The sequence below is a fragment of the Winogradskyella wandonensis genome (assembly GCF_004346845.1).
Lineage (GTDB): Bacteria > Bacteroidota > Bacteroidia > Flavobacteriales > Flavobacteriaceae > Winogradskyella > Winogradskyella wandonensis.
The window spans coordinates 1-57671 of the sequence record NZ_SMGI01000005.1; the positions used below are offsets into that span (position 1 = coordinate 1).

Below are 57671 nucleotides of genomic sequence, written 5' to 3' on the forward strand. Positions count from 1 at the left end.
CTAACATCCATATCACAGTTGTCCATAGCTACTGGGAATAACGCTTGTGCTTCGGCTAAGCCTGTCGCATCATCACATTCTAAAGTCACATCTAAGGCATTGTCTGCTGTGCTCCAGGTTGGTGCTGTCGTATCTACGATGGTTATCACTTGCGTGTAAACGGCTGAGACATTACCGCAGTCGTCTGTTACTGTCCAGGTGTTCGTGTAACTACCACTCTGTGGACATTCTGAACTTGGAATATAATCGCCAGAGACTTTCTCAATATCACTTACATCCATATCGCAGTTGTCCATAGCTACTGGGAATAACGCCTGTGCTTCGGCTAAGCCTGTCGCATCATCACATTCTAAAGTCACATCTAAAGCATTGTCTGCTGTGCTCCAGGTTGGTGATTCTTCATCTTTTGCTACACTAAACGAACTTTCGCAAGAAACTGTTTCTTCGCAATCGTCAGTAACAACAAGATTTATTGTAACACTTCCACCTTCACAAGCAAATTGATTAGGTGTATAGGTGCTTATATCTATTTCAACACCATCGATAGTGTAGACACCAACAGGATTTTTTCCACCAGAAAATGAAAATTGAGCTATCCAATCGGAATAAGCGGCATCAATTTGTGCTTGCGTTTGACAAGAGTCTAGTTCTAGATTTTCTGGGCAATTTACTGTTGGAGGATCTATATTTTCAATTTCAACAAAAATGATGTCTTGAGATGAGCAACCCGTACCCGGACCTCCAAAACCCGGAGCAATAACTACAACTGCATAGTTTCCAGATGTGTCTACAGTTATTGACTGCGATGTAAATTGATTACCTTCAGAATCTAAAAGAGGAATTAAATCACCATTACATATTAAATTTCCATCGGTATCTTCTCCTACTTGTTCGCAAATATACCATTCGTAGACGAGCCCTTCTGTGACATTGGTTTGGGCTGTTAAAGTGACTGTGTCTGTTACACAATCAAATTCGCCTGCTACAATATCAACGGACGATTCTTCTATATTTCCAAATGGGAAAGGTCCTGCAAAGTCTTTAAGTTCTGAGGTGAAAGAAGGTGATGATCTTGTTTTGATTATAACTCCACCAAATAAAGCCTCACACTCTCCTTGAGAAAGCGACTGATCAAAACCAAATGCCGAAAAATTAATTCCAAATTCAACAAAAGTATTTGCAAAATGCGTATCTGTAACATTTCCTTGAGAACCAATAATAGTGCCTATTGGACCTGCTGGTACATCTCCATTACCATTAGCATTTGGACCATTGATATTGGCAAAAGTTACGGGTAAGGCATTATCATCATACAATTCAATCTCGGCATAACCATATCCATTAGTATCGTCTCCAGATTCGAAAACTGGTTGTCCATTTCCTCCAATGACAAATTTAAATTTGTAATTAGCAGGGTCATTAAATCCTAATATTAGATTATTGTAAGCCTGAATACTACCACCAGGTAATTCACTTGGTTTTATCCATATATAAAGATGACCATCGATAACTACACCGCCATTCTCGAAGTTGAGAGAGATTATAACATCTCCCAATGTTACAACTCTACCATTTACGCTATCGAAAACCCATTCGGTATGACCTCCTTTTGTTGGGTCACCCGTATTCGATAATTCATTTGTATTAGAGTCATACATTATTTCGCTTCGAAACAACTCAAAATCTAAGTAAGCCGAACCATCTTCTGATCGTGTTGAAGCACCTATAAACGCCCAAAGTGAATCATTAAATCCTGGACCTTCACGCCTTAAATGCCCTAAGGCATCTATTAAATCATTTTTTTGAGGATTAGATCCTGTTATAGTATTCCATGTTAATGGGTTATCTGCATTTTTGTTAGACTGACCTTTAAAAATTGAAAAGTCTTTATTGTTACCAGCCCAATTCGGATCCCTTATATAAACGGCATCTAACCACCTTGTATTAGAGACTGGGTCTAGATAAAAGAAATCTTCTGACATCCCTCTAGTGAAGGTGTTGTTATTGTTAGACAAATCTGGTAAAGGAAGCGAAACATCAATTACGCCTCTACCATTCCCGAAAGGGTCAATATTATCAAACCAATCGTCAGAGCCCGGAAATCCGTTCAATGGTTGAAGAATACCATTTTCGAAGATTGTAAATGTAGATTCTGTCTGTACATCTGCATCGACACCAAAATTTGCTCGGTAAGCCCCAGTTTCAACAATAATTTGAGCCTTGACCAAAGAAAGAGAACACAATAAAAGTAAAAGCAAAAAAGATAACCTGAGTCTAGAAATAGACTTACTCAAAATAAAATTTTCCATGATATTGGTTGAATTAATTAATCAACACAACACTAGTCAGAAAGTATACCGCAGAAATGGGCAAATTTATAAAAAACTAACTCGGAGTAAATGAAGTAAGTTTATCTACAGGGGGAAGAATTTGTTAAATAAAATTAACACAAATTGATTTTACTTCGACAAAATGCACTTTTTTTAGCTATAATTAACAATTATTTCGATAAAGTGTTTTTTGTTTTAAGAAAATACATCGATTTTAAACAATCTGACTTATTATCAATTTAATAAATTGACTTTAATTCCATAGTCATTTAAAAACAATTCGAACTCTGTAATTGTGTACTGCTTTAAAAATTGAATGGTTTTTTCAATATCATCATGAAGAATTTCGTCTTTCTTAATAAACTTAACTTCTTTTCGATATGCTTTTAAGAACGACTCTATAAAATCGGACGACTTTAATGGTCGTCTAAATTCTATAGCTTGTGATGCATTAAATAATTCAATAGCAATAATCCGCTCCACATTTCTAATTAAACTATAAGCTTGTGTTGCTGCATTTGCTCCCATACTTACATGGTCTTCTTGTCCATTACTAGAAACTATGCTATCTATACTTGCGGGCGTTGCCAATTGTTTATTGGCACTCACGATACTCGCAGCCGTATATTGCGGTATCATAAAACCTGAATTTAGACCTGGATTATCAACCAAAAAAGCAGGAAGTCCTCTAAGCCCTGATACCAACTGAAAAACACGGCGTTCTGAAATATTTCCAATTTCTGCCATGGCGATTTTTAAATAATCGAACGCTAAAGCCAAGGGTTGACCATGAAAGTTTCCTGCGGAAATTATTTCGTCTTCATCTGGAAAAATATTGGGATTATCCGTTACTGAATTTATTTCTGTAATAATTGTTTTCTCAACAAAATCGATTGTATCCTTTGTTGCACCATGCACTTGCGGGATACATCTAAACGAATAAGGGTCTTGGACGTGCTCTTTTTCTCTACTAATTAATTCACTTCCTTCTAAAAATTTGGTAAAGCGTCTTGCTACTTTTAGTTGACCTGCATGAGGTCTTATGATATGAACCAAATCATTGAACGGCTCTATTCGCCCATCGTAAGCATCTAACGAAATACTCGCTATAATATCCGCCAAATAGGATGCCTTATGAGACAATAATAAACAATATATGCCGTAAGCCGTCATAAATTGCGTACCGTTAAGCAGGGCTAATCCTTCTTTAGCTTCGAGTTTAATAGGTTTCCAGTTAAATTTTTTTAAAACGGTAGATGTATTGATTAATCGGTTTTTATACGTCACTTTTCCTTTTCCTATAATGGGTAAAGACAGGTGTGCTAGAGGTGCCAAATCTCCTGATGCTCCTAAAGAACCTTGTGTGTATACAAATGGAAAAATATCGTTATTAAAAAAATCGATTAATCGCTTTACTGTTTTTAGCTGAACACCTGAGTGTCCAAAACTTAACGATTTAATCTTAAGCAAAAGCATGATTTTAACAATGTCTTCTGGTACTTTTTCACCTGTTCCGCAGGCATGAGACATTACTAAGTTTTCTTGTAGTTTAGTTAAATCTCGCTTCGAAATTTTAACATTATACAACGAACCAAAACCTGTGTTTATCCCATAAAATGGTTTGTCGCTTTCGGTAAGTTTTGCGTCTAAATATGCTTTAGACTTTTTTATACGCTCTATAGCTTCATCCGATAGTTTGATTTTTTTCTTATTGAAGATAATATCATGGATATCTCTTAAAAGAAGATTCGAAGACGATATTGTGTAATATTTAGACATATGTGTTAACTATTTTCCGCTTCAACTTCTTCTTGCTGGGGTTGCTCGGGTTGTTTAAATAAATCGATATACGCTTCCCCAATGTAATCTACAATATGGCTAGCTAACAAGCTTTGATAACCATATTCTTCTAGTGCCAAATCGCCAGCTTTTCCGTGTAAATAAACACCAAATAAAGCCGATTCTAGTGGGTTGTATTTCTGACATAACAATCCCGTAATTATTCCCGTTAACACATCTCCGGAACCCGCAGTTGCCATACCAGGATTTCCAGTAACACTAATAAACTTCTTTTGTCCGTAAACTATAATTGTATTTGCTCCTTTAATTATAACTAAAACTTTGTACTTAGTAGAAAAATCAGATGCTTTTTTTAGCTTATCAAAATCGTTGGACCACTCACCTATTAATCGTTCTAATTCCTTTGGATGTGGTGTTAGAATTGAGTTTTCTGGAATTAATTTGAGTAAGTCGTTGTTTTCAGAAATAATATTTAGCGCATCGGCATCTATTACTAATGGCGCTTTATTGTTTTTTAAAAATGCTTTTAGTGCAGAAACAGTATCAGGGAATTTACCCATACCAATACCTATACCAATCGCATCAGGCTTTATATCAAAATCTATCGCTGTTATTTTATTAGTATCAGCATCCGTAATTACCATAGCCTCTGGTAAGCTTGTCTGCAATGGTACGTAGCCACATTTAGGGATAAATGCTGTTGTTAATCCGGCACCAGAGGACAAAACAGAACGTGTCGCAAGATGCACTGCTCCTATCTTTCCGTAACTTCCGCCAACTATTAGTCCATGGCCGAAATCGCCCTTATGTGCATATTTATCTCTCGGCTTATACATCGGGAGTACTTCGTTCTTCGAAATCAATTCGTACTCTGTTTCTGTAGTCATTAAATAGTCTCTGTCGATACCAATGTCAATCACTTCCCATTGAATAGTACAGTCCGCGGTTTCGGGTAAAAAGAAAATTAATTTAGGCGATTGAAAGCTTAAGGTATAATTTGCCCTGACTACACCTTCGTTATCTTCAATTGGCTTATCAGTAAACCATCCCGAAGGAATATCTACTGATAGCGTAAATGCTGAAGATGCCTTAAAATGATTAAACAAGGCTTTTATCCATGATTCTATTTCACGATTTAGACCGATGCCAAAAATAGCATCTACAATAATATCATCTCTATGGATGTCAGGGAAATCGGTTTCACATTTTAATAATTGAGGCCATTTTTTTGAGACGTCTTTTACCTTATCGTAACTTGTTAAAAAATCTTTAGAACGGCTATTACCACAATTAACGACATAAACTTCTACATTATAGCCGTGTGTAATTAAGTGCCTTGCCAAAACCAAACCATCACCTCCATTGTTTCCTATGCCACAAAACACATGGATTGGAACCTGTGCCCCTTGCATCCGTAGATGCATCCAGTTAAAAATTTGAAGTCCTGCACGTTCCATCAACTCTGATGGCGGCAGGCTTTGTTGTTCTTCGGTGACTTTATCGCCTTTATATATTTGTTCTTTGGAGAATATTTTCATTTTATTAATTCGAAATGTTATAAGGTATTTTTTATGTGAGACTCATAAAACCATTTAAGATTCAGCGAATGTCACTAGCCGTAAAAATAGCATTTTTAGCGAGTTTTTTTGGACGATATGTTAATTGAATTAAAAGAGACGAAGTAAAAAATAAGAATCGAATTGTGCGAAATCATCTATAACAAACTATTTATTTTAAACTAACGATTTTCTCCTATAAATCTAAACCGCGCAAGGACAGCTACAACGGTTGTATCTTTCAACATCTTTCTGATCATAAAAAAATCTGGATTTAAATCGGATTTAATAGCCCAAAAATATTTCTTAGACAATGGGAAATTCTCAGAGAGAACAGGGTAATCTACATAATTAGAAGACAATCCAAGCGTTGGATACGTTTCTAGAATATTTTTTATTGTTTCTAATTCATTCAATCGCTCATTTGCTGCCATGTTCTTGAGTTGAGTATCTACGTAGTAGCTGGATGTGTATCCATTTTCTATAAACTTGGATAGTGCATGAGGATAATAAGACTCCACCAAAACTTTTGATTTTGGATAGTTAAAACGAGATAAAAGGTTTGACAACTTAATAAAGACGTCGTTGCTATTTTTTTCTTTTAAATTTTTAATATCTAACCACAGATAAGGTCTTTTTCCGTTAAGACCTTTTAAATAAGTTTCAAAACTCAAGCCTATAGATTCGGCAGGTGGATGATTAACGTCAAAACTATTTTGGTCGGGTAAATACACCAAATCGAGTTCAACACCTTCAAAATAATTAAGTGCCGCATCTAGTTTTTCAAGACTATTAACTCTATGTGCCCATACTTTGTTATAGTGTCCTAAAAACTGAATTTTATAAGGGCTAAAAAAATGATAAGTCACAACGGCCAAACCAACGAGAACAATTACGACTAAGTATTTCTTTTTCTTTTTAGTTTGCATCGTAGTCTATTTGATATTTTATAAGGCGCCTTTTGGGCATAAAACTGGCGTTAAATACACTCTTTTTTGGTTCAAATTCTGAAAATCTAATATTAGTAATATCAGCAAAACTATGAATAAACTCATCTAATATATAAGGTCTAGATGTGTAATTTTTATTTTGAACTTTATTCTTTTCAGATTGCCAATAGATAAAGGGCACCTCGTACATTGGTTTTGTCCATAAATATTCATTATGTCCAAGATTTTTATTGGTCGTTACATAAACATCATCGCCATGGTCAGAAAAATAAACGAGACTACTCTTCGACGTTTGCTTTTTTAATGATTTAATGAGACTGGCAATAATAAAGTCATTGTATCTAATGGCATTGTCGTAGGCATTAATCGTTTTTTTTGCTTTAGAAGATTTGTCTTCTGATGGATAATCTTCGTTTTTAAAATAATTAAAACGCTCAGGATATCGCTTTATGTAATTGCCATGTGTTCCTATGAGGTGAACAAAAATAATACGCTTCTCATTATTATCCTGTAATATGTTATTAACAACAGGAAGTAATTTTCCATCATAAATCTGCGCATCAGAATTTTCATTATTTAAAAAATAGGATTCGTCAGCAGCATTCGCTATGACGGAAGGTAGCGTTTCATAAATTCCTATTTTTCTTTGATTAGAAACCCAGTAGGTACGATACCCAGCCATATTTGCAAGTTGTACAATAGAGGCATTGGGATTCCTTTCGGCATTATTATAATCGGATAACGTAAGTATTTTATCCAACGATAAAATTGTATGAACATGCGGGCTAATTACATTATTAAAAATTGAAAGTTCATTTTTTATTTGAGACAACAATGGATTTGTTTGTCTAGGATAACCGTACAATTGCATATGGTGCTTAGTAGTAGATTCTCCAATAACTACAATATGCGTCTGCGGCTCATGCACTTGATTAACATTAGTTAATAAGTCCGTGGTTTTATTACTTAAATTATCCTTACTTAAATCCAGGTAACTGTTATAATCCCGATAAGAATTATATGAAATAACAAATGTGTTTACATTTTGAAGCCTCGTAATTATTAAATAGACACTAAATACTAGTCCTACACTAAAAACAACGCGCATAGCCATTGAAACATTTTTACGAAGTTCTGATTTAACACTAAGACCAAATTGTTTTAAACCAACAAGAATAAATAAAGGCAGAAAAAGAATAAATGCTAGTACAAGTATTTCTGCAGTAAAATATGTCCCTAAAAAAGTAACTACTTCAGAATCATAGGTTTCAAAGATTGTGTAGAATGCTGAGGCTGATAACCGTTCTCTGTAATTATAATAAAAACTGAGCTTAACCAGTATCAAAAAATAAAGAATTGGTATTGATAACCAGGTAACTAACAACCTAAATTTTAAATTTTTAAAGCTTAAAATTAGTGCTATAGATATACAATTAAGCAACAAAAAATTAATTAATTCCTTTATGTAAATCGTCTTATCATTAATAAAAAAATAGCCTAAAATAACCAACAACAAGAAAGGATAGATATGAAGCCCTATTAATATTTTATTTCTAAAAATAGAATGTAAGTCCTTTAAAAATAAATTATAGATTTTTCTTAGCTTTTCGGCTACCCTCATACATTTCGTATTTAACTAAACGAGATTCTAATTTGGCATTAAAAACCTTGATTTTTCGTGATGGTCTTAGTCCAACGTATTTTAATGCTTCGAGATTAGACGTGACTAACCAAGCATCTGTATTGGGATAACCATGTTTTAAAGTTGTACCGATGTTACCATAAAACTCTTCTACATTTAGGTTCTCTAAACGTTCGCCATATGGCGGATTAAACACCATATGTAATTTACTAGTCCCTGCTTTTTGTGTCTTGAAAAAATCTTCATGCTGTATGTGTATAAACTCATCTAAATGCGCATTTTTAATATTCTCTTTAGCTTTTCTAACTGCAGAAGGTGATTTATCGTAACCAAATATTTTATGATGAAAATCTCTTGTTTTCTTTAAAAGCGATTCTTCAATCTTTTCAAATAAATCCACATCCCAATCTTGCCAGCGTTCAAAAGCAAATTCTTTTCGCATTAAGTTAGGCGGAATATTACATGCAATCATGGCTGCTTCAGCCAAAATAGTACCACTTCCACACATGGGATCCATAAAATCGGTTTGGCCATCCCATCCACTCATCATTATTAAACCCGCAGCTAAAACCTCATTTATAGGCGCAATATTAGTCGCCGTTTTATAGCCACGACGATGCAAAGATTCTCCAGATGTGTCTAGCGAAATTGTACAGCGCTGACGGTCGATATGCACATTAATTTTTAAATCTGGGAATCGTAAATCTATATTAGGACGTGTACCGCTGTTTTCTCTAAAACGGTCTACAATAGCATCTTTGGTTTTTAAAGCTGTGTATTGCGAGTGTGTAAAAATACTGTGGTGTACAGTGGCATCTACTGCCAACGAGCCTTCTGGCTTAAGGTAATCTTCCCATTTTATGCTTTTAACGCCATTATACAAATCCTGTTCTCGCGTAATACGAAAAGATTTAATAGGCTTTAGGATTTTTATTGCAGTTCTAATGCCTAAATTAGCCTTATACATAAAGCCCTTGTCACCAACAAAAGACACAACTCTAACGCCTTTCTCGATATCCATTGCTCCTAATTGAAGAAGCTCTTTAGCTAAAATATCTTCAAAACCAAATAAGGTTTTGGCAACCATTTTAAAATTTTCGTCCATATATCTCGTCAAATATCAAAACCTTTAAAACGGTTCGATAGGTTGCAAAAATACAGTATTTTTGCGAAGTCGAGAGACCACATTTACTATGACAAAAACAACAGAAAAATGGTACGCTTCTTGGTTCGATACACCATACTACCATATATTATATAAGGATAGAGATTATAAAGAGGCTCAAACCTTTATGGATAACCTAACGGGTTATCTTAATCTTCCAGAACATGGAAAAATCTTAGATTTAGCTTGTGGTAAAGGACGCCATTCTATTTACCTAAATAAGCTAGGTTACAATGTTACAGGTGTAGATTTATCTGAGCAAAGTATTGCTTATGCCAGGCAATTTGAAAATGATAGCTTAAAGTTTGATGTACACGATATGACCAAACCCTATCCTGAAACATTTGATGCCGTGTTTAATCTATTTACGAGTTTTGGGTATTTTGAAAAAGATGAATGTAATTTACAAACCATAGAATCTATAAAGGCCGAGTTAAACGATACAGGCTTCGGAGTCATCGATTTTATGAATTCTGAGTACGTCATAGACAACCTTGTGGCTGAAGATACTAAAACTATTGATGGCATAACCTTTTTACAACAACGAAAATTAGAAGATGGTTACATTGTTAAAGACATCTCTTTTACTGCAGATGGCGAAGATTATCAGTTTCAAGAACGCGTAAAAGCCTTTACTTTGAAAGATTTTGAAGTACTTTTTGAAAAAGCTGGTGTGCACCTATTGGATGTTTTTGGAGATTATAAACTCCACAAATATCACCAAAAAACTTCTGAGCGTTTGATTATGATTTTTAAGTAAATTGCCAACATGAATAAATTTCTATTTCCTGTTTATGCCATAATCATTGGTGTTGGTATTGCCTTTTTAACCAAAAACAAAAAGACCATTGGCACAAAGCTCCTACTTTCTTTTAGCGGTGCTTTTTTATTAGCATTAACACTTTTTGATTTGCTTCCAGAGGTTTACGAACATTTAGATGCAAAGCGTACAGGACTTTTTATTATGTGTGGTATTCTGCTTCAGATTATATTAGAGTTTTTCTCTAAAGGTGCAGAGCATGGACACGTACATATCAACAAAACTGACACTCAGTTTCCTTGGCTCTTATTTATTAGTTTATGTATTCACAGTTTTTTAGAAGGTTTTCCAATCCATCAGCATAACGATATGGTTTATGGCGTTTTTATACATAAAATACCTATTGCGGTACTTATAACTGCATTTTTATTACAATCTCGATTTACTAAAGCACAAATTGTAGGATTTTTAGTTGTCTTTGCTGCAATGACGCCTTTAGGCACTTTTATTTCTAATAACGTATCATTTACTGCCCAATATATAGATGTTATTAATGCCATAGTTATTGGTATTTTTCTTCATATTTCTACAACCATTTTGTTTGAAAGTGGCGAAGGTCACAAGTTTAATTTATCTAAACTAGTGGTTATTTGCTTAGGAATTCTCATAGCCTATTTTATATAAATGTTTAGCAAAGAAGAAAGCCGAAAATTACGAGAAGAGTTTTGGATAAGTTTCGGAAAATCTTTTCCTAGAAAGTGGTTGCTTTACAACACCAAGATTAAGGGCTTGTCTTTTAAATTTTACTTTGATACTAAAAAAGCTTTTGTTTCACTAGATCTTGAAGACGATTTAGAAAACCGAATTAATTGCTGGGAAAAACTTGAAGCCCTTAAAGGCATTCTGCATTCTGAATATCTTCCTGATGCTATTTACGAAGAAGAGTTTTACCTAGATAATGGTAAAGAAATTTCTAGAATCTATATTCCTTTGGAACAAAAAGTATCTATTCATAACAAGAATACATGGCGGGATGTTATGGAATTCTTTTTTGAAAAAATGACCTTGTTTGAAGCATTTTTTGAAGAATACAGAGATATTATTAAGCCTTAAAGAGACTACTTACTAGTTTTCACTATCTTTAAAATATCAATTTCTAAACTAAATCAATTATGAAAGTCGGGGCATTTTCAATCAGTCTAAGTGTTAAAGACATTAAAACTTCAAAAGAATTTTATGAAACTTTAGGGTTTACCGTATTTGCAGGCGATATGGAAAGGAATTATCTCATCATGAAAAATGGTGACGCCATTGTAGGTCTATTTCAAGGCATGTTTGAGCAGAACATTCTCACCTTTAATCCTGGTTGGAATCAAGATGCTGAAACACAAGATAATTTTGACGATGTAAGAGCTATACAACAGCATTTAAAGGCTTCTGGTATAAAACTCATCAAAGAAGCAGACGCTAATACCAAAGGTCCTGAAAGCATTACATTATTTGACCCTGATGGCAATACCATTCTTATAGACCAGCATGTTTAAATTACGTACTCGTAAATCATCATAAAATGACAAATGGCACCTGCCAAAACAAAGAAATGCCAAATCACATGATTAAAAGGTATTTTGTTTATGGCATAAAACACGATACCTACAGTATAAAATAAGCCACCCGCAAATAACCAAAGGATGCCGTTGGAATGCATAAGGTTAGATAAGGTCGTAAAGTCAAAAACAATTAACCAACCCATGACTAAGTACAACAGCGTAGAAAATATTTCAAATCGTCCTGTAAAAAAGAGCTTCAGAATAACACCAAAAGAGGCGATTCCCCATACGGCATAAAATAGCGGCCAACCCAAACTATTAGGCAATAGAATTAATAAAACAGGTGTGTATGTTCCCGCAATTAAAAGGTATATGCTAATGTGGTCTACAATCCTAAATTTTTTCTTCAGTTTACCATTTGTTACAGCATGATAAAGTGTTGAGGCTAAAAATAAAATGATGATAGATAATCCATAAACTATGACGCTAAACAAATACCAAGGCTTAGATTTATCGACATTTAAAATTAAAAGAATTAAACCAACTATACCCAAAGCAGCCCCTAATCCATGAGACCAAGCATTAAGTAGTTCTTCTCGCTTAGATTGAACACTCATAACTACTTTTTAGATTTTTCAGGATTAAGCCATTTATCAGTCAAATCGTAATAATCGATGTCAAAGGCTGGTTCTTGCCGTTCTAATTGCCCATTTTGGAAAGCCCTAAGCAAGATATCCTCTATTAAAAAATCCTCCTCAACATCTAGCGGAGCAAATTCACGTTTTAGTTTAATGTCAAACAAACTTGCAGTATTATTATACCAAAACGCACGCCAACCGTTGCGTAGTTCTTTTACTAACTGAAAGGCTGTTTTTCCTGTTTGCCGGTGAATTAATTTTACTAAAATTTGTCCTTCCGTTTTAGTGAGCTTCTTAAGTTCTGCGGAGAATTCTTTCTCTATAAACTTTTGAACTTTTTTCGCATGTTTCTTCTTCTTTCTGCGCTTACTGAATTTTTCTAACTCTTTGTTTAGCTCCACCAACCGCTCAGCAGCCATTTTAGCATAAGGATAAACTTTAAGTGTTTTTCGTTTTAAAATATAATAACGAATACGCTCATCTTTGGTTTTTAAGCTAAGTCTGGGTAAAACAATAACTTCGTCAAGGTCAATGGCTTTTTTAAATAGCGAATCGCCTTCGACACGGATGTATTTCTCTACAAGCGTATCCTGTGGCACTGGCTCTATTTGCGAAAATAAAAACGCAGGAAAAAAAGCAAATAATGTGAGTAATTGTTTCATACAAGTTTGTCATTGCTAAAACTGTTCCAAAACCACATTTTAGCACATTTCAAAATTAAGAATTTATCAATGCTATAACCTTAATTTTACCTTTAATATTGTTATTTTTAGAAAAAATTTATAAGCATGGCAAAACAGAAAATACTCAACAAAAAGTCAATGGACTTTTTAGAAAAATACTTAAATAACGCATCACCTACAGGATACGAATGGGAAGGACAGAACATCTGGATGGATTATCTAAAACCTTATGTCGATGAATTTATAACCGATACCTATGGTACTGCAGTTGGTGTTATTAATCCAAAAGCAAAGTTCAAAGTGGTTATCGAAGGACATGCAGACGAGATTTCGTGGTATGTCAACTATATTTCTGATAATGGCTTGCTTTACGTTATTAGAAATGGCGGTAGTGACCACCAAATTGCACCAAGTAAGATTGTTAATATTCATACAAAAAAAGGCATTGTAAAAGGTGTTTTTGGATGGCCAGCCATACATACAAGAAACAAATCTAAGGAAGAGCCACCTAAACCAGATAATATTTGCATTGATATAGGAGCCAAAGACAAAAAAGAAGTCGAAAAAATGGGCGTTCACGTGGGTTGTGTGATAACCTATCCAGATGAATTCCACATTCTAAACAAAGATAAGTTTGTATGTCGCGCTTTAGACAACCGTATGGGTGGTTTTATGATAGCCGAAGTGGCACGTTTACTTAAAGAAAATAAAAAGAAACTGCCTTTTGGCTTATACGTTACCAACTCTGTGCAAGAAGAAATTGGACTTCGTGGTGCCGAAATGATTACCCAAACCATTAAACCAAACGTAGCTATTGTAACAGACGTAACACACGACACAACCACACCAATGATAGACCCTAAAAAACAAGGTTTAGCGGAGATTGGTGCTGGCCCTGTAGTGGCTTATGCGCCTGCGGTACAGCAAAAGTTAAGAGATTTAATAACGGATACAGCCGAAGAAAAGAACATACCTTTTCAGCGTGCGGCCTTGTCCAGAGCTACAGGCACAGATACCGATGCATTTGCGTATAGTAATGGTGGCGTGGCTTCTGCCTTAATTTCGTTACCATTACGTTATATGCATACCACGGTTGAGATGGTACATAAAGACGATGTAGAAAACGTGATTCGCTTAATTTACGAGACGCTTTTAAAGATTGAAGATGGCGAAACGTTTAGTTATTTTAATTAGGTAATTGAATATTTAATTTTTAAAAAGTATGCTTATACCCTAGTTGCCCACAATATGAAAAAACTTATGACAAGACTAATTTTCGCTCTATTTCTAATTTCATTTAGTAGTATAACTTTTGCTCAAAGAGGAAAAGCCACTTTAATATTAAAAGACAGTAGTAAAGTGGATGGCTTTGGTGAAATTAGTGGAATTTCATCAATTGTTTCAGTGAAATTTAAGAATGATACATTAAAATGGAGAAGTTATAAGTCAAAAGAAATTATCGGAATAGATATACTAGAAAACGATTATTATAGACAGTTTAGATATAAATATATAGACAAAGACAAGTTCCCAGAAATATTGGAAATAGTTTCTATTGACAGTTTAAGCCTATATGTGCGAACGTATAATGGTAGTGTATTAACAAACTCATTCGTGAATGAACCAATACAAATAAATGGAATTGACAACCCGCAAACAATCGAGTTAGATAACGGACAAAAGATAAATATAAGTCAGCGACCTCGAAATAGCTACACGGAAATCAACTTTCCTAGATACAGCTATTATGTTGGTTTTGGTGAAAGTGACCAAGTTGAACATTTGTACACAAAAGGTTTACCATTTGCAAAAAGTTTCAAAAAATCAATGAAAAAGTATTTTAATAATTGTCCTTCTTTAATTGAAAAAGTAGAAAACAAAGAATTTAAAAATGATGAACTATGGAAAGTTTTGGATTATTATAATCAAAACTGTCTGAATGTAAAATCGGAATAAAATACTGTGGGCAACAACGGCTATAGTTCATTACGGCTGAAATTCCTAATCGGAATTTCGAGCCTTTTTGTTAAATTTATGGTTACGGCGGAATGATACTCGCATACCATTCCGTAACGAAACCATAGCCAAAACCGTTGTAAACAATTATGAAATCGAGAATCGTATTAATATTATTTCTAATTATTCCACTTTTTGGTATCGGACAGAATTTTGAGCTGAAAAAACCAATTGTTGCGGAACTGAACGCGGAATTGAAAAAAACGAATTATTCGCAAGACGTGACATTCTTGTATCTAAACCGGAATTACAAAGCAGAATCTGAAAAATTAGATGTTAAAAAATATGATTATCCTGATTACAGTATTTGTGCATTTACACAAAAATTTGAACACGGAATTGTTTACTCGGAAGAACAGTGTAAAGAAGCAGGCGGAATAACAACTAAACTGACTTTACCTAAAACGGACAAAAAAAGTATTATTCAATGGGTTGAGCTGATTTTTAAAAGTTCGCCAATGGACATAGAACACGGATGGAATTCGGAGAAAACCAAATTTGGACCGACTGACGATGGTGCTGGATGCTACTTTGAAATTAAGGAAACTGAAAACAATACTGAAATTGAAATGTATTGCGGATGTTAAAAATAACTGTTTACAACAATGTATAACCGCAATTACGGCTGTGAGCATTTAAATAGTTCATTAATGAAAAAATTTTTCAGTCTCTTTATGTTATTATTTTTCTTCTTTTCGTGCGGAAAAAAAGAAAATGAAGCGAATGGTAATAAACTTGAAAATTCTGCTCTAACGAATCAAACTGATTTATTTGAATTCAAGATACCTGACACCATTTCTTTAGGAAAGCATATTGGAAGAATATCAAGATATAAGCGGAATAAAAAGCCGAATTGCGACTATTTATTATCGGTAATTGTAAGTAATCAATATGAAGACTTAAAAGTCAAAACAGATACTTTTAGCAATGGAACTTTGAAGCCATTTTTTGGAATTAATGGATTTAAAACTGGAACTCAAGAAATTGAATTAATAATCGAAGAACAAATTCTTGAACCATTCGAGAAAGACAAAGACTCGTTTTTAGGAATAACAAAACTATATCATCAATATGACTTACGCATTACAGTTATTGACAAAGATTTTATATCTAAAACTGAAAAAGAACTATTAACTGAATTAAAAAATCAGTAAAAAATTCTTCTCAATAAATATTTAGTTATTAAACCCAAATGCCACTAACCCAACAAAAACAGCTTTTCAACATCTCAGAAGACGTTACGTATCTGAACACGGCGAGCTTCTCTCCTGCTTTTAAATCTGTTGAAGCTGCTGGTCTAGAGAGCATCAAACAAAAAAGCAATCCTGAGTTACGGCAAGCCTCAGATTTATTTGAGCCTGTAGTAGAATTGCGTAAGCTATTTGCGCAAGTTATTGATGAAGACGATTACAACCGTGTTGTGACTTTGCCTTCTGTGTCTTACGGCATGGCCAATGTGGCAAACAATATTGAGTTAAAAGACGGTGATGAGATTATAATTATTGAAGAGCAGTTTCCTAGTAATTACTACATCTGGGAAGATTTAGCCAGACACTACAATGCTAAAATTATAACGATTCCGCAACCCGAAAACATAGAAGATTGGAATTCGGCTCTACTCAATCAAATTAATCCCAAAACGGCTTTAGTCGCCATTGGACATATCCATTGGGCAAATGGCTATATCTTTGATTTAAAAGCCATCAGAGCAAGAACAAAACAGAATAACGCGCTCTTTGTCATAGATGGAAGCCAATCTATTGGAGCGCTTCCATTCTCTGTAAAAGACATTCAACCCGATGCACTAATTTGTGCTGGCTACAAATGGCTATTTGGTCCGTATGGTTGTGCTTATGGGTATTATGGCTCTTACTTTGATAATGGTAAACCCATTGAGCAAAACTGGGCAAACCGTTTGGGAAGTGAAAATTTAGCTGGCCTAACAGCCTATCAATCGCAATACAAGCCCAAAGCCAATAGATATGCTATGGGCGAAAGTGGGAGTTTTATTTATGTGAAAATGCAAACCGCCGCGCTTAAAGAAATTCTAAAAATCAAACCTTCGGAATTACAAGAGTATTGTCATAAGATTTCAGAAAAAGCCTTAAAAGAGCTTAGTGAATTAGGATTTACAAGTACTCATCCTGATTTTAGGGCTAAGCATTTGTTTGGTGTAAAAATTTCTGAGTTTGTTAATGTAGACGATTTGAAAGCGGTATTGAAAGCTAATAACATTCATTTGTCTTTTCGGGGCGAATATATGCGTGTATCCTGCCATATTTTTAATACCGAAGCCCATTTTGAAAAATTGGTAAACGTTATAAAATCCACAATCAAAGTCTAATTATGGATGAGCTATTAGACATAGTCGATGCAGAAGGGAATCCAACTGGAAAGACCGCACTAAAATCTGAAATACATAAAAACGGATGGTATCATAACACCGTTCATTTATGGTTATGCACCAAATCAGGTGAGATATTACTACAACAACGCTCACATAAAAAAGCTATTTATCCATTGCTTTGGGATGTTTCTGTTGCCGGACATATCGATGCTGGCGAAACCTTTACTGAAGCGGCAGTACGTGAAACTAGCGAGGAAATCGGACTTGAACTTCAAGAAACAGACTTGATAAAGATTGGAACACATTTACATAAGTCTATCTATAATAATGGCGAAATAAAAGATTTTGAATTTCATCAAGTCTACATCGCTCAACTCAAAGTAGACCTAAATCAATTAACACCACAACAAGACGAAGTCGAAGCACTTAAATTGGTTACTTTTAACGAGTTTGAAGACTTATTAAAACATAGTGAAACCAATTCGCATTTTATAGCTTCAAATAGTGCTTATTATAAATTCGTTTTAGAACATATTAAAAAACAACACATTTAATGCAATTACTTCTACTTGCCGTCGCACCAATATTAGCTATTAGCACCTATATCTATCTGCACGACAAACACGAAAAAGAGCCTATAGGCTTATTACTTAAAAGCTTTTTTCTTGGTGCTATAGTCAGTGTTCTTATTGTTTTAACGCTTTATCTTTTTACAGGGCGATTTATACCTGTTACGGATAAGTTTAGTATTGTTCAACAGTTTATTCAAGCATTCTTTGTGGTAGCACTATCAGAAGAATTTAGCAAGTATGTCATTGTAAAATATTTTGCGCAACCCAAAAAAGAATTTAACGAACCTTACGATGGCATCATGTATGCCGTAATGGTATCGATGGGCTTTGCCTGTACCGAGAATATTTTATACGTGTTAGGAGGTGGCACAGAAGTCGCTATTTTAAGGGCGTTTACAGCAGTACCCGCGCATGCGACTTTTGGTATTTTAATGGGGTATTTTATGGGCAAAGCTAAATTCTCTAAAAACAGGTTTCAACTAAACATGGCCGGTCTTTTCTTAGCTACGTTATTTCATGGTGCCTACGACTTCTTCCTATTTATAAATTTTATTCCTGGCATTTCAATAGGCGCGTTTATTTCTCTAATAATCGGACTTATATTATCAAAAAAAGCAATGCTAAGACATCAAAATAACTCTCATTTTAACACTGATAAATAAACCAAATATTATGATTTTCTTCATATTTTTATACGAGGTCGTTCATTAGTTTTGTTGAAATATAAAATCATATTTTATGTATAAACTCAAAGTCAACAACGGTCATAGTTTTAATGTCTCTATGGAAGACATCGAAAAACTAGATCTGGTTGAAACCTCCAAAAACCAATTCCATATTCTTCAAAATAACGCTTCTGTAAAAGCCGCTATTTTAGATTCTAACTTTAACGCTAAATCGTACTCGGTAGAAGTTAATAACAACTTATACGCAGTAGAAATTCAAGACGATTTAGACCAACTCATTTCAGAATTAGGATTCGAAATCGGTAAAGCAAAACAAGTCAATAACATTAAAGCACCAATGCCTGGATTAATACTAGATATTAATGTGGCAGAAGGCGACGAAGTTACCGAGAATGATGCCCTACTTATTTTAGAAGCCATGAAAATGGAGAACGTTATTAACTCTCCTAGAAATGGCATTATAAAATCTATTTCGGTTGCCAAAGGCGAAACTGTGGATAAAAATGCGTTATTAATCGAATTCGAATAAGATGAAAAAAATATTAGTTGCCAATCGTGGCGAAATTGCTATTCGCGTGATGCGAACTGCAAAAAAAATGGGAATAAAAACGGTTGCTGTCTTTTCTGAAGTTGACAGAAACTCACCTCATGTAAAATATGCTGACGAGGCTGTTTGCATTGGTCCAGCGCCGTCTAATCAATCTTACTTACTGGGCGATAAAATTATTGAAGTAGCAAAATCGTTACAGGTAGATGCTATACATCCAGGTTATGGATTTTTAAGTGAAAATTCAAAGTTTGCAGAACTATGTGAAGCAAATGATGTGATTTTTATTGGTCCAAAATCTAAAGCCATTGAGATGATGGGCGATAAATTAGCGGCCAAAGATGCTGTGAAAGATTATGATATTCCAATGGTTCCTGGTGTAGACCATGCGGTCACAGACCCAAAAGAAGCTATTGATATTGCAAAGTCTATTGGTTTCCCAATCTTAATTAAAGCTGCCGCTGGTGGTGGTGGAAAAGGGATGCGTATCGTCGAAAAAGAAAAAGACCTCGAAGAGCAGATGAAACGCGCCATTAGCGAAGCCACTTCTGCCTTTGGAGATGGTTCTGTATTTATTGAAAAATATGTAAAATCACCTCGCCATATCGAAATTCAGGTGATGGCAGATAGTCATGGTAATTTCCTTCACTTTTTTGAGCGCGAATGTTCTATACAACGTCGTCATCAAAAAGTGGTAGAGGAAGCACCATCTGCTGTATTAACCCCAGAATTACGTGAACAAATGGGACAAGCCGCAATTAATGTTGCTCGTGCATGTGACTATTTAGGTGCGGGAACTGTTGAGTTCTTGCTAGATGCCGACCATAATTTCTATTTCTTAGAAATGAATACGCGTCTCCAAGTAGAGCATCCAGTTTCTGAGTGGATTTCGGGTGTAGATTTAGTAGAACTACAAATCAAAGTCGCTCGCGGAGAAGCACTAGATATAAAACAAGAGGATTTAAAAATTAACGGACATGCTCTGGAACTTCGTGTTTATGCAGAAGACCCAATGAACGACTTTTTACCAAGTGTCGGTAATCTAGAAGTTTACCAATTACCAGTAGGCGAAAACATTCGTGTGGATAATGGTTTTGAAGAAGGTATGGATATTCCTATTTACTACGACCCGATGCTCTCTAAATTAATTACTTATGGCAAAACTCGAGCAGAAGCTATAGAGCTAATGATAAGAGCCATCGATAATTATAAAGTAGAAGGTGTAGAAACAACATTGCCATTTGGTCGATTTGTTTGCGAACACGAGGCTTTTAGAAGTGGAAATTTTGACACACACTTTGTAAAAAATTACTACTTGCCTAGCCTGTTAGAAGAACAACATAAAGCAGAAGCTGAAATAGCTGCACAAATAGCTTTAAAAACGTATTTAGAAGAACAAAAACTATTAAGACTACCTAATTAAGATACTTATGAACTCAAAAATAAAAACCTTAAATGAAAAGCTAGAACTATCTAGATTAGGTGGTGGTCAAGCTAGAATTGATAAACAACACCAAAAGAAAAAATTAACCGCAAGAGAACGTGTACTCTACCTGTTAGACGAAGGCTCATTTGAAGAGATAGGTGCTTTAGTGACGCACAGAACCAAAGATTTTGGTATGGAAAGCCAAAAATTCTACGGTGATGGTGTTATAACAGGCTACGGAACAGTAAATGGCAGACTAGTCTATGTATTTGCTCAAGATTTTACGGTTTTCGGAGGCTCACTGTCTGAAACTCATGCTGAGAAAATTTGTAAAATTATGGACATGGCGGTTAATGTTGGCGCACCAATTATTGGTTTGAATGATTCTGGTGGTGCACGTATTCAAGAAGGTGTGCGCTCCTTAGGTGGTTATGCGGATATTTTTTACAGAAACGTTCAGGCTTCTGGCGTTATTCCACAAATATCAGCGATTATGGGGCCTTGTGCTGGTGGCGCGGTTTATTCGCCAGCAATGACAGACTTTACAATCATGGTACAAGACACGAGTTATATGTTTGTTACTGGACCAAATGTTGTAAAAACGGTAACCAATGAAGAAGTTACTAGTGAAGAACTAGGTGGTGCAAGTGTACACTCTACTAAATCTGGAGTAGCACATAAAACCTCAGCAAACGATGTTGAATGTTTAGAAGACGTTAAAAAGCTATTAAGTTATTTACCACAAAATAACACAGAGTTTCCAGCAGATATAGATTTTGAATTGAAAGACGAAGTCCGTGAGAGTTTATCTGATATTGTCCCTGAAAACCCAAACAAACCTTACGATATGCATCAAGTAATTGAGGGCATTATTGATGAAGATTCGTTTTATGAAATTCATAAAGACCATGCGGAAAATATTATTGTTGGTTTCGCGCGTCTAGGTGGTAAATCTATTGGTATAGTTGCCAATCAACCGATGTTTCTTGCAGGTGTATTAGATGTAAATAGTTCTAAGAAAGCCGCACGTTTTGTGCGTTTTTGTGATGCTTTTAATATTCCGCTTTTAGTATTGGAAGATGTCCCTGGCTTTTTACCAGGAACGGATCAAGAATGGAACGGTATAATAGTTCACGGCGCAAAATTATTATATGCCTTCAGTGAAGCGACAGTACCAAGAGTAACAGTAATTACACGTAAGGCTTATGGTGGCGCCTATGATGTTATGAACTCAAAACACATCGGCGCTGATATGAATTTTGCTTGGCCAAATGCAGAGATTGCTGTGATGGGTGCAAAAGGTGCAGCTGAAATTATCTTTAAACGTGAAATTTCAGCTTCAGATAATCCTGAAGAAAAATGGAAAGAAAAAGAAGCAGAATATGCAGAGCTATTTGCTAATCCTTACAGTGCTGCTGAACGTGGTTTTGTAGATGAAGTGATTCTACCAAAGCATACGCGTCGAAAACTAATCAAGGCGTTTAGTATGCTAGAAAATAAAGAAGTGAATAGACCGAATAGAAAGCACGGTAATATTCCTTTGTAAGAATTCTAATTAAATTTCCTTAATAAGCCTCAATTCTAATCGTTTTGGGGCTTTTTTAATCCAGTAATCGTCTATGATAATTGATTTGCCCTAAATGATACGCTAGATGAGACTGCAGATGTAATAAAAAATATTCAGTAGTCATATAATCTTCAAATGGATTGCGTCGATACTCTTTTTGCAAGTCAGCTTCATCTAAATTAGATAAAGCGCTTTCAATCATAATTTTAGTATCTTTCAATTGTTCAACAATCTCTTCAACTGGGACGTTTTTCTGAGAAAATTCTAAATCACGCTGCCTTATATATCCTGTATTTCCTAGTGTAGCTCCAATAAAATGATTTAGGTTTCCTACCAGATGTAATGCTAAATTACCTGCACAATTACTAATGTTTTTATCAATTTTCCAGATTGTACTTTCATCTGTGTAAGCCAATAATTCGTGCTTTACAGCATCTAAATCACGATTGAATAATTTTATTAAAGATTGAAGCATGTTCAAGATATTAAGAGTTGTTATTTTAATATTCAGAAAACAAATTCTGTACTCTAAAAATAGCTAATAATTAGCTTACTTTTACTTTATGAAAAATCAAAGTCGGTCACAAGTAGAATTTGTTGTTTTAATGGCCGCATTGATGTCTATAGTAGCATTATCCATAGATGCTGTGCTACCTGCGCTTCCTGAGATTGGTAGTTTTTTAAATGTTGGTGATACTTCAGATAATCCCAAAGTCATAACGTTTATATTTCTTGGTTTAGGCTTTGGTCAACTATTATTTGGTCCTCTGTCTGATAGCTTTGGCCGCAAACCAATTGTTTACATCGGCTTTATTGTATTTATTATTGCTTCGGTTATTTGTGTAACGACAAAGAGTTTTGAAATGATGCTATTTGGACGTATTCTTCAAGGAATTGGGTTGGCATCGCCTCGTACTATGTGTATAGCCATGGTTAGAGATTCTTACAGTGGCGACTACATGGCAAAGATTTTATCTTTTGTAGTTATGATTTTTATTTTGGTGCCTATTATTGCACCTTCACTTGGCCAGTTTTTAATGCAACAATACCATTGGAAATCTATTTTTATGTTCAATCTTGGTTTTGGTGTTTTAGTGATGCTCTGGTTTTGGCTCAGACAACCCGAAACCTTAAAGGATAAGCATAGAATTAAATATCGTCTAGCTATTTTTAAGACAGGTACCATTGCATTCTTTAAAATAAAACCTGCTGTGATTTATACCATTTTATCAGGATTAATTACTGGTTCTTTTATGGTTTACCTAAGTACCTCTCAACGTATTTTTGAGCAGCAATATAATATGGCAGAGGAGTTTCCTTTAATCTTTGCAAGTATCGCTGTATCGGTTGGATTATCTACGTTTTTAAATAGTCAACTTGTGGTTAGGTTTGGTATGCGACGAATCGTTCATACCGCTATGTTAAGCTTTGTAATTATTGCCTTGGTATTTGTTATTATGTTTTCTTCTGGTGGAAATCCGAGTATTGAAGTGCTTATTGGCTTTTTTGCTCTTCAGTTTTTAACCATTGGGTTTATCTTTGGAAATCTACGAGCATTGGCCATGGAACCTATGGGACATATCGCAGGTATCGGTTCTGCTTTAAATGGTTTTATTTCTACAGTCATGGCAGTACCCATTGCCGATTATATAGGAAAGTTTGTAACGGATTCTGTGACACCGCTATTTATAGGATTTTTAGTATGTGGATTGATTTCTCTAGCGCTATTTTACTCTATAACCAGCAGAGTTTCAAGGCTACTAAAACGTGCCTAAAAAATCTCTAAGCTCCCTTTTCCTTCTCTAACGATAAGAGGTTCATCTTCTGATAAATCGATAACCGTTGAGGCTTCGTTATCGCCATAACCTCCGTCAATAACAACATCTACAAGATTATCCCATTTTTCATGAATTAATTCTGGGTCTGTGGTATATTCTAAAACATCATCATCGTCTCGTATAGATGTAGACACAATTGGATTTCCTAAAGCATTAAGCAAAGCTTGAATGATAGAATTATCAGGAACACGAATACCCACAGTTTTACGCTTTTTAAAAGGGTTAGGTAAATTTTTAGAACCTGGTAAAATAAATGTATATGGGCCAGGCAATGCACGCTTTAAAATTTTGAAAGTTGATGTGTCTATTTGCTTAATGTAATCGCTAAGATTACTTAAATCCTCACAGATGAAAGAGAAATTAGCTTTCTCTAACTTTACATTTTTAATTTTGGCAAGACGTTCCAAAGCTTTCATATTAGTCATATCACAGCCTAGTCCGTAAACTGTGTCTGTAGGATATATAACCAAACCGCCACTTTTTAATACATCAACTACTTTCTGAATAGCTTTTGGATTAGGATTCTCTGGGTATATTTTTATGAATTCTGCCATAGAGTAAAACTAATAATTATTTTACTATCCTCATTGCTTTAAGAACAGATTCGTTACCGACTGCATATCGAATACCAAAGTTAATAGTATTATAATTACCGCCGCTAAAAAACGATTGTAACTCAGCTGGCGCCATAATATTAGTATTAACTTCTCTGAAAGAATAGTCTATAAAAAAGCTTAGATTTTTAATAATCTCGTAATCCAAATATACACCATAAACCCACATGTCACCAGTATCTTTATTATCCGACGTAGTATTTACAGAATTTATGAAAGTAATTTTTTCAGCAAAGGAGGTATATAATCCTAAACGCACTCTAGAAAATGGTAAAAGCTCGTATCCAACATAGAAAAAACGCTCGTAAGTTCTGGTAGAAGAATAATTTCCTACGAGAGCCGTATTAGAGACATCAAAGTTGCTACCCGATTGATTGTATCCAAGAAATAGCTGCTTATATACAAATAACTTTAATCTTAAACTATATCCGTTTTTACCGTCGTATGCTTCACCTATAAAATTATTACCATGAGATATAGGATACTGAAAACTATACTCGATAGAATACGATTTCTGACGCGCATCATCGTAAAAAAAACTCCTTTTAATCGGTGTGTTATTGGTTTTTCTTATTGAATCGTTATTCTGAGAAAATGTAAATTGAAAAACCAATAGTGCAATAACCAGCTTAATAACTGAACGAAAAGTCATAATCCTCTAAATTTACATTAATAACTTCTTCTTGTTCAATGCCGTCATTAATTTTGTAGGTAAAAATGATTGTAGAATTGAAAGCAGTAGCAAACTCCCTATTTATTGCGTCTGGTAGGTCATCGGATAAAATTCTTCCCGTCAATCGCTCTTCAAAACAGTAGCTTTGTGCTGCATCTAATTCTCCATCGATAAAAAACTCACGACAAAAAGGATCTGTGTATCTAAACCTAAAATCTAAAGTTGTACCAGCCACACTTTCTCTAGTAATGTTATAGGTAAAGCGACTTAACTTATTTAATACTACGTTTTGAAGATTAAATGTTAAATCCTCTGGTCTATATTCAGATGTATTAGTAGTGTAAGTATAATTCGCATATTCAAATCCGTTAGTTACTTCAATATAAAATCGGCTATTCGAACCAAAGAGTGATGTGATTTTAAAATCACCAAATGTGCCACTTATTCCTTCAGCCAAAAGGACTCTTGAAGCACCAAGTCCATCGGCTTCTGTGTAAACGTGTATTGTAGCATTTTCTATAGGGTTACTATCGCCATCTACGACGCGTCCTAAAATTAAAACACGCACATTATTGTCTACTTGAGTTTCCGCGCAGGAATGCAGTAAAAGAAGTAAAAAAATGCTAATTGAAAATTGAAGTAATTTCAAGGTTGGTTTTTAACCATAGATACAAATTATCACATTTGGTTGCGTATAATTTTTAAGAAATTACTTCGAGCTTAGCAAAACGCAGTAATAACTTCTTTACTGCACCATTAGAAAATTTAATTTCGGCTTTTAAATCGCCACCTGCACCTTCAATTTTTAGGACTTCTCCTCTACCAAAACGTTGATGATTTACAATATTGCCTACGGTAAGTTTACTATCAAATAAATTAGTACCGCCATTAGCTTTATTAACTGGTTTCATCTTTTTAGGTGAACTTATCTGAAAGTTTTCAGGAGTTTTTCGTTCTTCCTTTTTCTTGAATTTTGGTGACTTAGGCTTTGCAAAACGTATTTTATTCGGTTCAATATCACCAAATATAGATGCGTCTAACATAGGATTAAAACGCTGTTCTTGGATTGGGGTAATATTATCTAAATACTGTTCGTCAATCTCTTCTATAAAACGACTCGGCTCGGCATCTATAAGTTTTCCCCAACGGTAACGAGAAACGGTATAAGTTAAATAGGCTTGCTGCTCAGCTCGAGTTAATGCAACATAGAATAAACGGCGTTCTTCTTCGAGCTCACTTCGTGTATTCATACTCATAGCACTAGGAAATAAATCTTCCTCCATCCCCACGATAAATACGTGCGGAAACTCTAACCCTTTTGCTAAGTGGATGGTCATCAAAGCCACATGGTCTGGATTGCCTTTATCAGCATCTAAGTCAGTAGCCAATGCTACATCTTCTAGGAATTCTGCAAGTGATGCTGTACTATCGGCTATTTCCTTTTGCCCTTCAACAAAATCACCCATGCCATTCAGTAATTCTTCAATATTTTCCATTTTAGCCACACCTTCTGGAGTGCCATCTTTATTGAATTCTTTAATTAATCCAGAAACCTTTACCACATGCTCGGCTAACTCAAAAGCATTTGCATTTTGATTCATAACCTGAAAGCTTTCAATCATAGTCACGAAGTTTTTCAATTTGGTGCGTGTTCCTGCATTGACATTTACTTCAAGATTATCAATATCTTTGAGAATATCAAAAATCGGCTTATCATAAGCACTAGCTGCTACAATTAATCTATCTATAGTGGTTTGCCCTATACCTCGTGCAGGGAAATTAATAATTCGTTTTAGAGCTTCTTCATCCGCAGGATTAATAATCACACGCAGATACGACAATACGTCTTTAATCTCTTTACGTTGATAGAAAGACAAACCACCATAAATTCGGTATGGAATATCGCGTTTACGTAAGGCATCTTCAATAGCACGAGATTGGGCATTGGTGCGGTAAAGAACTGCAAAATCTTTGTTATGTAGCTGATTCTGCATCTTTTCTTCAAAAATGGTGCTAGCTACAAAACGTCCTTCATCTCCATCCGTCATAGAACGGTGCACTTTTATTTTAGGTCCTTCATCATTTGCGGTCCAAACCACCTTATCAAGCTTGGTTTGGTTTTTATCTATAACCGAATTGGCTGCATTTACAATATTTTTTGTGGAGCGGTAATTTTGCTCAAGTCTAAAGACTTTTACATTATCGTAGTCTCTTTGGAAGTTTAGTATGTTATTGATATTAGCACCACGGAACGCATAAATACTTTGGGCGTCATCTCCTACCACACATATATTCTGAAATCTATCTGATAAAGCTCTCACAATTAAGTATTGCGAATGATTGGTATCTTGATACTCATCTACCAAGATGTATCTAAATCTATCTTGGTATTTAGCTAATACATCAGGGAAGCGCGTTAAAAGTTCGTTGGTTTTCAATAATAAATCATCAAAATCCATTGCGCCCGCTTTAAAACAGCGTTCTACATATTCCTTATATATTTCCCCCATTTTAGGACGTCTTGCCGCAGCATCAGACTCCATGAGTTCAGGATTGTTGTAGTAAGCTTTTACAGTTATTAAGCTATTCTTGTAAGATGAAATGCGAGAACGCACCTGTTTGTACTTATAAATATCCTTATCTAAGCCCATTTCCTTTATAATGGAAGCAATCAATCTATCGGAATCTTGCGTATCATAAATTGTAAAATTGCTTGGGTAACCCAACCTATCGGCTTCAATCCTCAGGATTTTGGCAAAAACGGAATGAAATGTACCCATCCACAGATTCTTTGCTTCACTTTGTCCTACTATCTCAGCGATACGCCCTTTCATCTCGCGCGCAGCTTTATTGGTAAATGTCAACGCCAAGATATTAAAAGGGTCCACGCCTTGACTCATGAGATACGCAATCCTAAATGTAAGCACGCGAGTTTTCCCTGAACCTGCACCTGCAATAACAATCATGGGACCATCTTTCTGTAGTGTTGGCGCTAGCTGAGCATCGTTAAGTTGACTTAAATACTTTTCCAAAAGTGTAGCAATTTTAAAAGTGTGAATTTAAGCAAAGCTCCTGTTTTTATTGGTTGTTTTTATGAATAATTATAAACAATTGATTTACCTTAAAAAGACTATTTTTATAACTTTAAAAAGATAACAAAATCGTTTAGACCCTTAAATGAAAACAATCTATAATTGTTTTTTTCTTATTCTATTTTCAATTGGTTTTGGACAAACCACAGAACTCTATCAAAAGATTTACGACAATAATGAAGGTTTTGAAATAGACTTTGTACAAACTCTGGCGTTTGATGATTATGGTTTTTTATGGATTGGAGGTAATAATCTAGACAATAGGCTAATTATAGCAGAAAAATCCAAACCACCACTCCAACGCTTTAATGGCTATTCTTTTGATAACATTCCTTTACCAAATGACATTACAGAAGATGTTTTGGGAGTTTCACAATTATTTAAGCGAGATAATGGTAACTTTTATGTTGTTGTAAAATATGCGAATAGTTATGGGCTTTTTGAACTTAATCCTAGCACAACTGAATTTAAACATATTTCAATCCATGGAAAACAACAATCCTTTGGCTTGTCACATATTTTTAAATACAACAATAATAATTATATACTTAGCCAAGAAGGGCGAATAATTACGCTCAATATTCTCGAAAGAGATAATACACTCACGCCTCTATTTAGCTTTACTTCAGAAGAAAATAAATTTTTAGTAGAGGAGGCAACTCAATTTATAGGCTTCGAAGACTACTGCATCATAAGTGATGATAACTTCGCAATTAAATATTTTGATTGGAATGGCAATCTTTTAAAGGTCGAATCGTCAAAACCAAGAAAATGGATTGACGAGATGTTTATTTCAAACAATACTAATTACATCTTCAAAAACAATAATAGCGTTTTACAAGAAATTGATGTAGCTACAAGTACAATTAAACCTGTAGATAATAAACCCTATTTAGATAATTTGCACTTAAATACTTATAATGATGAAAACAACAATCATCTTATCATTTCTTTTGAAGACAGAGAGCTAAAATTAAGTCAACTAGAAGGAAATACGATAAAGACTAAATATAAAATCCCATTAAGAAAATGTGATGGAATTAAGGTTGTATCCAAAGATTTAAGCCAGGATATTTGGTTGGCTACCGATGGTAAGCTTCACTATTTCAAATTTCCAAAGCAAAATGTTAAAACTTATCTTAGAGACCATAGCATAAGGGCAATAAAACAACTAGATAGCACTAATGTAATTGTAAGTACAGAAGCTAAAGGCTGGTTTAATCTTAATAGAAAAACAGATTCAACTACCCCAATAATCACAAGATTAGATGGTAATAATAGTTCATTAAATTCTAGTAGAAATATCTTTATAGAAGATAATACTATTTGGACATCTTCTGTTAGTAATATTATAGAACTAGGCCAAACAGATTACACACTTAAAAAGTATAGACACTATCCTGTAATAGCTTTAGAACAACTTAACGATAGCCTCCTTTTGTATGGTACAAATGGGTACAATCTCATGAGCTTTAATAAGAAAACAAAAGCACATATCCCATTAGTAAGTACAGATTCTTTATACATTTTTGATATTGCCATAAAAGATCAAAAAAATATACTTTGCGCGACAGACAAAGGGGCTTTAGTTTACGATTTCGAGAATAATACACATCAGTTTTATGATGCATCACAATTTGAAGATTCCTTTTTCTTAATGACGGACTATCTTAAAGATTATGGCTTTTTATTAGGGTCTAGAAGTGGTCATATTCTCAACTACGACGAAAAAAATAAAACCTTCTCTAAAATATACAAAGACGAATTTAATGCTGGTATAGCAACCATCATTCCTCAACAAACAGGGCTATGGATAAACACGTTTAATGGTTACGTAGATTTTAACCTAAAAGACAAATCAACAAAACGTTATTCTGATAAGGATGGATTCAGTAATAATGAAGCAAATAGATATAGTGCTTTGAAGATAGGTGAGCAATATTTTGTAGGCTCTATAGACGGTCTCAATGTGTTTAATCCAAATGATTTAAAACCGCTAGACGAAAACGCTAACCTGATTTTATTAAAAGCAAATTGGTACGACGAAAACTCCGAGACCTTTAAAGATAATTACGACCAAAACATATTTGAAAAAAGCAAAACCATTGAACTTCCTGTCGAAAACAGGGCTTTAAGTTTAAGTTTTGCCTTAAAAAACATATACGCAAGAGATAATAGCTACAGTTTTAAGTACCGGCTAAATGATAAAGATTGGGTTAACCTAAAGCAACAAAACGCTATTGCTTTTCCTAATCTTGCCGCTGGTAATTATAACTTAGAAATCATAGCTTCTGATTTTTCAGGAAATCAAGTAGGTGAACCATTGCTCATAAAAATAAAAAGTAAAGAGTTCTTTTATAAAACATGGTGGTTTATTGTTACGTTATCGCTTGCAGTAATTGCGGTTCTACTCTACTTTTTAAGACAGTTTCAGCTTAGGAAAAAGCTGCAAGACCAGTTTGCCTTAGACTTAATACAATCGCAGGAAGACGAGCGTAAACGTATAGCGCGAGAACTTCATGATAGTGTAAGCCAGCAACTTACACTCATAAAACGTAAAGCGCAGAGCACAGAACAAACAGAGATATCAGAGCTAACAAATAATACACTCGAAGAAGTAAGGCACATTTCCAGAGGACTTTTTCCGCCTTTGCTCAAACAATTAGGGTTTACAGAAAGTGTTGAGCAATTAGCCTTAGATATCGACGAAACTAATGCTATATTTATCTCTACAAATATTGAAAATGTTGATGCGCTTTTAACCGATGACCAATCCCTGCATTTGTATAGGTTTATTCAAGAATGCATCAATAACATATTAAAGCATTCTAAAGCCAAAGCATTTGCCATTACCATAGAAAAACAAAAAAGCTTAATTTTAGTTGAAATAAAAGATAACGGAAAAGGATTTGATGTAAGCAGTGCCAAAATAAAAAATAGTCTGGGCTTAAAAACGCTAGAAGAGCGCATCCGTTTTCTTAATGGCGAATTAACTATAGAAAGTAAGTACAATCAAGGCACAACAACTACCGCAAAAATCCCAATTTAAAACATGAACAAAGACATTAAAATTCTTGTAGCCGATGACCATCCAATGCTTCTAAAAGGTTTAAAAGACGAGCTCATAAGCTCTAATTACCAAGGTGTGTTAACAGCTAACAACGGTGCGGAAGCTCTAGAAAAAATAGTGTCTGAACGACCAGATATTGCCATTTTAGATATCGAAATGCCACTGTTAACAGGGTTTGAAGTGATTAATAAATGTTTAGAAGAAGGGATTAAAACCAAATTTATAGTCTTAACCTCTCACAAAGAAAATCGCTATATATATAAAGCCAAATCATTGAATATTTCGGGATATTTATTAAAAGACGAACCCTTTAGCGAAATACAAAATTGCATAGAACAGATAGCAAAAAACGAAACCTATTTTAGCTCCACCTTTAATTCTGTTTTTGAAAACGAAATCTCGCCAGAGATTGAAAAATTAAAATTACTATCCCCATCAGAGCGCACTATTGTACGTATGATAGCCAACGGAAAATCGTCTAAAGAAATGGCCGAAAGCCTTTTAATATCTGTGAGAACCATACAAAAACACCGCACAAATATCATTCAAAAGCTCAATTTAAGCTCCGACCAAGACGCGCTTAACAACTGGGTGATTTCTAATAAATCCATTCTTTCTTCCATTTAAATCACTACGTACCCCTACGTAATTTTTGACATACATACGTATTGTTTAGCGAATAGACATGACGTAACTTGTAATTAATTTATTTACAGTGGATAATATCTTAACTCACTAAAATAAAATACATTAGCTATTAATTACAAGAGACATGAAAACAAAATTACTTTTTACGCTAGCATTACTAACAAACATTGCAATACAAGCGCAAACCACAGCCATACCAGATAGTGCATTTGAGCAACGCCTTATAGATTTAGGTTACGATGATGTTATTGATGGGCAAGTAATAACATCAAATATAAATACAGTAACAACTTTAGATATAAACGGTATACCTATTGTAGATCTAACTGGCATTGAGGATTTTAATGCTTTAGAATTTCTATATGCTAGTAACACTAATATTGTAAACTTAGATTTGAGTAGTAATTCTCATTTACTAGGTCTTGGAATAAATTCAACATCTACAAGTTACGAAAGTATTGACGTCAGTAATACAAATTTATATAATTTGGGTTTATCATTACCAAATTTATTGAGCCTAAATGTAAGTAATTCAAACTTACATTTTATAGAAGTAAGGGGTTTACCTAGCCTTAACTTTCTCGACGCAAGTTATAACGCCAATCTTTCGTCAATTGTAGTGTCTAACAGCACTAATCTTACTTCCCTTAACTTGAGCAATACAAACATTTCTGCTCTCAATTTAACTTTTAATGAACTTCTTTCCTTTCTTGATGTTAGCAACACAAATATTCCAACTCTTATTAGTATAAATAATTGTATTTTTCTTTCATCAATTGATGTAAGCAATACAAACATTTCAGTGCTTGATGTAGGTAATAATGTATTACTTACATCACTTAATGTAAGTAATACAAACATTTCAGTGCTCGATGTATATAATAATGTATTACTTACCTCACTTAATGTAAGTAATACAGGCATTTCAACAATTCAATTAAATAATAATTATGACCTTTCTTCACTTGATGTAAGTAATACAAACCTCTCATCGCTTAATCTTAGTAATAATACAAACCTTTCATCGCTTGATGTAAGTAATACAAGTATTTCATCTCTTAATGTAAGTTCTATCCCAAACCTTAATGAATTATCAGCAGAGAATACTGCAATTTCAGTCTTAGACTTAAGCTTTAATCCAAATCTTTTGACCGTTAAAGTAGATAATAGTAGTAGTTTAACTGAGTTGAATATACAAAACGGTAATAACATAAACTTAGGCAATTCTGATTTCTCAAGTACCTCTACACCCAATCTCCTTTGTATTCAAGTTGATAATGTCGCATATTCTACTTCTACTTGGAATAATGTTGATACCGCAAATAGTTTTAGTGTAAATTGTAATATTACTTATATCCCTGATAATGCTTTTGAGCAACGCTTAATTGATTTAGGATACGATGACGTTATAGACGGGGAAGTCTTAACAGAAAACATTAACACTGTAGCTACTTTAAATATTAACGATATACCAATTGCAGACCTAACTGGTATTGAAGATTTTAGTGCTTTAGAAAATTTATTTGCCAGAAACACAAGCATTGTTAATTTAGATTTGAGCAGTAATTCTAATTTAGAATTTTTGAGTATTAACACACCATCAAATAGCTACCAAACTATAAATGTGAGTAATACGAATGTATCAAATATGGTTTTGATTACACCAAATCTGTCAACGCTTGATGCGAGTAGTACAAACCTCTCATCGCTTAATGTTAGTTCCTATACAAACCTTTCGACTCTTGATGTAAGCAATACAAGTATTTCAACGCTTGATCTGAGTTCTAACTCAAATCTTTCAACGCTTGATGTGAGCAATACAAATATTTCAACGCTTGACGCAAGTAACACGTTGATATTAAGTTTAATAATTCAGAATTTAACATCAACATCTTTGACCATAGTTAGCAATAACCTTTCATCGCTTGATGTAAGTTCTAATACAAACCTTTCGAATCTTGATGTAAGTTCTAACACAAACCTTTCAAGTCTGACTGCGTCAGGAGCATCAAACTTATCGAACCTTAATCTTTCAAACACCAATCTATCAATTCTTAGAGTTAACGGAACAGCAATATCTGGGTTAGATTTAAGTCTTCACACCAATCTTACACGGCTAGCTGTTTCTGATAATAATAATCTTACAGAATTAAACGTGCAAAACGGCACTAACGCAAACATAATAGAATTTTCAAGTATTTTTACCCCAAACCTATCTTGTATTCAAGTAGATGATGTTGCCTATTCTAATTCCAATTGGAATAATAGAGATGCAGCAAACAATTTTAGTACAGCTTGTCCGTGTCCACAAACCACAATAGCACAAAACATTACAGCAGAACTTGATGCAAATGGAGAAGCTGTAATCACTGAGGCAGATGTTTATACTAATTTTTTAGGCGGTTGTGTTTTTGATACAGTGACTATTAATCCAGATACGTTTACCTGTGACGATTTGGAGTTTGAGGACTTCTCAAGAAGTGCACTAGAGTTAGATGGTACCTTGCAATATGCTGAAATTCCTTACAGTCCAGAGTTGAACTTACCAAATTCTTGGACTTTAGAAGGTTGGATATATCCAACAGGTTCTAATCCTGGTGGGGATGTAGTTATAGATAAATGGTCTGGAAACTCATTCTTTGATGAATATAGCATCTTCATTTTTGGTGGTAATTATTTTGCTGAAGTTACTACAACAGCAGGTAATTTTAGTGTAAATGGCGGCCCTGTAACCCTAAATCAATGGACACATATTGCTGGAGTATATGACCAAACCAACGGCACACTAGCTATCTATATTAATGGCGTACTACAAAACACGGTAACTGATATAACAGGAACTTCTTTAAATACAACTAATAATACCATTTTAGGTGGAGTTGACTGGGGTAACGCCACATTTACTGGAACTATAGACGAGCTTCGTATTTGGGACAGAGCACTTACTGCTCAAGAAATTGCAGACCAACGCAGTCAGATATTAAGTGCTGATGAAGCAAATTTAGTAGGTTACTTCCGTATCGAACAAGGTCCAGGAAACAACACATTGCTAGATAGTTCTCCAAATAACAACAATGCAAACTTTTTTAACTTAGATTCAAATACAGACTGGAATACTCTCAATACAGCTACAGTTAATGGTGAACCAGGAGTTATTCCTGTAATCCTTAACGTAACTGATAGCAACAATAATTCATCCATAACTCCACTACAAGTTAAAGTAGTAGATAATATAGGACCAAACGTTATAACACAAGATGTTACAGTAACTATAAATTGTAACAATCCTATGGCTACAATAACAGTCGACGCCATAAATAATGGGTCAACAGACAATTGTCAAATCCTTAACATTGATTTGGATATGACAACTTTTGACGAAACTAATTTAGGTGAAAATACAGTAACTCTAACTGTAACAGATACCTCAGGTAATACTAATTCTAATACCGCTATTGTTACAGTTATTACAGATAACCCAAACAGATTATATGTAAACCAAACTGCAACAGGAAGTAATACTGGTGAGAGTTGGGAAAATGCATTTACTGATCTACAATCAGCAATAGACCGAGCTGCAACTTGTAGTTTGATAGAAGAAATATGGGTAGCAAAAGGCACTTACACACCAAGCAAAATACCAAGAAACAGTGTCCCTGTAATTGCAACAAACTTTTTTGATAATCGTAATTTTAGTTTTCATTTGGTAAATAATGTGGCTATGTACGGTGGATTTTCGGGAAATGAGAGCTCCATTTCTGAGCGTGATTTAATTTTGAACTCAACTATTTTAAGTGGTGATATTGGTATTATAAATGACAATACAGACAATATATTAAACATTATAACTTCTGTTAATGATGGAGCCAACACCATCGTAAATGGTTTTATTATAGAAGATGGAAATTCTGATAGACTATTTCCAACTGGCGACCTCACTGACCCTTGCGAGGAAGACCCTTGTCCAGATAACTCAGGTCTTGATGGTGGCGCCGTGATTGAGGGAGAAACAGTAAAGTTTAGCAATGGTGGAGCCATACAGGCAGTGAATTCCTCAATAAAAGTGGAAAATTGCATCTTTAGAGCTAATAACTCAGCTGTAGACGGATGTATCTACTTTAATTTATCTACTGCGCCTTTAATTTCAAATTCTTTATTTTATGGTAATACGAGTGGATTAAACATTATAACCATAAATCAATTAGGAAATGGCGCTGCCAAACTAAATAATTTAACGTTTGTAGGTAATTCTATAACCCAACCTACAAATTTAGTTTCAATAAATAACACTTCGACAATAAATAACTGTGTGTTTTATGCAAATAGTGCTAATAATGACCTCTTATCTGCTAACGGTAGCTCTACTAATAATTTTGTAACTAACAATGTTTCAGGAACAGGTACACTTTTAACTACAGATCCTTTTGTAAACAGTACTGACATTGACGGCCCGGATGATATTTTAGGTACTGAGGATGATGGGTTATTCCCTGCTATAGGAAGTGCTATTGAGAATACAGGAATAATCCTACCGGAAACAGCACTAACTGATATTTTTGGAAGAACAAGAATAGTTGGTTTATTAATAGATGTTGGAGCTTATGAATCACAAGGAGCAACCTTAGCTGATAATAATTTTAACCTTTTAGAATATAGCATTTACCCTAACCCAGCTACAAACCTAGTATACATCAATGGTTTAAAACAAACTGAAACTGTGGAAGTATATAATATCAATGGACAAAAACTTTTTGAAAAGTCAATAAACCAGAACGAAAACAGTATCGATGTAACCCAACTAAGCAGCGGCATCTATTTTATAAAACTAAAAGACCAAAGCTTAAAATTTATAAAACAATAAAATATCTGCTCTACTTGCGACCCCAAATCTAGGACAATTGTTTCGGGGGAGACATGACATAAATCCTTAAAGGCGTCGCAGGTAGAGCAGATTATTTAATAAAAAACCATCTTTTAAATCGTTAAGGATGGTTTTCTTTTTTTAAATATCTTAGTACAAATTTTTAAAATGAAAAAGAAAACACTACTCCTCTACCTTATAATAAGCAGTACTTTCCTGTTAATGGCCCAGAATAATCGCGTCGAAGGAAAAATTATTAAAGACTTTGGAGAAACCTTCAATGTTGAAAATCCAGAAGTAGCTACAGACACCAACGCGACGCTTAAAGTTATTTTTGATGTCTCAAAAAGCCCCGAAGACACGTCAAAAATTAATAGTTACATTGTGACTGCAGCACGCTTTTTAAACATGCACGCCGATGCTGGTATGGATATAAGTCAGCTTAAAGTTGCGCTCACCATTCATGGTGGTGCGTGGAAGGATATACTAACAGATGACGAGTATTTTAAAAAATACGGCACTAAAAATCCAAACACCCAACTCATAAAACAACTTAATGATGCTGGGGTAGATATTATTTTATGCGGACAAACGGCAAATTTTAGAAATGTCTCACGCCTAGAAGCAAATCCAGACGTTAAGTTTGCGCTATCTGCTATGACAGCACTATTACAATATCAAAATAACGGTTATCAATTTATTAAATTTTAAAACATTCAGACTTCAAACCTTTTCTTATGAAATTACTAACTTATATTTTTTGCTTAGGACTAACTATCAGTTTTGCACAAAACTCAATAGAACAAGACATTATTGACATCGAAGATAAACTCATTGAGTGGCGTCGCGATTTTCATCAAAATCCAGAACTCTCTAACCGTGAGTTTAAAACGGCGGAGAAAATTGCAAAGCATCTTAAATCTCTTGGTTTAGACGTTGAAGTCAATGTCGCTAAAACAGGCGTTGTTGGTATTTTAAAAGGAGACAACCCAGGAAAAGTCGTGGCTTTACGTGCAGATATTGATGCTTTGCCAGTAACAGAGCGCAACGATTTACCCTTTAAATCTGAAGTTAAAACTACATTTTTAAATACCGAAACTGGTGTTATGCATGCCTGTGGTCATGATACACACACCGCAATTTTAATGGCAACTGCCGAAGTATTCAGCAAACACAAAGACAAGATTAACGGCACTATAAAATTCATCTTTCAACCAGCAGAAGAAGGTCCACCACCAGGCGAAGAAGGCGGTGCAAAATTGATGATTAAAGAAGGTGTTTTAGATAATCCTAAAGTCGATGCTATCTTTGGATTGCATATTAACTCTCAAACGCCAGTTGGTGTTATTAAATACAAAACAGGCGGAATTATGGCATCTGTAGAGCGCTTTGTTATCAACGTAAAAGGAAAACAAACACACGGTTCGCAGCCATGGTCTGGTGTTGACCCTATTTTAATTTCAGCAAAAATTATCGATGGTTTGCAAACGATTATCAGTCGTGAAGCACGTTTAACGGATGAAGCTGCTGTAATTACGGTTGGAAAAATTACGTCAGGAACACGTTTTAATATTATTCCAGAATCTGCAGAAATGATTGGTACCGTAAGAACACTCGACCCAAAAATGCGTGCTATGATTGAGCGTCGTATGAAAGAAATGGTGGAGACTATTGCCAAAGCTTACGGTGGCGAGGCTACGATTACCTTTCAGAATAACACGTCAATCACTTATAACGATGCGGCTTTAACAGAACAAATTTTACCTTCCATTCAAAAAGTAGCTGGTGCAGAAAATGTGCAATTGATGAAAGCAACGACTGGTGGTGAAGATTTCTCTTATTTTCAAGAAAAAGTGCCAGGTGTGTACTTCTTTTTAGGTGGTATGACACCAGGAAATACACAAGCTTTTCCACATCACACACCTGACTTTAAAATCGATGAAAGCGGATTATTGCTTGGTGTTAAAGCATTTACACAAATCACTTTAGATTACTTGAATAATTAATTTATATGAATACTATTCTTCAGTTTCTTGGGCAAATCCCATGGTGGCTTTGGATACTAATTATTTTAGCTATTGTAGCCATTAGAGATATTTTCTTTCAAAGTAAACATACTATTAGCCATAACTTTCCTGTGGTTGGTCATTTGCGCTATTGGTTAGAGAGTATTGGTCCAGAAATGCGTCAGTATTTTGTGGCCAACAATAGAGAAGAATTACCATTTAATCGCATTGAGCGTGGTTGGATTTATGCTTCAGCAAAAAAAGAAAACAACTACGAAGGTTTTGGTACAGATAGAGACATCTACGCGCATCAACATATATTTATTAATAATGCGATGATGCCTTATAAAATTGAGGATAATCATCCTAATGCCATCGATAAATGCTTTTTGCCTTGCGCAAAAGTCATGGGCGAATACAATAAACGTAAAAAGCCTTATCGTCCGGCGTCAATTATTAACGTTTCTGCAATGAGTTTTGGTTCCTTATCGGCCAAAGCTGTAGAATCACTCAATAAAGGCGTAAAAATAGCAGATGCTTACCACAACACAGGTGAAGGTGGCTTGTCGCCTTACCATAGTCATGGTGGCGATGTGGTGTTTCATTTTGGTACAGGATATTTTGGGGTTCGTGCGGAAGATGGTGGATTCTCCATGGAAAAAATGATTAAACTGGTTGAAGACAATCCCTTTATTCGTGCCATAGAAGTTAAACTATCGCAAGGTGCAAAGCCAGGGAAAGGCGGTGTTTTACCTGGTAAAAAGATTTCTAAAGAAATTGCCGAAATACGTGGTGTCGAAGTAGGAAAAGATGTCTTATCTCCTCCAAATCATAAAGCTTTTTCTAATGTCCCTGAAATGGTTGATTTTATTGAAGCCATTGCGGAAGCGACTGGATTACCAGTTGGCATCAAGGCGGCTATTGGAAAATTAGAACAATGGGAAGAATTAGCTAAAATTATGAAATCCGAAAATCGCGGCCCAGATTTTATTGCTGTAGATGGTGGCGAAGGTGGCACAGGTGCTGCTCCACCAAGTTTTGCAGACCATGTCTCCTTACCTTGGGTTTATGGATTTAGCGATATTTATAAGCTCTTCCAAAAGTATGGTATTGAAAACAGAGTCGTTTGGATTGGTAGTGGTAAACTCGGTTTTCCTGCAAAAGCGGCTATGGCATTTGCCATGGGTGTCGATTGTATTAATGTAGCCCGTGAAGCCATGATGAGTATTGGCTGTATTCAGGCTCAAGTATGTCATACCAATCGTTGTCCTGCTGGGATTGCTACACAAAACAAGTGGTTACAAAACGGTATAAATATTCCTTTAAAATCCGAGCGTTTGGCACAATATTTCAAAACGTTTAGAAAAGAATTGATAGAAATTACTCATGCCGCAGGTTACGAGCATCCTTGCCAGTTTAATATGGCGGATATTGAAATGAATGTCGATGACCATAATCTAACTAAAGAATTCAACTCTACCTTTGGTTATAATAAAACTCCTGTAGATTTTAAAAGCATGCAAGACCTAAAAGCGTGTATGTATTTAGGCGGAAAAACAAAAACCAAAACTGAATTGCAGAATTAATTGAAACCCATTATGTTTGTTTAAAACAAAAATTTATGACCTCAGATAACATCCTACTTATATTTTTAAGCCTTCTACCTGCATTAATCGTCGCAGGAATTGCCTACAATTTTTTTAAAAACCATATAGAAAACGAAAATAGAAGGAGACGTTTCGTACTGCAAAAAGAATTACAAAAAGAATCGTTGCCATTACGACTTCAAGCCTATGAGCGCATGGCACTTTTTATGGAACGAATATCACCTTCAAAATTGTTAATTAGAGTTTCTCCAAATTCCTCAAATAAAGAAAGTTATGAAGCTTTACTTATAGCAACTATTGAGCAAGAGTATGAACACAATTTAACACAGCAGATTTACATTAGCGACAGATGCTGGAATGTTATAAATACCGCAAAAAACACTACCATTCAACTCATCCGAAAAAGTAGTATGCAGGAAAAAACAGACTCTGCCAATAAGCTACGTGAAGTGATTTTAAACAATCTTATGGACAAACAAGCACCAAGCGCAACTGCCTTAGCTTTTATAAAAAATGAAGTAAGCGAACTTTGGTAAACCAAAGCTCAGATTCTAAAGTTTAGAATTTTAAATCTAAAGATTATTTGCTAGAATGCTTAATTGCCGCGTAGTCATAGCCTTGCTGCCACCACTTCTCCATTAATCGTTTGCTAAAAATTAAAGAATTTTCGGTTAGTGTCGTCGGTGTGTAATACAGATTTAGTTTTGCACCTCGATTTTTGGCGGCAAGTTTACCTATAAGAATATCGTTTCTTTCGTTTTGGTCTAATAAATGCCCAAACAAATTGAGCATTAAGGAGAATGGATTTTTACCTAAGACCTTCTGCCTGTCCATATTTTCTGATTCTAGAACAATGGCGTCTACTTCAGTGGCGCCTCGCAAAATAGCCTCGCGAATAGGAATGACGCTTCCTAAGCCACCATCAGCATATTCATGACCGTTGACAACCGCCAAAGACATAAATGGTACGTAATTGCAAGAAATCCATATCCAGCTACAAAACTCCTCATACGTACATTCTTGTATGGACTTGTACTCTACTCGATTCATAGATAAGTTTGCAACCGTAACTACAACATCGTGCTTTTCCTTTCTAATCTTTTGATACTCGTCGTAGGTAAAATTCTTTTGTATGTTTCGTTTTAATGCTTTGCTCTCTCCGAATGTACGCTTCCGCTTTATAAATTGCCATAAGGAATTTACAAAATCTATAGAAACATATTCTCGGTCACCCTTTTTACGCTGAACAAAAGGACTAACACTAAAAATATCGTGTTGCTGTACGTTGGTAAAAATATCGTACAGCTTTCCTATTTCACCACAAGCCAAATGCGGTACCAGTAAGCTACCTGTAGATGTTCCTAAAAACATATCGTATTCACGATTTTCGCGCTCCATAAGATACTGCGCCACACCACCAGCAAACGCTCCTTTACTTCCGCCTCCTGATATAACTAATGCCCGCATTATGGTTTTTGATTAAGTGTTTCTAAAAGTTCTTTGGCAAACTTAACCATTCTCCAGTTGTGATGCGACTTTGCTTGCTCTAAATTAGACTTACATTCCGTATCACAAGATTTTATTAAATCTAAATACCTAAAAGCATTCATTCTAAGCTCAAAATTATACTCTGGATTGGTGTAGCTTTTTAGTTCGTTTAAAACTTCTTGTTTTTTATCCGATTGATATTCTGGTGTATTTAAATGCAACACCAACCACAACAGACGCACGTTTTTATCGTGAAAGCCTTGAACAGTCTTTGTTCTGGATAAATATTGAGAACGTGACGTCGGGAAATTGACCCACAAATTATACAGCGCATTCTCGATGGTTACATAAGAATCATCCGTTAGCAACGATTCGTAATCCGCTTTTAATTCAGCAGGAATATTAGTTAGATATAGCGCAATGGCCTGGCGCACCTTTAAGCTCTCTTTAAAAGTTTCCTTAGACACTAAATCTGGCCGCTGTGAAATCACCTTAACCTTAGCCTCGTCTGACACATAATACTTTAAATAATCTTCGCATTTAGACGAATTTGCTTCGCAATCCACCATGATATATTCTTGAATAAAAGTTGAATTAGTCTTTAGCAAGGTTATCGCATCTTCAAATGGAAATGCTTCAGCTTTTATCCATTCTGAAACAAAGTCATCTAAAGACTGACCATAAAGCGCTTCAACTTCAGAAATAAAATCAGACGTTTGTACATTTGCGAATTGATGTTTATTCAAATAATTAACGACTGCTTTTTTGAAGATAGCATCACCAACTTTTTCTCGCAACGCATACAAGACCCAGGCGCCACGCTGATAAAAGGTTAAACTACTCGATTTAGGATTGAGAAGCGACGTACCACTACCCGCCAAGTCTTGTCGTGCTAAATCTTGTGCTGAATTGTAAAGTTTAAAATCGAAATAATCTTGACCAAACACTTCGCGCTCTGCCAAAAGTGCGTAGTACGTTGCAAAACCTTCTTGCAACCAATGATGCTCGCCAGAAGTCGCCGTGACCAAATCACCAAACCACTGATGCGCCAACTCGTGAGCATTAACGTTGACATAGTTTTTATCATTAAATCCTGTAGAATCCACCACAAAGGCATCTGAGAATATGGTTAAGCTCGTATTTTCCATTCCTGCATACAGAAAATCATGAACAGGCACTTGCTTGTAATTTTGCCAAGGATAGGTAAACCCGATTTCGTCTTCTAAAAAATCGAACATTTGTTTGGTATAACGATAGGTCGGCTCGACTTTTAAGGAATCTTCAGGATAATAGTATAGTTCTAGAGGAATTCCGCTTTTTGATGTTTCTTTTTTTACGTCGTATTTACCAATAGCTAAAGCAACGAGATAGCTGGACATTGGCTTTTGCATATCAAACTTTTTGATATAAAACTCAGGGTCAAATATTGTCATTTCTTCTACCTTTTTACCATTAGAAAAAATTTTATAACCTCGTTTAAAAGAAAATGATAAATCAAACTCCACTTTCTCATTCACATCATCAAAGCTAGGTAACCAGTTGCTTGTATATTTTCCTTGGCCTTGCGTCCAAATATTCCACTTTTCGTTTCGCTTTAAGAAATAAAGTGCCTTTTTAGGTTTTGCTGAATACTTGAACTTTAGCTCATAAGAGCTATTAGCTTTAAAATTATTACGTACAATCAAATGACTATCATCATTTACATACTCTACGTCTATAATCTCAACATCCGTATGAACGCCTGTTTCTATGAGCTTGTAATCGCTGAATGTCATATGTTTGGCGTCTATGAAAATGGAGTCGGTATCTTTTAAAATTTCAAAATGGTAAGTTAAACTTCCTTTCACTTTAGACGAATCTGGAATAATTGTGATAAAAGCATCTAACTTTTTAAAATCCACATAATCCGTTTGCTGCGCATATAAAAATACCGAACACAAAAGACCAAATATGACTAAAAATTTCTTCATGCTGTAAAACTACACAAGGATAAGACCAAAATCAATTATTTTAAAACTAAATGAAGTATGAGATTTCTCGACTACGCTCGAAATGACAGATAATTCAAATTGAAATTTCAAAGTATTTCAATAAATTCGCTTTATGAGTGTAAACCTCCAAACTCCTATCGACTATCTTAAAGGCGTTGGCCCAAATCGTGCAGATTTGCTACGCTCGGAGCTTGGAATAAAAACCTATCAGGATTTACTCAATCTTTTTCCTAACCGCTATATAGACCGCACACGCTATTACAAAATCAACGAATTACAACGCAACAATGCCGAAGTCCAAGTTATTGGGGTTATTACGGGATTTAGAGAAGTTGCCCAAAAACGTGGCAAACGCCTTGTGGCCGACTTTAAAGACGATAGCGGCATGATGGAACTGGTTTGGTTTCGCGGACAAAAGTGGATACGAGAGAGCTTAAAAATTGGCAAACCTTATGTTATTTTTGGTCGTACTAACTGGTTTAATGGCAGATACAGTATGCCGCATCCAGAAACAGAACTGCTATCGGAGCACGAAAAAAATCTACGCTCATCCATGCAGGCTATTTATCCGTCAACAGAAAAACTATCCAACAAAGGCGTGACGAATAAAGTGGTTTCAAAAATAATGCAGCAATTGTTTTTAGAAACTAAAGGCCGATTTGTAGAAACGCTTCCAGATTATATTCTAAAAGATTTAAAATTACTCTCTAAATCTGAGGCTCTTTTTAACATTCATTTTCCTAAAACACCCGAGCTTTTAGCTAGAGCAAAATTCAGGTTGAAATTTGAAGAATTATTTTATATCCAATTGCAATTAATTCTGAAAAACCTGATTCATAAATCAAAAATTAAAGGCTTAAAATTCGATAAAGTCGGAACGTATTTCAACACCTTTTTTAACGAGCATTTACCTTTCGATTTAACCAATGCACAGAAACGTGTTTTAAAAGAAATTCGTCATGATTTAGGAAGTAACGCACAGATGAATCGGCTTTTACAAGGTGATGTAGGTTCCGGAAAGACTATAGTTGCATTTATGTCAATGCTCATGGGGCTTGACAACGGTTTTCAATGCTGCTTAATGGCGCCAACTGAAATTTTGTCAGTCCAACACTACAATGGATTATTAGAATTATGCAAACCATTGAATATCAGTATAGAATTATTAACTGGTTCAACTAAAACTTCAAAACGAAGAGAAATCCACGAAAATCTCGAAAATGGTAATTTACAAATCTTAGTTGGTACTCACGCCCTACTTGAAGACAAGGTAAAATTCAAAAATTTGGGCCTTGCTATTATCGATGAGCAGCATCGTTTTGGAGTGGCTCAACGAAGTAAATTATGGAAGAAAGGACCTAAAAGCCCACCTCAATCCTCCCAAAGGGAGGAAGCTAAAAACGTGCTCAAAAAATATATGACGGCGCGACCATCAACATATAAGTTGATGAAAGAATTACAACAGGAAAACAAAAAAAATAGTACTGAAGCAGAGCGTATTTTATGGGAATGTTTAAGAGGAAAGAAGTTAGATTCTAAATTTAGACGTCAACACATTATTGATGAATTTATAGTTGATTTTGTTTGTTTAGAAAAAAACTTAGTTATCGAAGTTGATGGCGGTTACCACAACAGTATTCAGCAACAAGAAGTGGATGAAATTCGTGCTGCAATACTCAAAGATTTAGGGTTTAAAGTCATTCGCTTTACAAATGAAGAGGTTATCGGAAATATCAATTCAGTATTAGACAAAATCTCCACAGCACTGAGTAAAATTCCCACTTTGGGGGAAAATAAGGGGGCAATTCCACCCCACATTTTAGTGATGACAGCAACACCAATTCCAAGGACGTTGGCGATGTCTGTTTATGGCGATTTGGATATTTCCGTCATAGATGAATTACCCGCTGGTCGTAAACCGGTAAAAACGGTCCATCGATATGACAACAATAGACTTAAAGTATTCCGCTTTATAAGAGACGAAATCGCAAAAGGCCGGCAAATCTACATCGTTTATCCATTGATTCAAGAAAGCGAAAAAATGGATTATAAGGATTTAATGGACGGTTACGAGAGTATTTCTAGAGAGTTTCCTTTACCCGACTATCAGATTTCTATTGTTCACGGCAAAATGAAACCTGCCGACAAAGATTACGAAATGCAACGTTTTGCAAAAGGTGAAACTCAGATTATGGTAGCCACTACGGTCATTGAGGTTGGGGTTAACGTCCCAAATGCTTCTGTAATGATTATAGAAAGTGCCGAGCGTTTTGGTTTATCTCAATTACACCAACTTCGCGGACGTGTAGGTCGAGGAGCCGAACAGAGTTATTGTATTTTGATGACAAGCCACAAATTGAGTAATGACAGTAAAACGCGACTAGAAACGATGGTACGCTCTAACGATGGCTTTGAAATTGCCGAAGTAGATTTAAGACTACGTGGTCCTGGTGATATTATGGGGACGCAACAAAGTGGTGTTCTTAATCTAAGAATTGCAGATGTGGTAAAGGATAAAGACATCTTACAAGAAGCTAGATACCATGCTAAAAAAATATTAAACGTAGACCCATCATTGGGTTTACCAGAGCATAGACAAATTCTTAACACCTACAGAGAAATGGGCAAATACAAGAATATCTGGAATTATATTAGCTAGACGTTTTGAATTTACAATTTAAGCCTTACGAGAAAAAACTAATTATCTTTGAAATCTTAAATCACGTTTATGTCCATGCTGCACCTAAAATTAGAAACCGACCCTCGATGGGTAAACATTGTTGAATCGAATATCGAAGAAATCCTTGTAGACCATGCTTGGTGCGAGCAAAAGGCCGCTACAAACGCCATTACCATCATTACACACAATAGCGAGTATGAAGATTTAGTCACTAAACTTTTAGAATTGGCTAAAGAAGAACTAGAGCATTTTCAGATGGTACACGAGATTATTAAAAAACGCGGTTACACTTTAGGCCCAAAGCGAAAAGACCATTATGTTAATCAGTTATTCCGGTTTATGAATCGTGGCGGAAACAAACTACAAAGTATGGTAGACCGCTTGTTATTTTCTGCAATGATTGAAGCACGAAGCTGCGAACGCTTTAAACTGTTATCCCAACGTATTAGCGACCCAGAACTGTCTAAATTCTATTACGATTTAATGGTCAGCGAAGCCGGACATTACACTGTGTTTATCACTTTTGCTAGAAAATACGGAAAAGGTATCGATGTAGAAAAACGCTGGAAAGAACTCGTAGAGTTTGAAGGCGAAATCATAAAAAGCTACGGTAAATCCGAAACTATTCACGGGTAAACGTTTAATACATGCTCACCAAACTAGGCCAAAAATTTACGGACGGTTTTACCAAATACATGCCAAGCGCTTATGTGTTTGCCTTATTGCTCACGCTAATCACAGGTATTTTAGCACTCACACTCACTGACGCTAAACCAATTACCGTTTTAGAAGGCTGGTACGACGGTTTTTGGAAACTCCTCGCCTTTGGGATGCAAATTGTATTAATTATCATCACCGCGTATTGCATTGCGCAGTCAAGCCCGGTAAAACAAGGCATTGACAAATTAGCTTTGGTGATTAAAACGCCAACACAAGTGTACCTAACCGTTATTGCTTTAGGCGCCTTATTATCGCTTATAAGCTTTGGTATGGTAGTGATTACCGCTATTTTAGGACGTGAGTTAGCCTTGCGAATCAAAGGCATCCATTACCCGTTTTTAGTGGCTTGTGTGTACTTTTCGTTTAATGGTTGGGTTTGCGGCTTATCGAGTTCTATTGCCTTGTTATTAAATACAGACAACAACTTTTTAATTGAAAGCGGCATTCTAGACCAGACCATTTCTACAAGTTACAGCTTAGGCTCCACATTAAACATTGCCATGATTGTGCTCTTTGTTATTGTGTCGCCATTACTCATGTATTTGTTAATCCCAAAGTCTGCTAAAGGTAAAGAACTAAAAGACTTAACTGACACTACCGAAACAGATGATACATCAGTAAAAGACGAAGCCTTGTCGTACAAACTCCCATTTAAAGCCGTGTCTGATGCGTTGAACAATGCGGGTTGGCTACAACTCAGTGTGGCGTTATTGGGCGTGACTTATATTGTTTATCATTTTATTAAAAATGGGTTTGACCTTAATTTTAATATCATGATTTTTATCTTTTTAATCGCTGGGATGCTATTGCACATCACACCCATGCGCTACAGTATAGCCATGAAACGTGCCAGTAGCAATATCTCTGGTATCTTATTCCAATATCCGTTTTATGCAGGGATTATGGGCATTATGATGGCATCTGGTTTGGGCGCTTTAATTAGTGATGCCTTGGTAACCATTGCCACACCAAAATCGTATGCCTTTATCTCTTACCTCACTGGTGGTGTGATAAATTTTGCCATACCGTCTGCTGGTGGTGAGTTTGCGGTGATTGGCCCAAGTATTATTAACATGGTACAAGAGTTAGGTGCTAACCTCTCACAAACCGAAATTACTGCCATGACGGCACGCGCATCTATGTCGGTAGCTTATGGCGAAAGTTTAAGCAATTTATTACAGCCGTTTTTCCTTTTAATCGTTTTTCCTGTGATGGGCAAAAATATAAAAATACAAGCTCGCGATGTGGTGGGTTACCTCTTTATCCCTTTTGTGGCGCTGTTTGTGGTGCAATCGCTACTCGTTACTTACCTGCCATTATAGCCTTTTAAAATTACGTAGTTTTACGGATTGACACGTTTGGTTTTAAGACTTAACTTTCGAGTTACAAAAGGCAGATTTCAGTATCACACTAAGTAGAATATTACCAAGGAATATTGTTTTGATATTGGTCATAATTGAAAATCTGAACTAACTAAATAGCAATGAATAAGGAAAGAGCAACAACATATAGTCTTTTAGCCCATATTAGAAATACAGGAACTTTAGCAAAAGGGCCAATTGATATTTTTATTCCGTTAGTAAAAAGAGCTTTGTCATATATGAGCTCTAAGGGGATTCATAAAGGCAAAAGTATACTCGAAATTAAAAATGTAACGGATGAACTTTATGGACTTGACTTTCCTGTTCCAGCATTAAAAAAAATACTTGATGCGATTTGTGCCGAAGTAAATGATGAAGATACAACTCGTTTCGTTCTTCATAAAGACCTTTCCTTTAGCGTTAATGAATACACTTTTGATGAATTCGATGAAATATTAAAAGAACAGGAACAAGACATAGAAGAATTAGAAAAACTATTTGAGCAATTTTGTAAAAATTCTGATTTAGAGATAAATAATAGTGAATCTATATTCAAATTCATTGAGAAGAACAAGTTTAATCTTTCCAAATATATCTCTCACAGTCAAGATAATAATGGAGAAGATTTTACAGCGGAAGCACAGTTTATAGATTTCTTCAAGCGAATTCCTCAAGTCTACGAGAAAATTAAGAACATATATTTAGGTTCCATTATTTCTGGCTACATAGAATACACGCCTGACGAAGCCAAACGTGAAGTAAAATTATTACTAGATACTAATTTTATTGTTGGCTTACTAGACTTAAATACACCCGAATCAACTCACACTTGTAGAACTTTGATAAAAATAGCAAAACAACAAGGGTTTAAAGTTATTGTGCTAATAGATACCATTAACGAAACAACCAACCTACTTGAGAAAAAAGCGGAGTATTTTGATAAATCATTTCTACAGAAAAAGGTAAATACTGAAGACGTTTACAATGCTTGTGAAAGACGCAATCTATCAAAAGCTGACCTAGAAAGAATTGCAGATAATGTTGAAGATTCACTTAAAGAATTTGGTATTTCTACAATTCCTTATACTGAAAAATTGAAGAATGAAGCAAAGTTTACAGATGATTACAAAAATCTATTAGAATATAGGTCAACAAAAATTGCAGCACTTCACGATGCTATGGCTGTGCTTTTCATAAGGAAAGAACGAAATAATAAGAGAATAAAGGATTTCGATAAAGTTAATGCTTGGTTCGTTAATAATACTGCGACTTTAGAAGGCGAAAACTTCCATTTAAGAGAAGGTTTTCAGCCTGAAACTATAAAGGCGGACGACCTGCTAAACATTCTTTGGTTAAGTAATCCTCAAATAACAAATTCGATTGATGGAGAAGACTTAGCTGAAATTGGACTTACTTCTACAATTGCTCTTACCCTGAGTCAAAATCTTCCGAAAGCAAAGATTCTTAGAGAACTAGATGACAATATTCATAAGTATGCAGAAGAAAAAATCAGCGATGAAGATATTGTTCGTGTAGCAACGAGAATTACAAATAAACAACTAAAGGATATTGAATCCTTAAACTTGCTTGCCGAACAAAATAAAGAAGAGTTCATAAAGCGATTAGAGGACGAGGCAAGAAAACAAAAGGAAATTGAAGAATCAAGAATTAAAAACTTAGAAAAGGTTTTTAATAACTTATCATTAAGAACTGACAGCCTTGAGAAAAGCAAGAAAGAGTATGATGAAAAAAGTAAGTCAATTGATTCGATAATAGCAGAAAAAACTTCTGAGGCAGATAAGTTAAAAAATCAATTATTTGACGAAAAAAACGAGACTAGACGAATAAAAAGAGAGGCTTGGATTGATAATGAGGTTAAAAAATGGCGTAGAAAAAGTTGGGTATTGTTGTCTTTTAGTCTTTTACTTTTCCTATGCATTGGAATATATCTCTTATATCAATCAAATTGGAATATCGATGGTGCAATAAAAAGGTTTAAGAACTGGCAATCTGACTTTATTATTGGAAATATACTTTCTATTCTTTCTTTTGTTTTTATGGCTATAGTATTGTATTTAATTAAAGATAAATATTTGAATCATAGTAATATTAAAAGTTTTAAAGCTGAACTTAAAATACCCGATGAATTAAAAGAACTAAAAAAGTAAGAAGCTATTAAAACTAAAATTAATTGCTAGTTCTCGCCTACTCCGCCAACAACTCCGCAATAAAGCTTTCAAACTCAGTTTTAAACTCGGTATATTTTTCGCCAGTGGCTGGGCCATTAAAGCCGGTGTGTATTTTACGTACATTTCCTGTTTTGTCTATAAAAATAGAGGTTGGATACGACAAAACATGGTTAAGCATCGGTAGTTTTTCAGCGGCTTTCTCTTTATCATAGCTGCCATACTGCGCCAATAAAACTGGGTATTCTATCCCAATTTTAGAGGTTAAGCGTTCAATACGGCTAAAGGCTTTTTCTTTGGTTTTGGCAGACTCAAACGCCAACGCAATAATTTCTAGGTCTTTGTCTTTGTTTTTGGTATAAAAGTCGGCATAGTACTTACTTTCGTCCAAACAGTTTGGGCACCATGTTCCCATAATTTGTACGACAACCACTTTATCTTTAAAACGCTGGTCTTTTAGGCTTACCATCTCACCTTCAGCATTTGGAAATGTAAAATCTATACTATCGTAACCCTCTTTTAAAAAGGTGAGATTATCGGCACTAGGCAATTCGTAATCGGGGTTGCGCTTGGCTACAAACGGCTCTTTCCAATGATTACCTGAGTAAAACTGGCCTTCCATAGTAGAGTCGGTTACTTTTGCGGTAAATAAAAAGGCATGTGCGCCATCAAAGGTGGAGAGTTTTAGGATGTTATTATCCATAATCCCTTCAAGATAACGGTAATCGCCGGTTGTGGTTCTAAACGTACCATACACAAAATGGTCGACCTGCTCAAAAATACCTTTGGCAATATACTCGTCGCCGTCTACACCTGGACTAAATACGGCTTCCCAAACGCCATCTACAGAAGTCGATGTTGGGCTTTTTGGATGTTTGGCAAAACGCACATCATTGTTATAGGTTGCGGTAAACGGTACAATTCTGTCTAAACTTTCTTGAATGAATTGTCCTCTAAGATTGTCGCCATCAAAGGTGGCAGCAAAATAGCCTTCAAACACCGGTGCGGTGATAAAAATAGAGTCGTTACGATACTCTACCTCATCGACTTCAATCACTTCTTTAGCATTAAAAATCTTAAGTGATGTTGGAGACGTTACTCTAAAAATAAACGGTAACTCTTGCTTGTCTTGTACTTCTAAAACCGCTCTATAGCTTCCGTTTTTAAGGGTTTGTGGTGTGTTTTTATCGTTACAAGCACTTAGTAGTAGCGCTAAAAGTAGCATTGGTAAATATCGCATTGCAATTGTTTTGTAATAAAGTTCGAATTAACGACAAATAACTTACAAAAAAAAGGTGCTAAATAAATAACACCTTTTTAAGTTTTATGCACATCCGTAATTATTCGGACTTTGGTTCTTTTGTTACTTTTTCTAGTCGCTCTTTAGCTTGTTTTATTCGGTCTTTACCACGTTGTATGGCTTTTTCTAATTCGTTTAGCTTTTCTTCAGCTTTCGAAATTTTTTCTTCTTTGGCTTTAGACTCCTCTTCAGACACTGTGCCTTCGTCTTTGGCTTGTTTTAAGCGTTTTTTAGCCTCTTCAATCTTTGTTCGGCTTCGTCTTGCAGTACGCTCGCGCTCTTCAATCTCTTCGCTTTCTTGCTGTAATTTAGCACGCGCCTCTTCTGCCCTAGCTTGGCCAAACTCTTTTCCTGTAAGGCCTTGCTTATTCTTTCCATAGGCATTGCCTTTGCCATTAGTCACCTTTTCTTCCTTGACTTTTTTCTCTTTTTTTATTTTCTCCTTTACCTCTTTTACCTTCTCTTCTTTTTCCTCTTTTTCTTTTTCGGCTTTATCTTTCTGATTGTTGGCTTTATCTTTCATAGATTTTGCCTTGTCTTTCGCCTCTTTGGCTTTTTCCTTGCCTTTTTGCTCGACCTCTTCAGACGTTTCTTTGACTTCTTTTAATTCTTTCTTTGCTTTGCCTTTAGCCTTATCGGATTTGCCCTGTGCTGTACCTAATTGGCTAACACCTACGACTAATATGAGGCATACGATATATCTAATTACTGTTTTCATATCTATTGTTTTTAATTATATACTATCTAATTCTTTAACGGCATCTTCCAGGGCTTCTGCCTTATTTTCTATGTCGTTAGACACACTATCTAACTTTTGTTCTACGTCATCAATGACCTCTAATTTTGCTTTGGTTTCTGCCTCTTCTTTTTTGGTGTCTCTGCACGAAAAACTTGAGAATAGTATAACTAACATAAGGAGTTTTGCGAGTGTTTTCATATATCTACTAATTTAATTAAGGTCTTAAGTTACTAAATTATCAGCCAAATGAAATAACAACAGAATTAAATAGCCGAAATAAATGTTTAAAGTTAGTCCACTTGTATTTTATAAAGCCCCAAGTATTTCTATCTTTGTGGCTTGAATATTTTGAAACTATGAAGATTTCATACAACTGGTTAAAACAGTTTATTAAGACCGATTGGGACGCCGAAAAAACAGGCGAATTACTTACAGATTTAGGATTAGAGATAGAAGGTATAGACACTTACGAGTCTGTAAAAGGTGGTCTTAACGGTATTGTTATTGGTGAGGTATTAACTTGTAAGCAACACCCAAATGCAGACCGATTAAAAGTCACTACCGTGAATATTGGTGAAGCAGAACCTGTACAAATTGTCTGTGGCGCGCCAAATGTTGCTGCTGGACAAAAAGTACCAGTTGCTACTATAGGAACTACACTCTACACTGCTGAAGGTGAAGCTTGGAAGATAAAAAAAGGTAAAATTCGTGGTGAAGAAAGTCACGGCATGATATGTGCCGAAGATGAGCTTGGATTAGGCGAATCTCACGATGGTATTATGATTTTAGATGCCGATTTAAAAGTAGGAACACCTGCTTCAGAGGTTTTTAAAATTGAAAATGACGCTATTTTTGAAATTGGTCTTACACCTAACCGCGCCGATGCTATGAGCCATTATGGCGTGGCACGCGATTTAAAAGCAGGCTTGTTACAAAAGGATGTGCAGTTAGAGTTAATTACGCCTTCTGTGAGTTCGTTTCACGTAGATGCGCGTTCTTTAAAGATAGATGTTGATGTTAAGGATAAAGAAAAAGCGCCACGCTATTGCGGTGTTACGATTTCTGGTATTAAAGTAGAGCCATCTCCAGATTGGATTCAGCATCGCTTAAAATCCATAGGTTTATCGCCGATTAACAATGTTGTAGATATTACCAATTATGTCTTACACGAGTTAGGCCAGCCGTTACACGCCTTCGACGCTAATAAAATTTCTGGTAATAAAATTGAAGTTAAAACCTGCGCAACTGGTACAAAATTTACGACGTTAGACGAGGTGGAACGTGAGCTCCACGAGGACGATTTAATGATTTGTGATGCCGAAAAACCGCTGTGTATTGCTGGGGTTTTTGGAGGTGTAAACTCAGGCGTTACCGAAGGGACAACAAGCATCTTTTTAGAAAGTGCTTATTTTAATCCTGTTAGCATTCGTAAAACGGCAAAGCGTCATGGCCTTAACACCGATGCCTCTTTCCGTTTCGAGCGTGGTATTGACCCAAACATTACAGAATATGCGCTTAAACGTGCGGCACTGTTAATTACTGAAATTGCTGGTGGTGAAATTTCGAGTGATATTTCGGATACCTATCCAAATAAAATCGAAGATTTTCAAGTGCGTTTAAGTTTCGACAATGCTAAGAAGTTAATCGGTGAAGAAATTCCTAGAGAGACCATAAAAAGTATTTTAACCTCTTTAGAAATAAAGGTAAACAACGTTACCGAAACCGGATTGGGATTAACTGTGCCAGCTTACAGGAACGATGTTCAGCGAGAAGCTGATATTATCGAAGAAATTTTGCGTGTGTACGGTTACAACAACGTAGGAACGACTGAAAAGCTAAATGCTTCGATTTCTAATTCTACTCGTTTTGAAGATTACAAGCTTCAAAATATCATAGGAAACCAATTGGCATCCCAAGGGTTTTACGAGATTATGACCAACTCGTTAACCACAGCAAAATATACAGAATTAAGCGACCAACTACATACAGATAATAATGTACAAATGCTTAATCCCTTAAGTACGGATTTGGGCGTTATGCGCCAGTCGTTATTGTTTTCTGGTTTAGAGGCCGTAGCCTACAATATCAACAGAAAACGCAGTGATTTAAAGCTGTTTGAATTTGGTAAAACCTATCATCACTATTCAGACAATAGAGAGGAATACAAGCATTTGTCTTTATTTGTAACGGGTAATAAATCTGAAGAACGTTGGAATACAAGCGTTACTGCTAGTGACTTCTTTTATTTAAAAGGAACTGTTGAAGCTATTTTACAACGTTTGGGGCTTAATCGTTTAAAATCTGGTCCGATTAAAACCGATGTACTCAGCGAAGGTGTGTCTCTATCAGTAGGAAAGAAAAAAATAGTGAGTTTTGGATTGGTTAAAAAATCAATTTTGAAGCATTTTGGGATTTCACAACCCGTTTTATATGCCGATTTTAATTGGGATAACGTTTTAGAACTAGTACAGCATAATGCTATTAAATTTAAGTCAATACCTAAATTTCCAGAAGTAAGACGTGATTTTGCCTTATTAATTGATAAAAACGTGACGTTTGAAGATATTTATACTGTAGCACAGCAAACCGAAAAGCAGCTGCTTAAAAATGTGAATTTATTCGATGTTTACGAAGGAAAAAACCTACCTTCTGGCAAAAAGAGTTATGCCGTGAGCTTTACGCTTCAAGATGAGCATAAGACCTTAAACGATAAGCAAATAGACAAAATAATGTCTAAATTGCAATCTAATTTTGAAAGTAAACTCGGTGCAGAATTGCGTTAGACCTATGAGAAAACAACTGCTTTTTAGTGTTATCGTTTTACTACTAGTTTCTAAGATATCTTATGGACAGCTATTAAATACAACAATTGATAGCACCGATAACGAAACCATCTGGCAACTTGCTAAGTACGATACCAAACAAACCTTAAAAAGTGTTGGACATGCCTTTACACAACCACTTAGATGGAACGGTAAGGACTTTACAAAATTAGGAATACTTATTGGTGGTACCGCAGCTATGACCTTTGCTGATGAGCCTTTACAAGAATTTATTCAGCGACAAGCCGGTGATTTTCCTAGAGTAGTCAGAGATTTTGGATGGTATTTTGGTAGTCCTCAAAACTATTTTATGGCAAACGCGGGTTTGTATGGTTTTGGCTTATTTACTAAAAACGAAAAAATACGAAAGACAAGCGTCTTAATTATTTCATCCTCGATTACTTCAGGATTGATTCAAACCTTTACAAAGAACGCTATCGGTAGAGCGCGACCAAGCCGAGAAGCTGGGCATCTAGAATTTTCGTCTTTTGCAAACGAATCTAGCTTTAGGTCATTTCCGTCGGGACATACTGTACTATCTGTAACTATGGCACATGCTATTGCCAAGCAATTTGAAAATACTTGGGTAAAAGCTGGTATATATACCATTGGTGCCATACCGCCCATTTCTAGGCTTATAGATGATGCGCATTGGTTTACGGATATTGCTTTTAGCACCGTATTAAGCATTATTGTTGTAGATGGTATAGACAAATTTTTATTTGAAGAAAAAGCGTACGATTATCCACAAAAACAAAAAACAATTAGCTGGAATCTTAAATTTGCGCCAAACCAAGTAGGTATTGTTGGTACGTTTTAATTAGTGATTAGTTAAATCTAGATTATTCATAAACACAAACCAACAACTAAACGACCTAACGACTTAACGACTAAATATTATCATTTTCTTCACATTTGCGGCGTGGATATTTGTTAATTTTAACATTTAACAAAAACACTAAACATGGCAAATATAACTTTAGGCGGAAATCCGGCCTCAACTGTAGGAAACTTACCTGAAACAGGAACTAAAGCACCAAACTTTACACTAACCAATACAGATTTAGAAGACAAATCGTTATCTGATTTTTCGGATTCTAAATTAGTTTTAAATATTTTTCCAAGTGTAGATACGGGCGTATGTGCGCAATCTATTAGAACATTTAACGAAAAAGCAAGCAGCTTAGATAACACAAAAGTGTTATGTATTTCTAAGGACTTACCATTTGCAATGGCTCGTTTTTGTGGCGCAGAAGGTCTAGACAATGTTATTAGTCTTTCAGATTACAAAACAGGAGATTTTGGTAATACCTATGGTGTTACGTTTAAAGATTCAGCTTTCGAGACCTTATTATCTAGAGCAGTCGTTGTTATTGATACCGATGGTACCATACTACATACCGAGCAAGTTTCTGAAGTTGGTGAAGAGCCAAATTATGAAGCCGCATTAAATGCATTAAATTAATATGCCCAATAGAAATAAAGAATCTTTTGGAGTCAATCGCCTTAAAAGTGTAGGTTACGCTTTTAAGGGATTGATGGTTTTAGTAAAAACCGAAAATAGCATTAAACTTCAGCTAATTATTGCTACAATAGTAACAATAGCTGGCATTTTTTATAATATTTCTACAACAGAGTGGCTTATACAACTGGCAATGATTGCTATGGTAATGAGCGTGGAAGGTGTTAATACAGCCATAGAATATATGGCAGATTTTATTCACCCAGAACATCATCCAA

At 35.3% G+C, this 57671-nt stretch carries 48 protein-coding genes (1 of these 48 running past the window's edge); 30 read left to right on the forward strand and 18 right to left on the reverse strand.

The window, feature by feature from the left end; translation table 11 throughout:
- From DFQ05_RS12260 to DFQ05_RS12285, 6 genes are all read right to left on the reverse strand, one after another.
- Positions 1-2309 (reverse strand): hypothetical protein (locus DFQ05_RS12260; RefSeq protein ID WP_199222000.1); only part of this gene is annotated, 2309 nt, incomplete at its 3' end.
- Positions 2310-2564: 255 nt separating this feature from the next.
- On the reverse strand, positions 2565-4109 hold the full coding sequence (gene hutH, locus DFQ05_RS12265) for a histidine ammonia-lyase (RefSeq protein WP_132705726.1): 1545 nt from the start codon (positions 4107-4109) through the stop codon (positions 2565-2567).
- A 5-nt stretch (positions 4110-4114) separates the two neighbouring features.
- On the reverse strand, positions 4115-5668 hold the full coding sequence (locus DFQ05_RS12270) for an NAD(P)H-hydrate dehydratase (RefSeq protein ID WP_132705728.1): 1554 nt from the start codon (positions 5666-5668) through the stop codon (positions 4115-4117).
- A gap of 200 nt (positions 5669-5868) precedes the next feature.
- Positions 5869-6615, reverse strand: a complete 747-nt coding sequence (locus tag DFQ05_RS12275) for an FAM151 family protein (RefSeq protein WP_132705730.1) — start codon at positions 6613-6615, stop codon at positions 5869-5871.
- Positions 6605-7981, reverse strand: a complete 1377-nt coding sequence (locus DFQ05_RS12280; protein ID WP_158281918.1) for a sulfatase-like hydrolase/transferase — start codon at positions 7979-7981, stop codon at positions 6605-6607. The genes DFQ05_RS12275 and DFQ05_RS12280 overlap by 11 nt, the downstream gene beginning before the upstream one ends.
- A gap of 241 nt (positions 7982-8222) precedes the next feature.
- Positions 8223-9383 carry a THUMP domain-containing class I SAM-dependent RNA methyltransferase gene (locus DFQ05_RS12285; protein ID WP_132705734.1) on the reverse strand — a complete coding sequence of 387 codons (1161 nt, stop codon included), beginning with the start codon at positions 9381-9383 and terminating at the stop codon, positions 8223-8225.
- Positions 9384-9471: 88 nt separating this feature from the next.
- Here DFQ05_RS12285 and DFQ05_RS12290 point away from each other — a divergent pair, with 88 nt between their 5' ends.
- The 4 genes from DFQ05_RS12290 to DFQ05_RS12305 are packed head-to-tail and all read left to right on the forward strand — an operon-like array spanning position 9472 to position 11747.
- Positions 9472-10203, forward strand: a complete 732-nt coding sequence (locus DFQ05_RS12290) for a class I SAM-dependent methyltransferase (protein ID WP_132705735.1) — start codon at positions 9472-9474, stop codon at positions 10201-10203.
- Between the two features lie 9 nt (positions 10204-10212).
- A complete protein-coding gene (locus DFQ05_RS12295; protein WP_132705737.1) occupies positions 10213-10887 on the forward strand; it encodes a ZIP family metal transporter in 675 nt (224 codons plus the stop codon).
- Entirely contained in the window at positions 10888-11316 is a 429-nt protein-coding gene (locus DFQ05_RS12300) for a DUF4268 domain-containing protein (RefSeq protein WP_132705739.1), read from the forward strand.
- 59 nt (positions 11317-11375) lie between these two features.
- Positions 11376-11747, forward strand: a complete 372-nt coding sequence (locus DFQ05_RS12305) for a VOC family protein (protein ID WP_132705741.1) — start codon at positions 11376-11378, stop codon at positions 11745-11747.
- Here the strand turns inward: DFQ05_RS12305 and trhA are convergent.
- Together trhA and DFQ05_RS12315 are read right to left on the reverse strand one after the other, a co-directional pair.
- A complete protein-coding gene (gene trhA / locus DFQ05_RS12310; protein WP_132705743.1) occupies positions 11744-12370 on the reverse strand; it encodes a PAQR family membrane homeostasis protein TrhA in 627 nt (208 codons plus the stop codon). The genes DFQ05_RS12305 and trhA overlap by 4 nt on opposite strands.
- 2 nt (positions 12371-12372) lie before the next feature.
- Positions 12373-13053: a DUF4294 domain-containing protein gene (locus DFQ05_RS12315; protein ID WP_132705745.1), complete on the reverse strand. Its 681-nt coding sequence runs from the start codon at positions 13051-13053 to the stop codon at positions 12373-12375.
- Between the two features lie 126 nt (positions 13054-13179).
- Here DFQ05_RS12315 and DFQ05_RS12320 point away from each other — a divergent pair, with 126 nt between their 5' ends.
- The 10 genes from DFQ05_RS12320 to DFQ05_RS12365 all read left to right on the forward strand — a co-directional run bounded on the left by DFQ05_RS12320 (position 13180) and on the right by DFQ05_RS12365 (position 22214).
- Positions 13180-14268, forward strand: a complete 1089-nt coding sequence (locus DFQ05_RS12320) for a M42 family metallopeptidase (RefSeq protein ID WP_132705747.1) — start codon at positions 13180-13182, stop codon at positions 14266-14268.
- A 66-nt stretch (positions 14269-14334) separates the two neighbouring features.
- Positions 14335-15030, forward strand: coding sequence for a hypothetical protein (locus DFQ05_RS12325; protein ID WP_132705748.1), 696 nt, complete (start codon positions 14335-14337; stop codon positions 15028-15030).
- A gap of 149 nt (positions 15031-15179) precedes the next feature.
- On the forward strand, positions 15180-15677 hold the full coding sequence (locus DFQ05_RS12330) for a hypothetical protein (RefSeq protein WP_132705750.1): 498 nt from the start codon (positions 15180-15182) through the stop codon (positions 15675-15677).
- 63 nt (positions 15678-15740) lie between these two features.
- On the forward strand, positions 15741-16244 hold the full coding sequence (locus DFQ05_RS12335) for a hypothetical protein (RefSeq protein ID WP_132705752.1): 504 nt from the start codon (positions 15741-15743) through the stop codon (positions 16242-16244).
- Between the two features lie 38 nt (positions 16245-16282).
- On the forward strand, positions 16283-17434 hold the full coding sequence (locus tag DFQ05_RS12340; protein ID WP_132705754.1) for an aminotransferase class V-fold PLP-dependent enzyme: 1152 nt from the start codon (positions 16283-16285) through the stop codon (positions 17432-17434).
- 2 nt (positions 17435-17436) lie between these two features.
- Positions 17437-17991, forward strand: coding sequence for an NUDIX hydrolase (locus tag DFQ05_RS12345; protein ID WP_132705756.1), 555 nt, complete (start codon positions 17437-17439; stop codon positions 17989-17991).
- Positions 17991-18671, forward strand: coding sequence for a PrsW family intramembrane metalloprotease (locus DFQ05_RS12350; protein ID WP_132705757.1), 681 nt, complete (start codon positions 17991-17993; stop codon positions 18669-18671). Before DFQ05_RS12345 ends, DFQ05_RS12350 begins: the two co-directional genes overlap by 1 nt.
- 76 nt (positions 18672-18747) lie before the next feature.
- Complete coding sequence (locus DFQ05_RS12355) at positions 18748-19224, forward strand: acyl-CoA carboxylase biotin carboxyl carrier protein subunit (RefSeq protein WP_132705758.1); 477 nt, start codon at positions 18748-18750, stop codon at positions 19222-19224.
- Position 19225: 1 nt separating this feature from the next.
- Complete coding sequence (gene accC, locus DFQ05_RS12360; RefSeq protein WP_132705760.1) at positions 19226-20665, forward strand: acetyl-CoA carboxylase biotin carboxylase subunit; 1440 nt, start codon at positions 19226-19228, stop codon at positions 20663-20665.
- A gap of 7 nt (positions 20666-20672) precedes the next feature.
- Complete coding sequence (locus DFQ05_RS12365) at positions 20673-22214, forward strand: acyl-CoA carboxylase subunit beta (protein WP_132705762.1); 1542 nt, start codon at positions 20673-20675, stop codon at positions 22212-22214.
- A gap of 55 nt (positions 22215-22269) precedes the next feature.
- On the opposite strand, the gene DFQ05_RS12370 is transcribed toward DFQ05_RS12365, so the two are convergent.
- A complete protein-coding gene (locus DFQ05_RS12370; protein WP_132705763.1) occupies positions 22270-22710 on the reverse strand; it encodes a DinB family protein in 441 nt (146 codons plus the stop codon).
- 88 nt (positions 22711-22798) lie between these two features.
- Here DFQ05_RS12370 and DFQ05_RS12375 point away from each other — a divergent pair, with 88 nt between their 5' ends.
- On the forward strand, positions 22799-24010 hold the full coding sequence (locus DFQ05_RS12375; RefSeq protein WP_132705765.1) for a multidrug effflux MFS transporter: 1212 nt from the start codon (positions 22799-22801) through the stop codon (positions 24008-24010).
- On the opposite strand, the gene DFQ05_RS12380 is transcribed toward DFQ05_RS12375, so the two are convergent.
- The 4 genes from DFQ05_RS12380 to DFQ05_RS12395 are packed head-to-tail and all read right to left on the reverse strand — an operon-like array spanning position 24007 to position 28392.
- Positions 24007-24627, reverse strand: coding sequence for an L-threonylcarbamoyladenylate synthase (locus DFQ05_RS12380; RefSeq protein ID WP_132705767.1), 621 nt, complete (start codon positions 24625-24627; stop codon positions 24007-24009). The two genes, DFQ05_RS12375 and DFQ05_RS12380, sit on opposite strands and share 4 nt — an antisense overlap.
- Positions 24628-24643: 16 nt before the next feature.
- On the reverse strand, positions 24644-25339 hold the full coding sequence (locus DFQ05_RS12385; RefSeq protein ID WP_132705768.1) for a hypothetical protein: 696 nt from the start codon (positions 25337-25339) through the stop codon (positions 24644-24646).
- Entirely contained in the window at positions 25317-26009 is a 693-nt protein-coding gene (locus DFQ05_RS12390; protein ID WP_132705770.1) for a carboxypeptidase-like regulatory domain-containing protein, read from the reverse strand. The genes DFQ05_RS12385 and DFQ05_RS12390 overlap by 23 nt, the downstream gene beginning before the upstream one ends.
- Before the next feature lie 52 nt (positions 26010-26061).
- A complete protein-coding gene (locus DFQ05_RS12395; RefSeq protein ID WP_132705771.1) occupies positions 26062-28392 on the reverse strand; it encodes an ATP-dependent helicase in 2331 nt (776 codons plus the stop codon).
- 145 nt (positions 28393-28537) lie between these two features.
- Here DFQ05_RS12395 and DFQ05_RS12400 point away from each other — a divergent pair, with 145 nt between their 5' ends.
- From DFQ05_RS12400 to DFQ05_RS12430, 7 genes are all read left to right on the forward strand, one after another.
- A complete protein-coding gene (locus DFQ05_RS12400; RefSeq protein WP_132705773.1) occupies positions 28538-31501 on the forward strand; it encodes a sensor histidine kinase in 2964 nt (987 codons plus the stop codon).
- A gap of 3 nt (positions 31502-31504) precedes the next feature.
- Complete coding sequence (locus DFQ05_RS12405) at positions 31505-32149, forward strand: response regulator transcription factor (RefSeq protein WP_132705775.1); 645 nt, start codon at positions 31505-31507, stop codon at positions 32147-32149.
- A 145-nt stretch (positions 32150-32294) separates the two neighbouring features.
- Positions 32295-37031, forward strand: coding sequence for a T9SS type A sorting domain-containing protein (locus DFQ05_RS12410; RefSeq protein ID WP_132705777.1), 4737 nt, complete (start codon positions 32295-32297; stop codon positions 37029-37031).
- A 168-nt stretch (positions 37032-37199) separates the two neighbouring features.
- The gene (locus tag DFQ05_RS12415) at positions 37200-37742 is read left to right on the forward strand and encodes a DsrE family protein (protein WP_132705779.1); all 543 of its coding nucleotides are present in this window, start codon (positions 37200-37202) and stop codon (positions 37740-37742) included.
- A 26-nt stretch (positions 37743-37768) separates the two neighbouring features.
- Positions 37769-39037, forward strand: coding sequence for an amidohydrolase (locus DFQ05_RS12420; protein WP_132705781.1), 1269 nt, complete (start codon positions 37769-37771; stop codon positions 39035-39037).
- Positions 39038-39042: 5 nt separating this feature from the next.
- Entirely contained in the window at positions 39043-40623 is a 1581-nt protein-coding gene (locus DFQ05_RS12425; RefSeq protein ID WP_132705783.1) for an FMN-binding glutamate synthase family protein, read from the forward strand.
- Positions 40624-40658: 35 nt separating this feature from the next.
- On the forward strand, positions 40659-41180 hold the full coding sequence (locus DFQ05_RS12430; RefSeq protein WP_132705785.1) for a DUF7935 family protein: 522 nt from the start codon (positions 40659-40661) through the stop codon (positions 41178-41180).
- Positions 41181-41223: 43 nt separating this feature from the next.
- Here the strand turns inward: DFQ05_RS12430 and DFQ05_RS12435 are convergent, their stop codons facing one another.
- Together DFQ05_RS12435 and DFQ05_RS12440 are read right to left on the reverse strand one after the other, a co-directional pair.
- Positions 41224-42111, reverse strand: coding sequence for a patatin-like phospholipase family protein (locus DFQ05_RS12435; RefSeq protein WP_132705787.1), 888 nt, complete (start codon positions 42109-42111; stop codon positions 41224-41226).
- Positions 42111-44102, reverse strand: coding sequence for a M1 family metallopeptidase (locus tag DFQ05_RS12440; RefSeq protein WP_132705789.1), 1992 nt, complete (start codon positions 44100-44102; stop codon positions 42111-42113). The genes DFQ05_RS12435 and DFQ05_RS12440 overlap by 1 nt, the downstream gene beginning before the upstream one ends.
- Before the next feature lie 133 nt (positions 44103-44235).
- Here DFQ05_RS12440 and DFQ05_RS12445 point away from each other — a divergent pair, with 133 nt between their 5' ends.
- The 4 genes from DFQ05_RS12445 to DFQ05_RS12460 all read left to right on the forward strand — a co-directional run bounded on the left by DFQ05_RS12445 (position 44236) and on the right by DFQ05_RS12460 (position 51052).
- Entirely contained in the window at positions 44236-46782 is a 2547-nt protein-coding gene (locus tag DFQ05_RS12445) for a DUF559 domain-containing protein (RefSeq protein ID WP_132705791.1), read from the forward strand.
- 75 nt (positions 46783-46857) lie between these two features.
- Positions 46858-47439, forward strand: coding sequence for a MiaE family protein (locus DFQ05_RS12450; protein WP_073087074.1), 582 nt, complete (start codon positions 46858-46860; stop codon positions 47437-47439).
- 11 nt (positions 47440-47450) lie between these two features.
- On the forward strand, positions 47451-48845 hold the full coding sequence (locus tag DFQ05_RS12455; RefSeq protein WP_132705793.1) for a short-chain fatty acid transporter: 1395 nt from the start codon (positions 47451-47453) through the stop codon (positions 48843-48845).
- A gap of 161 nt (positions 48846-49006) precedes the next feature.
- Positions 49007-51052: a hypothetical protein gene (locus tag DFQ05_RS12460; RefSeq protein WP_132705795.1), complete on the forward strand. Its 2046-nt coding sequence runs from the start codon at positions 49007-49009 to the stop codon at positions 51050-51052.
- A gap of 37 nt (positions 51053-51089) precedes the next feature.
- Here DFQ05_RS12460 and DFQ05_RS12465 read toward each other — a convergent pair whose 3' ends face one another.
- The 3 genes from DFQ05_RS12465 to DFQ05_RS12475 form a co-directional block, all read right to left on the reverse strand.
- On the reverse strand, positions 51090-52310 hold the full coding sequence (locus DFQ05_RS12465; RefSeq protein WP_132705797.1) for a peroxiredoxin family protein: 1221 nt from the start codon (positions 52308-52310) through the stop codon (positions 51090-51092).
- Positions 52311-52410: 100 nt separating this feature from the next.
- Complete coding sequence (locus tag DFQ05_RS12470) at positions 52411-53088, reverse strand: hypothetical protein (protein ID WP_132705799.1); 678 nt, start codon at positions 53086-53088, stop codon at positions 52411-52413.
- Positions 53089-53103: 15 nt separating this feature from the next.
- On the reverse strand, positions 53104-53307 hold the full coding sequence (locus DFQ05_RS12475; RefSeq protein WP_132705801.1) for a hypothetical protein: 204 nt from the start codon (positions 53305-53307) through the stop codon (positions 53104-53106).
- Between the two features lie 158 nt (positions 53308-53465).
- Here DFQ05_RS12475 and pheT point away from each other — a divergent pair, with 158 nt between their 5' ends.
- The 4 genes from pheT to DFQ05_RS12495 all read left to right on the forward strand — a co-directional run.
- Positions 53466-55892 carry a phenylalanine--tRNA ligase subunit beta gene (gene pheT, locus DFQ05_RS12480; RefSeq protein ID WP_132705803.1) on the forward strand — a complete coding sequence of 809 codons (2427 nt, stop codon included), beginning with the start codon at positions 53466-53468 and terminating at the stop codon, positions 55890-55892.
- 4 nt (positions 55893-55896) lie between these two features.
- Complete coding sequence (locus DFQ05_RS12485) at positions 55897-56751, forward strand: phosphatase PAP2 family protein (RefSeq protein WP_132705805.1); 855 nt, start codon at positions 55897-55899, stop codon at positions 56749-56751.
- A 144-nt stretch (positions 56752-56895) separates the two neighbouring features.
- Positions 56896-57396, forward strand: a complete 501-nt coding sequence (gene tpx, locus DFQ05_RS12490) for a thiol peroxidase (RefSeq protein WP_132705807.1) — start codon at positions 56896-56898, stop codon at positions 57394-57396.
- A 1-nt stretch (position 57397) separates the two neighbouring features.
- A protein-coding gene (locus DFQ05_RS12495) for a diacylglycerol kinase (RefSeq protein WP_132705809.1) crosses the window boundary here: on the forward strand, positions 57398-57671 show its 5' portion. 104 nt of this gene lie beyond the right edge of the window; 274 of the gene's 378 nt are visible here — the first part of the coding sequence; the start codon lies at positions 57398-57400; its stop codon lies off the right edge, out of view.

Coding starts and splice junctions, on each gene's coding strand:
- DFQ05_RS12285 (WP_132705734.1), bottom strand. CDS start 9,383: ATGGACGAAAATTTTAAAATGGTTGCCAAAACCTTATTTGGTTTTGAA.
- DFQ05_RS12435 (WP_132705787.1), bottom strand. CDS start 42,111: ATGCGGGCATTAGTTATATCAGGAGGCGGAAGTAAAGGAGCGTTTGCT.
- DFQ05_RS12290 (WP_132705735.1), top strand. CDS start 9,472: ATGACAAAAACAACAGAAAAATGGTACGCTTCTTGGTTCGATACACCA.
- DFQ05_RS12425 (WP_132705783.1), top strand. CDS start 39,043: ATGAATACTATTCTTCAGTTTCTTGGGCAAATCCCATGGTGGCTTTGG.
- DFQ05_RS12405 (WP_132705775.1), top strand. CDS start 31,505: ATGAACAAAGACATTAAAATTCTTGTAGCCGATGACCATCCAATGCTT.
- DFQ05_RS12400 (WP_132705773.1), top strand. CDS start 28,538: ATGAAAACAATCTATAATTGTTTTTTTCTTATTCTATTTTCAATTGGT.
- DFQ05_RS12350 (WP_132705757.1), top strand. CDS start 17,991: ATGCAATTACTTCTACTTGCCGTCGCACCAATATTAGCTATTAGCACC.
- DFQ05_RS12450 (WP_073087074.1), top strand. CDS start 46,858: ATGCTGCACCTAAAATTAGAAACCGACCCTCGATGGGTAAACATTGTT.
- hutH (WP_132705726.1), bottom strand. CDS start 4,109: ATGTCTAAATATTACACAATATCGTCTTCGAATCTTCTTTTAAGAGAT.
- accC (WP_132705760.1), top strand. CDS start 19,226: ATGAAAAAAATATTAGTTGCCAATCGTGGCGAAATTGCTATTCGCGTG.
- DFQ05_RS12460 (WP_132705795.1), top strand. CDS start 49,007: ATGAATAAGGAAAGAGCAACAACATATAGTCTTTTAGCCCATATTAGA.
- DFQ05_RS12305 (WP_132705741.1), top strand. CDS start 11,376: ATGAAAGTCGGGGCATTTTCAATCAGTCTAAGTGTTAAAGACATTAAA.
- pheT (WP_132705803.1), top strand. CDS start 53,466: ATGAAGATTTCATACAACTGGTTAAAACAGTTTATTAAGACCGATTGG.
- DFQ05_RS12440 (WP_132705789.1), bottom strand. CDS start 44,102: ATGAAGAAATTTTTAGTCATATTTGGTCTTTTGTGTTCGGTATTTTTA.
- DFQ05_RS12300 (WP_132705739.1), top strand. CDS start 10,888: ATGTTTAGCAAAGAAGAAAGCCGAAAATTACGAGAAGAGTTTTGGATA.
- DFQ05_RS12275 (WP_132705730.1), bottom strand. CDS start 6,615: ATGCAAACTAAAAAGAAAAAGAAATACTTAGTCGTAATTGTTCTCGTT.
- DFQ05_RS12445 (WP_132705791.1), top strand. CDS start 44,236: ATGAGTGTAAACCTCCAAACTCCTATCGACTATCTTAAAGGCGTTGGC.
- DFQ05_RS12455 (WP_132705793.1), top strand. CDS start 47,451: ATGCTCACCAAACTAGGCCAAAAATTTACGGACGGTTTTACCAAATAC.
- DFQ05_RS12415 (WP_132705779.1), top strand. CDS start 37,200: ATGAAAAAGAAAACACTACTCCTCTACCTTATAATAAGCAGTACTTTC.
- DFQ05_RS12315 (WP_132705745.1), bottom strand. CDS start 13,053: ATGAAACAATTACTCACATTATTTGCTTTTTTTCCTGCGTTTTTATTT.
- DFQ05_RS12325 (WP_132705748.1), top strand. CDS start 14,335: ATGACAAGACTAATTTTCGCTCTATTTCTAATTTCATTTAGTAGTATA.
- DFQ05_RS12330 (WP_132705750.1), top strand. CDS start 15,180: ATGAAATCGAGAATCGTATTAATATTATTTCTAATTATTCCACTTTTT.
- DFQ05_RS12410 (WP_132705777.1), top strand. CDS start 32,295: ATGAAAACAAAATTACTTTTTACGCTAGCATTACTAACAAACATTGCA.
- DFQ05_RS12430 (WP_132705785.1), top strand. CDS start 40,659: ATGACCTCAGATAACATCCTACTTATATTTTTAAGCCTTCTACCTGCA.
- trhA (WP_132705743.1), bottom strand. CDS start 12,370: ATGAGTGTTCAATCTAAGCGAGAAGAACTACTTAATGCTTGGTCTCAT.
- tpx (WP_132705807.1), top strand. CDS start 56,896: ATGGCAAATATAACTTTAGGCGGAAATCCGGCCTCAACTGTAGGAAAC.
- DFQ05_RS12295 (WP_132705737.1), top strand. CDS start 10,213: ATGAATAAATTTCTATTTCCTGTTTATGCCATAATCATTGGTGTTGGT.
- DFQ05_RS12345 (WP_132705756.1), top strand. CDS start 17,437: ATGGATGAGCTATTAGACATAGTCGATGCAGAAGGGAATCCAACTGGA.
- DFQ05_RS12475 (WP_132705801.1), bottom strand. CDS start 53,307: ATGAAAACACTCGCAAAACTCCTTATGTTAGTTATACTATTCTCAAGT.
- DFQ05_RS12365 (WP_132705762.1), top strand. CDS start 20,673: ATGAACTCAAAAATAAAAACCTTAAATGAAAAGCTAGAACTATCTAGA.
- DFQ05_RS12420 (WP_132705781.1), top strand. CDS start 37,769: ATGAAATTACTAACTTATATTTTTTGCTTAGGACTAACTATCAGTTTT.
- DFQ05_RS12470 (WP_132705799.1), bottom strand. CDS start 53,088: ATGAAAACAGTAATTAGATATATCGTATGCCTCATATTAGTCGTAGGT.
- DFQ05_RS12355 (WP_132705758.1), top strand. CDS start 18,748: ATGTATAAACTCAAAGTCAACAACGGTCATAGTTTTAATGTCTCTATG.
- DFQ05_RS12320 (WP_132705747.1), top strand. CDS start 13,180: ATGGCAAAACAGAAAATACTCAACAAAAAGTCAATGGACTTTTTAGAA.
- DFQ05_RS12370 (WP_132705763.1), bottom strand. CDS start 22,710: ATGCTTCAATCTTTAATAAAATTATTCAATCGTGATTTAGATGCTGTA.
- DFQ05_RS12380 (WP_132705767.1), bottom strand. CDS start 24,627: ATGGCAGAATTCATAAAAATATACCCAGAGAATCCTAATCCAAAAGCT.
- DFQ05_RS12270 (WP_132705728.1), bottom strand. CDS start 5,668: ATGAAAATATTCTCCAAAGAACAAATATATAAAGGCGATAAAGTCACC.
- DFQ05_RS12385 (WP_132705768.1), bottom strand. CDS start 25,339: ATGACTTTTCGTTCAGTTATTAAGCTGGTTATTGCACTATTGGTTTTT.
- DFQ05_RS12485 (WP_132705805.1), top strand. CDS start 55,897: ATGAGAAAACAACTGCTTTTTAGTGTTATCGTTTTACTACTAGTTTCT.
- DFQ05_RS12465 (WP_132705797.1), bottom strand. CDS start 52,310: ATGCGATATTTACCAATGCTACTTTTAGCGCTACTACTAAGTGCTTGT.
- DFQ05_RS12340 (WP_132705754.1), top strand. CDS start 16,283: ATGCCACTAACCCAACAAAAACAGCTTTTCAACATCTCAGAAGACGTT.
- DFQ05_RS12335 (WP_132705752.1), top strand. CDS start 15,741: ATGAAAAAATTTTTCAGTCTCTTTATGTTATTATTTTTCTTCTTTTCG.
- DFQ05_RS12375 (WP_132705765.1), top strand. CDS start 22,799: ATGAAAAATCAAAGTCGGTCACAAGTAGAATTTGTTGTTTTAATGGCC.